This window comes from Bacillota bacterium, assembly GCA_030019365.1.
Lineage (GTDB): Bacteria > Bacillota > Sulfobacillia > JACIYH01 > JACIYH01 > JACIYH01.
Genome location: JASEFA010000013.1, coordinates 1 through 57,671 on the forward strand (window position 1 = coordinate 1; position 57,671 = coordinate 57,671).

The 57,671-nt window shown below is 67.5% G+C and carries 54 protein-coding genes (1 of these 54 running past the window's edge); 28 read left to right on the plus strand and 26 right to left on the minus strand.

The features are described from left to right. Positions 1-300 precede the first annotated feature (300 nt). A complete protein-coding gene (locus tag QME70_12955; GenBank protein MDI6895474.1) occupies positions 301-1,284 on the plus strand; it encodes a DUF1080 domain-containing protein in 984 nt (327 codons plus the stop codon). A gap of 181 nt (positions 1,285-1,465) precedes the next feature. Here QME70_12955 and QME70_12960 read toward each other — a convergent pair whose 3' ends face one another. From QME70_12960 to QME70_12975, 4 genes are all read right to left on the minus strand, one after another. Further along, complete coding sequence (locus QME70_12960; protein ID MDI6895475.1) at positions 1,466-1,954, minus strand: MerR family transcriptional regulator; 489 nt, start codon at positions 1,952-1,954, stop codon at positions 1,466-1,468. A gap of 99 nt (positions 1,955-2,053) precedes the next feature. Beyond that, entirely contained in the window at positions 2,054-3,469 is a 1,416-nt protein-coding gene (locus QME70_12965; protein ID MDI6895476.1) for an MFS transporter, read from the minus strand. After that, positions 3,466-3,807 carry a hypothetical protein gene (locus tag QME70_12970; protein MDI6895477.1) on the minus strand — a complete coding sequence of 114 codons (342 nt, stop codon included), beginning with the start codon at positions 3,805-3,807 and terminating at the stop codon, positions 3,466-3,468. Before QME70_12970 ends, QME70_12965 begins: the two co-directional genes overlap by 4 nt. Further along, entirely contained in the window at positions 3,797-4,858 is a 1,062-nt protein-coding gene (locus tag QME70_12975) for a TRC40/GET3/ArsA family transport-energizing ATPase (GenBank protein ID MDI6895478.1), read from the minus strand. Before QME70_12975 ends, QME70_12970 begins: the two co-directional genes overlap by 11 nt. 525 nt (positions 4,859-5,383) lie before the next feature. Between QME70_12975 and QME70_12980 the strand changes: the two genes are divergently transcribed. From QME70_12980 to QME70_13000, 5 genes are all read left to right on the plus strand, one after another. Then, a complete protein-coding gene (locus QME70_12980; GenBank protein MDI6895479.1) occupies positions 5,384-5,587 on the plus strand; it encodes a hypothetical protein in 204 nt (67 codons plus the stop codon). Between the two features lie 42 nt (positions 5,588-5,629). Further along, on the plus strand, positions 5,630-5,989 hold the full coding sequence (locus tag QME70_12985) for a metalloregulator ArsR/SmtB family transcription factor (GenBank protein MDI6895480.1): 360 nt from the start codon (positions 5,630-5,632) through the stop codon (positions 5,987-5,989). A gap of 65 nt (positions 5,990-6,054) precedes the next feature. After that, positions 6,055-6,987, plus strand: coding sequence for a permease (locus QME70_12990; GenBank protein MDI6895481.1), 933 nt, complete (start codon positions 6,055-6,057; stop codon positions 6,985-6,987). A 121-nt stretch (positions 6,988-7,108) separates the two neighbouring features. Beyond that, on the plus strand, positions 7,109-8,425 hold the full coding sequence (locus QME70_12995; GenBank protein MDI6895482.1) for an MFS transporter: 1,317 nt from the start codon (positions 7,109-7,111) through the stop codon (positions 8,423-8,425). Between the two features lie 574 nt (positions 8,426-8,999). Continuing rightward, the gene (locus QME70_13000; GenBank protein MDI6895483.1) at positions 9,000-10,187 is read left to right on the plus strand and encodes an MFS transporter; all 1,188 of its coding nucleotides are present in this window, start codon (positions 9,000-9,002) and stop codon (positions 10,185-10,187) included. Positions 10,188-10,600: 413 nt separating this feature from the next. On the opposite strand, the gene QME70_13005 is transcribed toward QME70_13000, so the two are convergent. Together QME70_13005 and QME70_13010 are read right to left on the minus strand one after the other, a co-directional pair. Then, on the minus strand, positions 10,601-11,476 hold the full coding sequence (locus QME70_13005; GenBank protein ID MDI6895484.1) for a 4Fe-4S double cluster binding domain-containing protein: 876 nt from the start codon (positions 11,474-11,476) through the stop codon (positions 10,601-10,603). After that, positions 11,476-12,057: a GNAT family N-acetyltransferase gene (locus tag QME70_13010; protein MDI6895485.1), complete on the minus strand. Its 582-nt coding sequence runs from the start codon at positions 12,055-12,057 to the stop codon at positions 11,476-11,478. Before QME70_13010 ends, QME70_13005 begins: the two co-directional genes overlap by 1 nt. A gap of 234 nt (positions 12,058-12,291) precedes the next feature. On the opposite strand from QME70_13010, the gene QME70_13015 reads away from it, so the two are divergent. Continuing rightward, positions 12,292-12,966: a DJ-1/PfpI family protein gene (locus QME70_13015; protein MDI6895486.1), complete on the plus strand. Its 675-nt coding sequence runs from the start codon at positions 12,292-12,294 to the stop codon at positions 12,964-12,966. A gap of 247 nt (positions 12,967-13,213) precedes the next feature. On the opposite strand, the gene coaBC is transcribed toward QME70_13015, so the two are convergent. Further along, positions 13,214-13,939 carry a bifunctional phosphopantothenoylcysteine decarboxylase/phosphopantothenate--cysteine ligase CoaBC gene (coaBC, locus tag QME70_13020; GenBank protein ID MDI6895487.1) on the minus strand — a complete coding sequence of 242 codons (726 nt, stop codon included), beginning with the start codon at positions 13,937-13,939 and terminating at the stop codon, positions 13,214-13,216. A gap of 692 nt (positions 13,940-14,631) precedes the next feature. On the opposite strand from coaBC, the gene QME70_13025 reads away from it, so the two are divergent. From QME70_13025 to QME70_13055, 7 genes are all read left to right on the plus strand, one after another. Beyond that, positions 14,632-15,081 carry a PhzF family phenazine biosynthesis isomerase gene (locus QME70_13025; GenBank protein ID MDI6895488.1) on the plus strand — a complete coding sequence of 150 codons (450 nt, stop codon included), beginning with the start codon at positions 14,632-14,634 and terminating at the stop codon, positions 15,079-15,081. Then, positions 15,033-15,935, plus strand: coding sequence for a TetR/AcrR family transcriptional regulator (locus QME70_13030; protein MDI6895489.1), 903 nt, complete (start codon positions 15,033-15,035; stop codon positions 15,933-15,935). The genes QME70_13025 and QME70_13030 overlap by 49 nt, the downstream gene beginning before the upstream one ends. Before the next feature lie 28 nt (positions 15,936-15,963). Further along, on the plus strand, positions 15,964-16,896 hold the full coding sequence (locus QME70_13035; protein ID MDI6895490.1) for an ATP-binding cassette domain-containing protein: 933 nt from the start codon (positions 15,964-15,966) through the stop codon (positions 16,894-16,896). 15 nt (positions 16,897-16,911) lie between these two features. Beyond that, complete coding sequence (locus QME70_13040; GenBank protein MDI6895491.1) at positions 16,912-18,057, plus strand: ABC transporter permease; 1,146 nt, start codon at positions 16,912-16,914, stop codon at positions 18,055-18,057. Positions 18,058-18,062: 5 nt separating this feature from the next. Next, positions 18,063-19,145, plus strand: coding sequence for an ABC transporter permease (locus tag QME70_13045; protein ID MDI6895492.1), 1,083 nt, complete (start codon positions 18,063-18,065; stop codon positions 19,143-19,145). A 225-nt stretch (positions 19,146-19,370) separates the two neighbouring features. After that, a complete protein-coding gene (locus tag QME70_13050) occupies positions 19,371-19,574 on the plus strand; it encodes a hypothetical protein (GenBank protein ID MDI6895493.1) in 204 nt (67 codons plus the stop codon). Next, a complete protein-coding gene (locus QME70_13055; protein MDI6895494.1) occupies positions 19,571-20,572 on the plus strand; it encodes a methyltransferase in 1,002 nt (333 codons plus the stop codon). The genes QME70_13050 and QME70_13055 overlap by 4 nt, the downstream gene beginning before the upstream one ends. Before the next feature lie 7 nt (positions 20,573-20,579). Here the strand turns inward: QME70_13055 and QME70_13060 are convergent, their stop codons facing one another. From QME70_13060 to QME70_13080, 5 genes are all read right to left on the minus strand, one after another. After that, positions 20,580-22,073: a PLP-dependent aminotransferase family protein gene (locus QME70_13060; protein MDI6895495.1), complete on the minus strand. Its 1,494-nt coding sequence runs from the start codon at positions 22,071-22,073 to the stop codon at positions 20,580-20,582. 18 nt (positions 22,074-22,091) lie between these two features. Further along, positions 22,092-22,676, minus strand: coding sequence for a flavin reductase family protein (locus QME70_13065; GenBank protein MDI6895496.1), 585 nt, complete (start codon positions 22,674-22,676; stop codon positions 22,092-22,094). A gap of 91 nt (positions 22,677-22,767) precedes the next feature. Next, on the minus strand, positions 22,768-23,610 hold the full coding sequence (locus QME70_13070; GenBank protein ID MDI6895497.1) for a class I SAM-dependent methyltransferase: 843 nt from the start codon (positions 23,608-23,610) through the stop codon (positions 22,768-22,770). A 24-nt stretch (positions 23,611-23,634) separates the two neighbouring features. After that, on the minus strand, positions 23,635-24,456 hold the full coding sequence (locus QME70_13075; GenBank protein ID MDI6895498.1) for an enoyl-CoA hydratase-related protein: 822 nt from the start codon (positions 24,454-24,456) through the stop codon (positions 23,635-23,637). A 229-nt stretch (positions 24,457-24,685) separates the two neighbouring features. Then, positions 24,686-25,762, minus strand: coding sequence for a 4Fe-4S binding protein (locus QME70_13080; protein ID MDI6895499.1), 1,077 nt, complete (start codon positions 25,760-25,762; stop codon positions 24,686-24,688). A 276-nt stretch (positions 25,763-26,038) separates the two neighbouring features. On the opposite strand from QME70_13080, the gene QME70_13085 reads away from it, so the two are divergent. The 3 genes from QME70_13085 to QME70_13095 are packed head-to-tail and all read left to right on the plus strand — an operon-like array spanning position 26,039 to position 28,242. Continuing rightward, positions 26,039-27,184, plus strand: coding sequence for a 4Fe-4S double cluster binding domain-containing protein (locus tag QME70_13085; GenBank protein MDI6895500.1), 1,146 nt, complete (start codon positions 26,039-26,041; stop codon positions 27,182-27,184). Positions 27,185-27,200: 16 nt separating this feature from the next. Next, a complete protein-coding gene (locus tag QME70_13090; protein MDI6895501.1) occupies positions 27,201-27,932 on the plus strand; it encodes an AzlC family ABC transporter permease in 732 nt (243 codons plus the stop codon). Further along, a complete protein-coding gene (locus QME70_13095) occupies positions 27,922-28,242 on the plus strand; it encodes an AzlD domain-containing protein (GenBank protein MDI6895502.1) in 321 nt (106 codons plus the stop codon). Before QME70_13090 ends, QME70_13095 begins: the two co-directional genes overlap by 11 nt. A 108-nt stretch (positions 28,243-28,350) precedes the next feature. On the opposite strand, the gene polX is transcribed toward QME70_13095, so the two are convergent. Both polX and QME70_13105 read right to left on the minus strand, forming a co-directional pair. Continuing rightward, positions 28,351-30,093 (minus strand): DNA polymerase/3'-5' exonuclease PolX, encoded by a 1,743-nt coding sequence (polX, locus tag QME70_13100; protein MDI6895503.1) that lies wholly within the window; start codon positions 30,091-30,093, stop codon positions 28,351-28,353. A 175-nt stretch (positions 30,094-30,268) separates the two neighbouring features. After that, on the minus strand, positions 30,269-31,378 hold the full coding sequence (locus tag QME70_13105) for a GNAT family N-acetyltransferase (protein ID MDI6895504.1): 1,110 nt from the start codon (positions 31,376-31,378) through the stop codon (positions 30,269-30,271). Between the two features lie 134 nt (positions 31,379-31,512). Between QME70_13105 and QME70_13110 the strand changes: the two genes are divergently transcribed. After that, on the plus strand, positions 31,513-31,935 hold the full coding sequence (locus QME70_13110; GenBank protein ID MDI6895505.1) for a hypothetical protein: 423 nt from the start codon (positions 31,513-31,515) through the stop codon (positions 31,933-31,935). Between the two features lie 27 nt (positions 31,936-31,962). Here the strand turns inward: QME70_13110 and QME70_13115 are convergent, their stop codons facing one another. The 7 genes from QME70_13115 to QME70_13145 form a co-directional block, all read right to left on the minus strand. After that, complete coding sequence (locus tag QME70_13115) at positions 31,963-34,482, minus strand: phenylalanine--tRNA ligase subunit beta (GenBank protein MDI6895506.1); 2,520 nt, start codon at positions 34,480-34,482, stop codon at positions 31,963-31,965. Between the two features lie 127 nt (positions 34,483-34,609). After that, positions 34,610-35,635 (minus strand): phenylalanine--tRNA ligase subunit alpha, encoded by a 1,026-nt coding sequence (pheS, locus tag QME70_13120; GenBank protein MDI6895507.1) that lies wholly within the window; start codon positions 35,633-35,635, stop codon positions 34,610-34,612. A 490-nt stretch (positions 35,636-36,125) separates the two neighbouring features. Next, positions 36,126-36,953 (minus strand): RNA methyltransferase, encoded by an 828-nt coding sequence (locus tag QME70_13125; GenBank protein ID MDI6895508.1) that lies wholly within the window; start codon positions 36,951-36,953, stop codon positions 36,126-36,128. A gap of 109 nt (positions 36,954-37,062) precedes the next feature. Then, positions 37,063-37,422 (minus strand): 50S ribosomal protein L20, encoded by a 360-nt coding sequence (gene rplT / locus QME70_13130; GenBank protein MDI6895509.1) that lies wholly within the window; start codon positions 37,420-37,422, stop codon positions 37,063-37,065. 56 nt (positions 37,423-37,478) lie between these two features. After that, positions 37,479-37,679 carry a 50S ribosomal protein L35 gene (rpmI, locus tag QME70_13135; protein ID MDI6895510.1) on the minus strand — a complete coding sequence of 67 codons (201 nt, stop codon included), beginning with the start codon at positions 37,677-37,679 and terminating at the stop codon, positions 37,479-37,481. Between the two features lie 81 nt (positions 37,680-37,760). Further along, positions 37,761-38,276, minus strand: coding sequence for a translation initiation factor IF-3 (gene infC, locus QME70_13140; protein MDI6895511.1), 516 nt, complete (start codon positions 38,274-38,276; stop codon positions 37,761-37,763). Between the two features lie 88 nt (positions 38,277-38,364). Next, positions 38,365-40,503 carry a diguanylate cyclase gene (locus tag QME70_13145; GenBank protein MDI6895512.1) on the minus strand — a complete coding sequence of 713 codons (2,139 nt, stop codon included), beginning with the start codon at positions 40,501-40,503 and terminating at the stop codon, positions 38,365-38,367. 280 nt (positions 40,504-40,783) lie between these two features. On the opposite strand from QME70_13145, the gene QME70_13150 reads away from it, so the two are divergent. Genes QME70_13150 through QME70_13165 form a run of 4 tightly spaced genes read left to right on the plus strand, consistent with a single transcriptional unit; the run spans position 40,784 to position 44,995 of the window. Beyond that, positions 40,784-41,941 (plus strand): cysteine desulfurase family protein, encoded by a 1,158-nt coding sequence (locus tag QME70_13150; protein ID MDI6895513.1) that lies wholly within the window; start codon positions 40,784-40,786, stop codon positions 41,939-41,941. 11 nt (positions 41,942-41,952) lie between these two features. Next, positions 41,953-43,137, plus strand: coding sequence for a tRNA uracil 4-sulfurtransferase ThiI (gene thiI / locus QME70_13155; GenBank protein MDI6895514.1), 1,185 nt, complete (start codon positions 41,953-41,955; stop codon positions 43,135-43,137). After that, entirely contained in the window at positions 43,128-44,345 is a 1,218-nt protein-coding gene (locus QME70_13160) for an MFS transporter (GenBank protein MDI6895515.1), read from the plus strand. The genes thiI and QME70_13160 overlap by 10 nt, the downstream gene beginning before the upstream one ends. 32 nt (positions 44,346-44,377) lie before the next feature. Beyond that, entirely contained in the window at positions 44,378-44,995 is a 618-nt protein-coding gene (locus QME70_13165) for a cell wall hydrolase (GenBank protein ID MDI6895516.1), read from the plus strand. 40 nt (positions 44,996-45,035) lie between these two features. On the opposite strand, the gene QME70_13170 is transcribed toward QME70_13165, so the two are convergent. From QME70_13170 to QME70_13190, 5 genes are all read right to left on the minus strand, one after another. After that, positions 45,036-45,356, minus strand: a complete 321-nt coding sequence (locus QME70_13170; protein MDI6895517.1) for a 4Fe-4S dicluster domain-containing protein — start codon at positions 45,354-45,356, stop codon at positions 45,036-45,038. After that, a complete protein-coding gene (locus QME70_13175) occupies positions 45,356-46,657 on the minus strand; it encodes an FAD-dependent oxidoreductase (protein MDI6895518.1) in 1,302 nt (433 codons plus the stop codon). The genes QME70_13170 and QME70_13175 overlap by 1 nt, the downstream gene beginning before the upstream one ends. Beyond that, a complete protein-coding gene (locus tag QME70_13180; GenBank protein MDI6895519.1) occupies positions 46,657-48,756 on the minus strand; it encodes an FAD-binding protein in 2,100 nt (699 codons plus the stop codon). Before QME70_13180 ends, QME70_13175 begins: the two co-directional genes overlap by 1 nt. 174 nt (positions 48,757-48,930) lie before the next feature. After that, a complete protein-coding gene (locus QME70_13185) occupies positions 48,931-49,434 on the minus strand; it encodes a rubrerythrin family protein (GenBank protein MDI6895520.1) in 504 nt (167 codons plus the stop codon). Between the two features lie 66 nt (positions 49,435-49,500). After that, the gene (locus QME70_13190; GenBank protein ID MDI6895521.1) at positions 49,501-49,785 is read right to left on the minus strand and encodes a hypothetical protein; all 285 of its coding nucleotides are present in this window, start codon (positions 49,783-49,785) and stop codon (positions 49,501-49,503) included. 123 nt (positions 49,786-49,908) lie between these two features. On the opposite strand from QME70_13190, the gene rlmD reads away from it, so the two are divergent. From rlmD to QME70_13220, 6 genes are all read left to right on the plus strand, one after another. Beyond that, entirely contained in the window at positions 49,909-51,327 is a 1,419-nt protein-coding gene (rlmD, locus tag QME70_13195; protein ID MDI6895522.1) for a 23S rRNA (uracil(1939)-C(5))-methyltransferase RlmD, read from the plus strand. 88 nt (positions 51,328-51,415) lie between these two features. Then, a complete protein-coding gene (locus QME70_13200) occupies positions 51,416-52,714 on the plus strand; it encodes a DUF362 domain-containing protein (GenBank protein ID MDI6895523.1) in 1,299 nt (432 codons plus the stop codon). 223 nt (positions 52,715-52,937) lie between these two features. Next, on the plus strand, positions 52,938-53,726 hold the full coding sequence (locus tag QME70_13205; protein MDI6895524.1) for an IclR family transcriptional regulator: 789 nt from the start codon (positions 52,938-52,940) through the stop codon (positions 53,724-53,726). Between the two features lie 50 nt (positions 53,727-53,776). Next, the gene (iorA, locus tag QME70_13210) at positions 53,777-55,681 is read left to right on the plus strand and encodes an indolepyruvate ferredoxin oxidoreductase subunit alpha (protein ID MDI6895525.1); all 1,905 of its coding nucleotides are present in this window, start codon (positions 53,777-53,779) and stop codon (positions 55,679-55,681) included. A gap of 4 nt (positions 55,682-55,685) precedes the next feature. Beyond that, positions 55,686-56,360, plus strand: a complete 675-nt coding sequence (locus QME70_13215) for an indolepyruvate oxidoreductase subunit beta (GenBank protein ID MDI6895526.1) — start codon at positions 55,686-55,688, stop codon at positions 56,358-56,360. Positions 56,361-56,379: 19 nt separating this feature from the next. Continuing rightward, positions 56,380-57,671, plus strand: partial view of an acetate--CoA ligase family protein gene (locus QME70_13220; GenBank protein ID MDI6895527.1) — the 5' portion only. The gene runs 889 nt beyond the window's last position; the window shows 1,292 of its 2,181 coding nt (coding positions 1-1,292); its start codon is at positions 56,380-56,382; its stop codon lies beyond the right edge, outside the window.

Here is a 57,671-nt window from a genome sequence, read left to right on the forward strand (position 1 = left end):
CTTGGAAACAGGGGTTAGAGGGGTCGTTTCAGGCATTTTTGGTGCGCACTCCTAGGCCGGTGTCGTGGGGGTGGACATGGAGACGGCGGCAATCCTGACCGTCGCCAGCCTGCGCGGCGTGCAGGCGGGAACGATTCCGGTGGCCAGCGACAACCCGTTCCTGAAGCGGTAGATGCATTCACCGAGACCGCCTTCTGTGGCAACCCGGCAGCGATTGTCCAGTAGCATGTGGTCGCCGAGACGAGCTTGGGGAGGCGCAAGCGACGCAGCGGCGCGCTCCCCGAGAAGGAGGGCACCTGCATGGAGATAGATCTGACGCACGCATTGGACCCGGGGGAAACGGTTGGGGGGCGTGTCACCAGCTATGGAGGACGCGAGGCCATGTGGCTCGAGGCCGGGCTGGCGCGAGTCCGTGACCGCACTTTCGGCGACATGGAAGTGTCTGTGGATCTCGCCTTTACCACCCGGACCAGTTTCGGGGGCCTGGCTTTCAGGGGATCCGATGCCGAAAACTTCGAATTGTGCTACGTGACGCCTCTTGGCAGCCAGGAGGCGGTGCAGTACGACCCTGTGTTCAACGGCTCCAACACCTGGCAGGTATACTGCGGAGCCGACCACCTGACGGCGGCACATGTCCCCCGGGACCGTTGGGTGACCCTGACCGTTCGCGCCGTCGGCAACAGCGCCACCGCGTTCGTCGACGGCGTCGAGGTAATGCGGGTCCACGAACTCAAACACCGGCGCGCAGAGGGTTTCATAGGCATCTGGTGTTACAGGCCATGCTACTTCAGCCTACTGACCGCCAGGCTCGTGAATTCCGGCCCATTCGGCACCGAGCCGATCCGCCATTGGGAGATTTCAGACAAGTTCTCTGACGATGAGGATATGTCCAGGGAGATTGAGCCCGGGTGCTGGCAACCGGTGGCCGCAGAGGAGGACGGGTCCGTCTGTCTGAACCGGTACCGCCGAAAGGAACCCGGATGTGAGTCCGTTTACGCTCGCGCGTTCGTTGAATCCCCAGACGAGCGCCGCACAGAACTCGTACTGGGGTTCAGCGACGCCTGCATAGTGAGGGTAAACGGCCGGGACGTCTTCAGGGGCAGCAACTTTTGGGGGGAGAACAACACCGGCAGGCTCAGCTGGAAACCTGCCCGGCTCACCGTGCCGCTGCGGCGCGGCCCCAATGAGGTTCTGGTCAAGGTCATGGAACGGGATTTCTTCGGGTGGGGGTTGCGGCTGTCGATACCCGACCCAGACCGTGCGCTAAGAGTGAGGCAACCGTGACTGCCGCGTCGTGACGTTGCACCGGATGATGCCGGAGGGCCTCGGAGATACTGCGCGAGGCCATCGCCAAACAGGCCCTGGCGACGTGACTCCTGACATCCAAATCGCGCTGAAGGCGGACATGGGACGACCCCAAATGGTGGCAGCGTGGTGGAACCCACCGGCCGGGAAGCGGTGGAGCTCACTCCGGAGTCGGGCCCCGGCCCCAGGTGCCCCCGGTTTCCGGACCACCGCCGAGCAGGCTACGGCACTCTTCGTTGACTCGGCTGACGTCTCCCGAGCGGTGCAGAGCCACGAGCCGGTCGCGGTGTCTGACCAGGTCGTCCCTCAGAAGCCTCAGCTCGCTGAGGTGCCGGTCCACCTCGCGGATACGGTCGTCGAGAGCCCGGGCGTAGTCGGTCAGCAGGAGCGCACCGCACCTGCCCTCCTGTGAGTACGCATGCTTCAACGCCGCAATCTCGTCCAGCCCCAGCCCGAGCATCCTGAGCCTCCGCAGGACCTTCAGAGCACCGAGCGCACGCTCATCGTAGAGACGATACCCCGCCTCTGTTCGACCCGCGGGTTCAAGCAGACCCCGCTCCTCGTAGTACCGTATGGTGCGGACGGAGACACCTGTCCGCTCGGACAGCTCACCGATGCGCAACAGGCGGTTCCCGCTGTCTTGCCTCACCCTGCCTACCCCCTGACCTGGATTGTTGGCCACATACCCCTCCCGACCCTCCCGGCCGGGCCGCGTCCCGCAGTCGACCGCGGCCCGGCCCAAGGACGATCACCGCCGGTCAGCACTGGCTCTGCGGCCCGGCGCTCCCCCGGCATCCAGTTCTCTTACGGGCATCTTAAGGCCGAAGGGAAGAGTAGCAAGCAGGAGGAGCCCGATGGCCACGAAGGCGAGGGGGTGCGCGCCTTCTCTGGCGACGAGCGGGAACGCCGCGCCGAGGGCCACCGGTCCCACCACTCCCCCCATGACGTTGCTGAGTTGCCGCAGCCCGCTGATGGCGCCAGCCTTGGAGACGTGGGCCTCCAGGCCCGCCGCCGCCAGCGGGACACTGGTCATCGTCGCCCCGACCCGGCTCACCAGCAACAAGAGCCCGAGCAGTGCCAGAGACGTGGGCCCCGCACCCAGTCCCAGGAGCGCGAGCGAGGTCAACGACATCCCCGCCACCACCATCACCCTGTACCCCACCTTCGGTAGCGTCCGGCCGACGAGGGGTGCGACAATGGCTTGGGCCAGCGCTGCCGGCGTAATCAGAGCCCCGGTCTGGGCAGGAGAGGCCTGAATGGCTGGGTGCGTTTGGACGTAGACCGAAAGGAAGAGAAGAGTGCTGTACATGGTGAGTCCCTGAAGGAAAGACAGGCTGAGCACGACGCCCATTCCCTGGGTTCTCAGAAGCCCCCATTCGAGAAAAGGAGTTGCGGACCTGTTCTCGATCATCGGCAGGGCCAGGCCCAGGGTGGCTCCCGCGACAAGGAGAGCGACGACCGGCGGGGAGGCGAATCCTGCCTGTCGGCTGAGAGTCAGCGCCACCATGACTGTGACCACGAGCCCGGAGAAGACAACGACCCCCGCCGCGTCCAGTATCGTCTTCGGCCCACCCCCGACCCGGGCCTGTCCCGGCTCGCGCCAGAAGCCGACGGTCAGGAAGAAGATGGCCAGCCCCAAAGCGGCGTTGAGGAGGAAAATGAGCTGCCAGGGGTAATACGACGCGAGGAGTCCCCCCAGGTTCGGGCCCGCCACGGCCGCGACGGGACTGACCATCCCGGCCATGCCAATGGTTTGTGTCCGCTGCCGGCCTTTCAACTGGGAGCTTATCAGTTTAAGGCCCACCGGCGCGAAGGTCCCCCCGCCGAAACCCTGGAGGGCCCGGAGCCCGAGGAGAAGACCCATCGACCTGGGAAGCACCCAGCCGACCAGACCCCCCAGCAAGGAGCCGACGGTGAAGACACCCATCCCGAGCAGGAAAGCCTTTCGAGGACCCCACTCATCGGCCATCTTGCCGCCGATGGGCATGGCCACAGCGGCGGCCAGGAGGGAGGCGGTCGTGAGCCAGGGCAGCCAGTCAACAGCCCACGGAAAGGTCCGGCCGATAGTGGGCAGGGCCGTGACCACCACCGTCATCTCCATAGTCCCAAACAGCGTGGCCAGGATCACCAGGACGACAGGTACAGTAGCAGTGCCTCGTCTCATTGGCCGTCCTCCTGTCGGTCGGGCCCGGCTGACGCCACGGCCGCGCTGAGTTCCTGCAGGGAGGGAACGTCGCTCACGAACGCGGCCCGCCCGTTCACGGCAATGACCGGGGGTATCATGAAAAACACAATGCTAATCTGCCTTAGCCGGGCCATAACCGCAGGCCCTGGGGCGAGTCCTGCCCGCAGGGCGTCGAGCTCGTGGCGCAACCTGGCCCACTCCTGCACGTTCCGCGCAAACGGCAGCTCGTATCCGGCCGCTTCCAGCGCCTCGGCCATGCCCACGTAGTAGGTGAGTCGCTCGGGTCGGGTAGCGGCGGGAACGACTTCAATCTTCACCTTGTCGCCCAGCCGCACCTTCGCCTCGCGGAGGAGCCGGGCCACGGCGACGTTCTTGCCCGTGAAGTCCGGAACGCAGCAGTCGAGGCGCGGGAAGACGGTAACCCTGACCGCATCGCTCACTGGGCTTCACCCCCGTAGAGGACCTCCGCCACTGCCGCAGCAGGGCAAGGCCCCTCACCTCACCGGGTAGCAGTGGAACTTCGGCGATGATCTTCCCGGCAAAGGTTTCCCGGACTCGTGCCAGGTGGCGTTGCTGCATCTCGTACCGCCGCCAGAAGTAAGGCGTATCAGCCCGGCGGACCTCCACCTCGGGTAGAACCTCGTTGACAATCAGGGCCGGGACGGCGATGTCGTGCTGGGCGAGTTCCGCGAGCGCCCGCTCCGTCTCGGCGATGGGGAGAGTTTCGGGCCAAAGCACGTAGAGAAAGGCCGTGCGCTCGGAGGATGTGATGAGTTTCATCGTCTCCCGAGTTCTCTGCTCCTCCCGGGCGATGAGGGCCAGGCGCGCCTCGCTGCCAGCTGGCGCGAATTCGGCGAATGGGTCACCTCCACCGTAACGTCTGGCCATGGTGAAGGGCAGGGTTATCTCCACCAGGGCCCGGCCACCGGGTGCGGTGTCGAAGACTATGGTGTCGTAGTCCCGTGCCCTCTCCGTGAAGAGTTCCATGAGCTTATAGAAACTCGCCATCTCCATGGCACATGGCGAGATCTCTTTGCTCATGAGCTCCATGAGCTCGGACGGTCCGAAGACGTCCTGAACCATCGCGGCCAGGTGGAGCCAGTTCTCCCTCACGAGCGCCCGCGGGTCAGTCTCTGTGACGGATAGCCCAGGCACTCCGGCAATCTGCCGGACCCGGTGGCCGATGTCGGTCGCGAAGATGTCGCTCAGACTCCGCTGCAGGTCTGTAGAAACGAGCAGGACACGACGGTCCGCATCTGCGAGACGGACCGCTGTCGCAGCGGAAATGGTGCTCTTGCCCACACCCCCCTTTCCCCCAACGAACAGGAACCTGGTCTCGGACTTGGGCTCAACTACCCTCCACAGCACGAGATAGACCTCCCCCCGTCAGCTGTCCACGGCGTTCAGTGTAGACCCTTCCGTTACGTGAGAGTCAAGCGCCGGCCGCTGCCAATCCTCTTCGGGCCGGACGCTGTCAGGGCGCATCAAACTCGGTGGGGCTGACCGCATCGAGCATCAACCAGACCAGGTCACCTGCACGGAGCCAGTCTCGTTGGCTAGACGGCACTATGTACGCCTGCTCATCTGCTGTGCGAGGAGGAGACACAGGGACCGAGGAAGGTTGTCCTGGACATCGCAATACTGGGCGGGGCCCCCCTGGGCGCAGCCCCTTGACACGCGACAAGGGGCGTGGTATGCTGACATCGTGTTAGTGCGATATCACGATTCCCACACGCCCGGAGCGCCGAAGGAATACCGCCCCAGCCACCGGCGGCTCCAGGGAGGCGATCTCCGAAAGTCTGTCCTACTGACTTCGCCCCGAGCGGATCACCTGGATGTCCTGGAAAGGGACCCATCGGAGGGCAGCAGTGTACGGGAAGGGGGGTGTTTTGGATGGTGACCAAGAGGAGGGGAATTGTCGGCCTGCTCAAGAGGTCGCTGGGCATCTCCACCCGCGATTGCTGCGGCGGCGATCCGAAGGCGCCGCGGGTTGGCGACCCCGACCACGGTACGGGTCCGTGCTGCGACGAGCCTGCCGACCCGAAGACGGTCAGGCCGGGCCGCGAAAAGGCGGACGACGGTTCGGACCGCTGCTGAGAGCTCTTACATAGAAGTGGCTCTACTCAGGGGGGACGCCTCTTGGCAGTTGACCGGCAGGACAGCGCAGGTCTGTGCAAGGTTTTCGCGGCGCTGGCCAATCCCCATCGCCTGCGGATCTACGAATCCTTGTTCTCGGGCTGCCTTTCGACTTGCTGCGACCGCATCGAGAGATGCGAGCCGGCGATGGCCCAAACCGACGTTGTGCGGCTGCTGGGCCTTGCGCAGTCAACTATCTCCCACTATCTGAAGGTGCTCGAGGACGCCGGGCTGGTCAGAACAGAAAGGCGAGGACCGTGGACCTGCTACTTCCCCAACTACAGCCAGGCAGCCAAGATCGGGGCGTTCTTCAGCGAGCTCGCCAGCCGTGAGGCGCAGCCGACCAGTCCCGAGACACCGTAGGAGTTCTTTTTTTGGCTATCCGTATCGGGGTATCGAAATATTGGAGTACGGGGAGGCTCCCGACCATGGGTAACTGGCTCGAACAGACGGGCCACGCGCTGGCCGTCACCTTCTTGCACAACTGGCCCATCTTGCTTGCGGGCACGGTCATCGCCGCAGCCACGCAGGTCTACATCAGCCAGGACAGGCTCACCGCCTTTCTCAAGAAGAACTCCCGCCGTTCCATTGTCCTGGCCGTTGGCGCGGCGGTCCTGACTCCGCTCTGCTCGTGTGGCACGATGGCCGTCATCTTAGCCATGCTGGCGTCGGTGGTTCCCTGGGGGCCGATTGTGGCCTTCATCGTGGCTTCCCCGCTGACGTCGCCGGCGGAGTTCTTCTATCTCGCCGGTTTTCTGGGTTGGAAGTTCGCCGGGTTCCACCTTCTTGCGTCCACAGCGGTCGGCCTGGCAGCCGGGGCGATCGCCGACCGCCTGGATCGCGCGGGTTGGTTGGCCGGGCAGGCCCGGTATCAGGCGGGACCTGAGAGCCACCCGGGCGGGGGTGAGGTGGCGGCGACCGGGGCCAGCACGCCTGCCGGCGGACTCCGGCCCGGGATCCTCTTGCGCGAGATTGTGTTGACGGCCTACCGGCTTGTCCCGCGCTGGGTGGCCTTCGCCGCCATCGGCTACGGCGTCCTCTACTTGATGCCGCCCGGTCTTACCGAGAACCTCATGGGGAACCGCCACGCCTGGTCGGTGCCGGCGGCCGCTCTCCTGGGCCTTCCTCTTTACATCAACACCGACACCGCAGTCCCACTGCTCAAGTCCCTCGTGGACGCCGGCATGAGCCAAGGAGCTGCCATGGCCTTCTTCATCACCGGCCCGGCCACGAGCGTAGGGGCACTGGCCGGGCTGATGACCGTTGCCCGCAGTCGCGTCATCATCCTGGTCCTGGTCATCATCCTCGCCGGCGCGATCCTCGCCGGCCTGTCGTTCGAAGCAGTTAGCGCCTTATTCTAGCAGGGCGAAGCGCATACCAGAACCAGTTGGCGCCAAGCAACGACCCGCCCTGGCTCTTGCCTTCCTGTCCAGACAGGCTATACTTGGTAGCGTGTGGCGACGGCGTATTGGAGCCAGCAGAATGGCGGTAATGGCCCGAACTACCGCGATCGTTCGCCCGGGGATTGGTCTCGATGGCTTCAGCCGCGGGCTCCTGTTGCTGGGGCTCGCCGTAGTTTCCTTTGGCCTGGCCGAGTTTGCCCTCTACGTGGCCCTGCCGGTCTGGATTCTGGAGCAGTCTGAATCAGCCGGGGCCGTAGGCATGTCCTTTATCCTCAGGATGCTCCCCGCTTTCGCCGGACCGGCCCTCGGTTCGGTCGTGGACCGCTTCCCGAAGCGCCGCCTGATGGCCCTCGCGGGGACGCTCAGCGCCCTCCTGGTCGTCCCCGTGATTGTCACCGTGAGCCGCGGGCAGACCCTGCCCATCTATATCGCCATCCTGGGTTGCTCCGCGTCCTTCCTCCTGTTCAACCTGAGCCGGCGCTCCGCCGTCCCGGAAATCGTGCGAGACCCCGGGCGGCTCACCCGGGCGAATTCCGTTCTTTCCGTCGCCGCCTCGCTGGCCCAGGTGGCGGGTGCCGGACTCGGGGCACTGGTGCTGCGGAGGCTGAACCCATCGGGGGTAGTGGCGGCTGCCGCCCTCCTCTACCTCGCCAGCGGGATCGTGGCGTCGCAGGTCCCAGCGTCCGCACGCGCGACCCGGGCCGGCCCGGCCGCGGACTCCCGGCCGGGCGTCCAGCCGGGACTGCCCGGAGACGCACCGCCCGGGAACGCGGAGTCCGCGGAAGAGGCGACCGAGCGGTCGGGGGTCAGGGACCCCGGTCGTCCGGTCGTGCTCGGTGTCGTTCTCCTCATGGGGCTCGAGATGCTGGCAGCCGGCCCCTTCATCGCCTACCAGATCATCTTCGTCCAGACGAACATGGGCTTGCCGCCGGAGTTCTTCGGATACCTTTTCTCGGCGCAGATGGCCGGGAACTTGCTGGCCGCCAGTTTTCTGGTGGGATGGGCCCGAAAGGTAGCGCCCGGCAAGCTGCTGCCGCTCAGCATGGGCGGCCTGGCCCTGAGTTCAGCGGTCTTCCTCACCGGGTCGCCGTTCTGGGTCGTGTCGTCCCGGCTGCTGACCGGCATCGCCGTGTCAGCCAAGGTCGTGGCCGACGATACCTTGATCCAGACCTACGCCCGCCAGCGCCACCTGGGAAGGACCTTCGCCCTCGGGAGCGTCTCCGGCGCGGTCGCGGAGACAACTTCCATCGCGCTGGCCGGCTGGCTCGTACCCCGAGTCCCTCTCCCGCAGGTATTCGCGGTTTCCGCCACCTTACAGGCCTGCGGTATCCTGGTCGGGTTGCGCATCCAGACCCTGGCCCGAAGAGCCTGCCCCGGCACCTGCCGCAGCCGGTAGACAGCCTGGCCGGAGGGTCGGCCGGGACACGGGCGCCATCAGCAACGTCCGTGGGCTCGGCCTTATGGTCGCCTTCTCCGTCGGCTCGGACGAGGCCGGTCGGGCGCTGGAGCGGTGGCTGGCCGCCGAGCGGATTGTGGTCGGCTACCAGCCGCCTTTCCGTACCTTTCAACTGATGCCCGCATACATCATCACAGACGCCGAGGTAGACAGGCTCTGCCACGCCCTGAGGCGGGCGTCGTGCACCTAATACCTAATCGCAAGTACCCGAGGACCCAGGTGAGCAAAGATGTGCCGCCTGACGTACTGCGCCAGCAGGCACCCGAAGGCGTGGCACATCACCCGGTCCCCCAGCCTGTGAAACACCGGCCGCAGTTCCAGCTCCGTCTTCGTGTCCCGGATGTCACGTCCTCCTGACTTCCCTGCCAGAAGGAGCCAGTAGAAGCCGGAGGCGGACGGGTCCTGGCCCTTGGAGGTTGGAGTCGGGTGTGCTGAAATGTAGCTCGGCTTGACCTCCTACCGCCCCGGGGCTGTTTGTCACGGGGACACTCTCGTCGACCAGGGAGGGCCGCAGGTGACGGGTACCTCACCGACCGCCCGCAACGTTCCCATCCTCGCCTTGACCACCGGCGTCAATGTCGTGGGCATGACTACCTGGATTCCGATTTTGCCCCTCATCCTTCGCGACCTCGGGGCCCCGGACTTCTGGATTGGTTCTTCGGTCGCCATTTGGACCGTGGTGGGTTCCCTGTTTCAATACCAGGGTGGCGTGTGGTGCGACCGCCTCGGGCGGCGCGCCCTCATGGTTTACCCGACTTACCTGGGAGGGTTGCTGTTAGGCCTGGCCAGTTTCATGCCGTCCTGGAAAAGCTTCGTCCCGGTGTACGTTCTCTGGTACGCGATGAACTCGCTCCAGGATCCGGCGTTCCCGGCCATCGTTGGCGAGTCGGTGCCCGCGCCCGCACGGGGCCATGCGTTTGGGCTGTTTAAGCTGTTCATAGCCGCTGCGGGGGCCGCCGGACCGTTGATAGGGGCGGTCTTGCTGCCTTCCGTGGGCTCACGCGGCCTGCTCCTGGCCACCAGCGGTGCCTTCCTCGCCACGGCGGCTGCCCGGCAATTCCTCCTCCGCGAGACCAGACCCGCGGCCGTGCAGCAGGGCGGTCTGGCTTGGGCGGAGTTGTTGCAGGGGCGGCTGGGGCTGGTGCTCCTTATCCTGGTATGCCAGACGGCTATCGTGGCCCTTGGTCTCTATGGCCCATTTCTCACCCTTCACGCGCGCGACGCTATGAGCCTGAGCAAGAGCGAGATAGATGTGCTCTATGCACTCGCCTACATCCTGGCAGCCTGCGCCAGCCCGTGGGCGGGGAAAGCGGTCGCCACGTGGGGTGCCGACCGGGTACTGGCATGGGCCGCCCTGACCCTGGGTGCCTCGTTGCTGTTCTGGACCGCCCAGACCCGCCCGGTCCTGATCGTGGCGTGGATGTTGGTCTCCGCGGGGTGTTTTCAGTTCCTGGTGGTGGCCGGCGACGCCTTTCGCGCGACCGCTCTGCCGGACTCGATCCGGGGGCGGGCTCTGGGCGCGATCGGCGCCATCAGCCGCGTCATCTCCGCGGCGGAGGTATTCCTGGCCGGACACTGGCGCCTGAGCGCCCCGGTGGCTCCCTTCCTGCTCCTGGCCGCCACCGCCCTGGTGGCCTTCGCGGGGGTCCAGGTCCTGGCGGCACGTGAGAGGCCGGCGGGCACCGTGACTCCCGGCACCTGAGATCAACGACATCGCTGGCGGGGCATTTGGACGGCGAGCCGGCCGCTGACCAGGAACGAGAGGCTCATCAAACGCCGACGGCAGCACCGACCGCCCTATCGTGCCGCCCCGGGAGTGCCAAGGCCCAACTGTGATGGCCAAGCGTGAGGGTCAGCGCTCACGATCGGCAGAAGCAGGGATCCCCTCTTTCCCGGTACGAAGCCAAAACGCGCATAGAAAGCGGGGTGCCCACACAGCATGGCCAACGCAAGACCCCGCTGGGGCCGCGTAGGCCAGAGAATCCTGGACGACACGCGATCCGTAACCCTGGCCCTAATGAGAGGGGTGGCAGGCCACCAGCGTCACGATGGCACCGGGCACCCAGCCCCGCCGCGTGCGTACCCGCCGGGCTGTCGCATGCCGTCCCTCCGAACCTAACGCCGCCGCCTTCCCCCGCTGGAGCCTTCTTGGGCCATCAGCGCTTTAAGGTTGCGGCCCATAACAGACTCAAGATACACCATGCCTGCCGCGTTCAGCTTGGTCTTGATCGCCCCCCAGGCGGAGCTGGAATGGTCGGCGTTGTCCGAGAGAATTGCTCTCGTTTCTTCCTCGGTGAACGACACCCCGGCGGGTTCAAGCCTGAGGAGCCCCTCGTTCTGGGGGCACACCTCCTGGCAGATCAGACAGCCCACAAGGCAGTTGTGGGCAGACTCCGGAATCCACCCGGGCCACGCCCGTGTCGACCCGTTGTGCAACGTCACACACTTCTCCGCTTCGAGCATAAGCCGATCTGCTCTGATGGCTCCGGTCGGGCAGGCGCTCCTGCAAGCCTGGCAGCACTCGCATTCGGATGAGATCTCCGCACAGCGCGCCGCGCAGGTCGGCCGCGGCTCGACAGTGGCGTCGGTCAGGAATCCCATTAGCTGGTGGTAGCTCCCCATCCCTGGCGCGTAGGTGAGGCTGTTGCGCCCGTATGTGACAAGCCCGAGGCGGGCTGCGATCGCCTTGAGCGGTGCCCTCAAAGTTGCAACGCGGTACTTGCCCTTGAGGACAATCGTCTCCAACTCATGCTTGACCTGCCTGCGGACCTTGCCGTGCCACGCGTAAGTAGGTGGCACGACCACCTCAAACACGCCCCTGCCCGTGTCGAAGGTCACTCGATGGGCCGGCCGAGGGACGGCAACAACGACAACTGCGTTCGCCTGCGGTAGCTTCTCATTCTTCAGGTAGCTGAACACGTCCAGGAGCTCCCGGACGTATTCACTCCCCGCCTCCCTTCGCCGGTCGACCTCCGACCGCACTTCATCCACTACTCCCGGGCAACCCCAGGCGATGCGGTAGCCGCGCCCGTTTGCCCATTCCTGCAAAGACCTGTGCATTCGCGGGAGACCTCCCTTGTGAGCCCGGGCTCACCTCTTCGCTGCACCGCATCAACAGCCATCCTCATCTCCGCGCGGGAATCTACGAACCCGAACTTCTGGTACACAGGCTTGCCGAGGCTCGACGCGTGAAGGCTGAGTCTGCCGGCTCCCATAGAACGCGCGAACCGAACGCATTCCCCAAGAAGCGCGGTGGCGACGCCCCTTTGCCGGTATTCTGGCAACGTGTACATATTCATGATATAGCCTTCTCTACCTGACATGTTGTCCGGTGTTGGTGGTTTGCAAAGAAAGATCAATCCGCTTGAGCCCACGATCTTACCGTCATCCGCGGCAAGCCATGCGAACAACCGCTTTGCAGGTATCATGGCACTGAAGTATTCCCGTGAGGCGGTTATCAGATCCGCCTCCGTTACACTCCCGGTCAGCCAGCCCATTTCGCGAAACATCTCTATCCTGAGCCTCACCAGGGTTTCGACGTCCTGGACTGTTGCCGCCCTGACCTCAATCACCGCACCCAGCCCCCCCAGCGACTCACCGCGGGGCGCCACCGCGTTCCTCGACGCCCGTGTGCGGTCCCCCCGCACAGCACGCATGTTAGCGGGCGCCGAATGCGGGGTCAAGGGCCACCGTCCTGGCAGTCAGTCCTCGCGCTGGCCCTCGACGATACCGTTCTCGGGTGGTAGCATGTGGGTGGCCGACAGGACAGGCAACGAAGGGGTCCACCAGGGTGGGAGCGGATGGCGATGACTGAGGTTGGAATCCTCGTCTTTCAGGACGTCGAGGTTCTGGACTTCGCGGGCCCGTTCGAGGTGCTGTCGGTGGCGGCGAGGCAGAGCGCGGGGCACCTGGCAGTTGAAACCGCCGGGCTCGCACGGGAAATCGTCTGCCGGGGCGGGCTGGTGGTCCGCCCGGCGCGGCTGGTGTCCGAGGACCCGTGTTACGACCTCCTGGTCATACCCGGCGGGCCCGGGGCGAGGAACATGGTGGCGGCCGTGCGCACCTTAGCACGGTCCGGAAACAAGGCTTCCGCGGACACCGTGAGGGCCAGTCCGGGTTCGGCCGCCGACGAAACCATTTTCCGGCTCGCGGAGCAGGGCCGCAGGCTCATCCGGTATGTCGCGGCCCACGCCGAACGCGGAGCTATCGTCGCCTCGGTGTGCACCGGGGCCTACTTCCTGGCCGAGGCGGGGCTCCTGGCCGGCCGCAAAGCCACAACACACCACGGGGCCTTCAAGCAGTTCGCTGAAACCTACCCGGACATAGAGCTGCTGCCTCACCGCTACGTCGACGAGGGCCGGGTCCTGACGTCGGGCGGGGTGAGCTGCGGAATCGACATGGCTCTTCACCTGGTTTGCCGCCTGGTTGGTCCGGAAGCCGCTCGCACCGTCGCAGACACCCTGGAGTGGCCCTCCTGCTAGCCGGCCTTCCGGTTGTGCGGGCTGACGCCCTGGGACAGGTGTTGCCAGAACCGCGGGCGCTCGTCTCCATCGGGGCTGCGTTCCCCCAAATCGGCGGCATCAGCACAGGCGCAGAAAAGTGTGGTCGGCACGGCATTAACACCCACGCGCACCAGATGGGCACCGGGCGGCACCAGATAGGTCCACACCACCGGCCCGGGGAGGCGCGCCGTCCAGGACCACCGACACATAATCCCGTTCGTCCAACTCACTCACCGCGGCGACATTCCAGGAGGGAAATGACGCGGTCGAGAATGCGATGAGCCAGTTCTTCCTTGCTCATGAGGGGGAGATCTTCCCGGCGCCCGTCGCGCCAGAACAGGGAGACCTCGTTGTCGTCGCTGGCGAATCCCGCACCGGGCCGGCTGACGTCGTTCACCACCAGCAAATCCAGGTTCTTGCGCCCCATTTCCTCCCGGGCGTCACGCTCGCAGACGCCGGTCTCGCCGGCGAAACCAACCACCACGGTGCTACCCTTCTGTCTGCCCACTTCCGCCAGGATGTCGGCGGTGGGCTCTAGCTCGAGGTGCCACGACGCCATGCCCTGTTTCTTGACCTTGCCCTCGAACACCTGGCGGGGTCGCCAGTCTCCCACCGCCGCCGCCTTGAGCACGAGGTCTACCCCCGGCAGCCGGTCTATTACCGCCCGGTACATCTCCTCGGCCGAGGTAACGTTAACCACCTCCACCCCCTCGGGGGGAGGGAGAGCCACCGGACCGGAGACCAGCACCACGCTGGCTCCCCGCATGCGGGCGGCGCGGGCCAGGGCGTAGCCCATCTTGCCCGAGGACGGGTTGGAGATGAACCGGACGGGATCGATCATCTCCCGGGTGGGGCCGGCCGTCACAAGGACCCGCCTGCCGGCCAGGTCGGCCGCAGCCGCACACGAACCGGCGCCTCCGCCACCTACCACCACCTCAAATCGATCGCTCATGCTTCGTATACCCCCGTTCACCAGCCCGGAGAGGCAACCCGGCTCCCGGTCGAGAAGAGAATTGACCACTCATGTCCGTACGACAGGCTCGGGCTCAGGCAAGAGAGCTTCCAGGCACCCTATTCTCAGGGCTAGCGCATTCCAGAGCTCGAGCGTGCGATGACCCTCCCTGCCAGATCGCTGCGCATCCCCGCCCGGCTGCGGCTCACATTATAGCACCGGACTGTGGGAGAGGGAGGTACCAGGAACGGGCCGTTGGCGTGCAGCTATGGTGCGCCCGGATCCGCCGATACGCGGGAGACTCCCCAAGAAGGATTCAGCACGCCAGCAGCCACGTGCGCCAGCGTCGCCGGAATGCCCCGCCACGATGATGTCCCCCGACGTCATGGGCAGGGTGGTGGCCATCATGCGGATGGTGGTGGTTTGCCCACGGGGTCGGGCCCGAGCAGGCCGAAGATCTCGCCCCTTTCGATGATGAAGCTCACCCCATCCACCGCCGTGATCCCATCGAAGACTCGCTGCCAGGGCCACGGGTGGGGAAATCGTGGTGGCTCTGGCCACCACCCCCCTGCCCCATCCTGGGGCTCGTCGCCGGGGCCTGCGGGGACCGCCGGGATCGGAAGACGACCACGTCAAGACCCAGCAGCATCATTCACTCGCCGATCATTGGCTCCTCCCCGGGGCAAATCCCCGTGGTAACCTGGGATGGGTCGAAACGCTTCGCCGGAAAGGAATGGTGGGAGATGAAGGCTTCCGTTGAGATCTGGGACGCTTTCACCGACGTTCCGTTCACGGGCAACGTGGCCGGGGTCGTCTTGGACGCCTCGGACCTCACGCCCGAAGACATGCAGCGAATCGCCGCGGAGTTGAACGCACCGACGACCGGTTTCGTGGTGGGACACGAACCTGGTCCGCCCCCTGTGTTCGAGGTACGGTACTTCACACCGCAACGGGAGATAGCACTGTGCGGGCACGTGACCGTGGCCCTGTTCACTGCGCTGGCAACCAGCGGACACTGCCGGCCGCTCCCGGAAGGCACGACAGCGTACCAGCGCACAGCAGTGGGCTTGCTCCCCGTCACCCTCTTTTCCTGTTGCCGACCGGGGGAGCCGGGGGAGGCTGGCGCGTTGACAACTTCTTAGCGGAACTTTATGATACAAGTGCTCTCACAACGTTCCCATTAGACGGGAGGGTCGAAGCGACGGCACCGAGGCGACGGCAGGACCGGAAAGAAGAGATCCTCGAGGCGGCGGCCGACCTTCTCGCGGCCGGCACCGAACCGCGGCGCCTGACCATGGACGGCGTCGCGGCACGCGCCGGCATCGGGAAGGCCACTCTGTACCACCACTTCCCCGACCGCCAGTCACTCTTGAGCGCCCTGGCCGCGCGGGGTCTCATCCACCCGGCCGAGGCGGCGCTCGACCGACGCGAGGCCATCCTGCAGGCCGCCCTCCGGACATACGCCACCCTGGGACTCCCGGCCGCCACGATGGAAGAGGTCGCGCGGGAAGCCGGGGTGAGCCTCGCTGCCCTCTACCGGCACTTCCCGACCAAAGACAACCTTGTCGAGGCCCTCCTCCGGCGGTTCTCGGTCCTTGACGACGTCACCCGCCTGGCGGCTCCGGACTTCACCGGCGACGACCGCGAGGCCCTCTACTCCCTCGCCCTGCGCCTGCTCCAGGTGGCCGTCGAGCGGGCTCCTTTGGTCCGCCTGGTGCTGAGCACGGCGCCGACCCACCCGGAGGCCGCCCGGGAGGCCTTTCGCCAGGGTCCCGGGCGGGTCATAGCCTTGCTCGCCGCGTACATCGACAGCCGGGTCAGGGCCGGCGTTTTCCGCCCCGGCGATGCCCTTGTGCGCGCCCACTGCTTCGTCTCGATGTGCGTCATGTTCGGCCTGGCTGCCTCTGTGCCCGGCTTGGCGCCGGCCCTCCCATTGTCCGCCGTGGCCCGAGAATACGCCGACCTGTTCTACGAAGGCCTGCGCCTCAGAGAGTGACGCAGCCTTGCTGGGAGGGTGATGCGACGTGCAACCGGCTATCCAGACTTTCGGTATAACCCGGCGCTTCGGCGACCTTGTCGCCGTGGACGGGCTCGATCTCACCGTGGAGCCCGGCGAGATTCTGGCTCTGCTCGGCCCTAACGGCTCCGGGAAGACAACGGTCATTAACATGCTCAGCGGTCTGCTCCGGCCCACGAAGGGCCGGTGCCTGGTAGCGGGGCTCGACCCTGTCACGGACCCGGTCGGCGTGCGACGCCGCCTGGGCGTGTGCCACCAAGAAACGCTCCTTTACGATGAACTTACCGGGCGCGAGAACCTGTGCTTCGCCGCCGATCTATACGGACTCCCCCCGGCCTTGGCCCGGCGTCGCGCGGGAGAACTCCTCGAGCTCATGGGCCTCTCCCACCGCCAGCACGACCGCGTGGGGACGTACAGCGGCGGGATGCAGCGCCGCCTGGCGCTGGCGCGCGCCCTGCTGGCCGACCCCCCGGTCACTGTTCTGGATGAACCAACTCTCGGCGTCGACGTCCAGGCCAGAGCTGCCATCTGGGACTACATCCGCCTCCTGGCCGGACAGGGCAAGGCGGTCATGCTCACGACCAACTACATGGAGGAGGCCGAAGCCCTGGCCCACCGCATCGCGGTGATCGACCGCGGAAGGCGGGTCGCCCTGGGTACGCCCGAGGAACTCAAGGACCTGGTGGGCGGCGACATTATCGAGACGGAGCTGGCCGGAGACGCCGCTGCCTTTGCGCCGGCGGTACGGCAGCTTCCAGGAGTCCGGGGCGTTTCGGCCCAGGCCAGCCGTCTAACGTTAACCGCCCAGGACGGGGCGACTCTCCTACCCAAGGTCCTCGCCCTCCTCAGCGACTCGACGACGGTTCGGGCCGCCTCGCTGCGGCGGCCCAGTCTCAACGACACGTTCCTGCAACTGACAGGCCGAGAACTGCGCGATTAGGACGGTGAGCCACCGATGAGGTTCTCGCATGGCTTCTGGCGGGCCCTTTCAGGTATGGCGGCCAAGGACCTCCGCCTCCTGGCCCGCGACCCGCGGGCGGTGATTGCCAACCTGGTGCCGCCCCTTTTGCTCTTGCTTATCCTGGGCGTCACGGGAGCGGCGGGGTCGCGCCTTCCCGTCGCCCTGGCACCTATGGGGGAAGGCGTCTACACTTCCCACCTTGTGGAGCTAGCCGGGAGCATCCGCACGCCGACCTCGCCGTATTTCGCCATCCGGACAACCAACCCCGACGAAGCGCTCAGGGGCTTCGCGGAGCGGCGCTACCTTGGCGTCATCGAAATCCCCGCTGACTTTGACACCCGTATCGCCTCCGGCAAGCCGGGCGAAATCATCCTGCATCTGCACAACTTCAACGCCGACCAGGCGAAAAACTTCAGAATGAGGGCCGAGGTCCTGGCCTGGACTTTCAACCACGAGGTGCTCCCAGCCGACCTCTACCCGGTGAAAACTCGCCTGGAGATGCATGAGGACCGGCCTGTGGAGGTTCCCTTCCATCACGCCCTGGTGGCGGGGGTCGCTGCCCTGGCCGTGCTCCTTGGCGGCACGGTGGGCGCTGGTCTTGGGCTGGCCCGGGAGTTCGAGCGCGGCACCTCCCGCCTGCTCCTTCTCTCGCCGGCTAACCCGTTGGCCCTGGCGCTGGGCAGGCTCGTGGTGGGGCTCGTCGAGGCGGTCCTGGCCGGAACCGTCGCTTACGGCGTCGGTCGTCTCCTCTTCGGCGTCCCCGTGGAGGGACGCCCGGCGGAGGTCGCCCTCGTGGCGGTGGCCCTCGGCCTCTATGGTGCCAGCGTGGGGACAGTTCTCGCGCTGGGTGCGCCACGCCTGCCCCCGGCCATGGTGGGCGCCATATTCTATTCCGTCCTGTCCTGGATTTTCGGGGGGGGCATGGCCGAGACAAGCCTTTTTACCCACGTCTTTCCCCGCCCGCTCCTCTGGCTCAGCCGACTTAACCCCGCGACCCGCGGAATTGACCCGATCGTCCGGCTGATAAACCTCGGGCATACGGCCACGCTGGAGCTGGACCTGGGCGTGCTCCTGGCCGCAACGGCGGCCCTCCTTCTCGTGGCCTGTCGCCGGTTCACCCGTCTGTCGGAAGGGAAGTAAGAATCATGCACGCCTTTCTCCGGTCAGCGGCAGGAACTCTCCGCAAGGACCTGACCATATGGCGTCGGGACCGGCCGGTGCTGGCGGTCGGCGTCATCGCGCCCCTGGGGCTCTTGCTCATAATGGCCCTCTTCTTCGGTGCCGGCGGCCGACCGGACGCCGCCCCAGTCGTACTGGTTTCGGAGGGTCAAGGGCCGGTCGCCGCGCGCCTGGCCGAAACGTTCCGCAGCATCCGGTCGCAGGTCAGCCCATGGTGGAAGCTGCTGCCGCCCAACCCCCGGCTGTTTGCCAGCGAAGAGGTCCCGGGCATGGCCGTCATCCCGGCCGACTTCGACCAGTCCCTCACTCTGAAGTTCTATCTGCATAACTGGAACAGCGACCTCGACCAGAACTACCGCTACCGCCTGGCCTACACGCTCGGAACGTTGGAGGCGGGCTTCCCTGAGAATAGGGGCATCCGGGTCGTCCGGCGGGAGACTCTGAGCCGCGACGTCACCTGGGCGGCCTACATGGCCGGGACGACCCTGGCCTACGCCGCCATGCTGGCCGCCATCCTCTTCGGCGGGGTAGCCGCCGCGAGGGAAACAGAACGGGGCACAGCACGCTTCGTTGGTTCGACTCCCGCCAGCCCCTGGGCCCTCGCTCTCGGCCGAACCCTGGCCGCCGCCGCCGGGGCGTCGATTTCGGCTTTGGTCGCCTGGGCTTTCGCTGCCCTCCTCTGGAAAGTGCGGGTCTCCGGTCCGGCGTCCTCGCTGGTTGCCGTTCTCTTCCTCGAGGCCCTGGCCTTCGCCGGGCTCGGCGTTTTCCTGGGTGGCCTCCTCCGGCGGCAGCACTTGCTCATGCTTCCCACGGGGCTGATCGCGCTGCCCCTGTGGTTCCTGAGCGGGGGCATCGGGCCGGTGGCCCTCTTCCCGCAAACCCTTCAGACGCTTGCGCGTTGGCTTCCGACGACCTACGCCTTCGGAACGGTGAGCCAACTGGTTCTCTTCGGAAGTGCGGGCGACTTCGGCCTGACCCTGGCGGTGTTGGCGGGTACAGCTATAGTAACCTTCGGCCTGGCTGGCGTGGTGACGGCCCGGCCAAGCTGACACCGTCACCCGCGGCTTCCCGCGGAGTTGAGCCCAACTCCCCGTGGGCTTCGTGAGGAACCACGACCGATGGTACCACGCGCACTGCGATTCTGCACGGTGATGGGTCCTGACGACCGCCTCAAACCTCGCTACGGTAGTAAGCACGCGACAACTTCTGCCCCCGCTCTTCACTCCACCGGGGGTCCTGCCCCGCGAATGCGAGGCTGCGAGGTAACCTCATCGATGGACTTCTACGTGAATCCGTATCTCTGGGAGCAGCAGATCCACCGCTGGCACGCAAACGGCGGGCTGGGATGCTGCCGGGACAAGGCCAGCGACCTGCCCCCCGAGTTTCACTTGCAGGTGGCGGCCGTGAGGAACCAGTGCCGCCCCCTGTCCATACGTTCTGGGCGAATCAGGCGGCAGGGAAAGGGGAATCTCAAATGAAGCTGACCACGACCGCCGATGTCCTCGATCTGCTGGGAACCTGCCTGGTCTCCGCAGCCGTCGCTGCAGCCCTGGAATCGCAACTATTTTGGCGCCTGGCGGAGCAGCCCCAGACCGTGGGCAGCGTGTCCGAGGCACTGGGCATTCCCTTAAAGCGCTGCCATCACTGGCTGGAGCTTCTCGCCGGCCTCGGTCTCCTGCAACGGCGCGACGAAGCCTACGTGCCTTCTCCTACGGCGCGTGCTGCGATCCTGGATGCGTACAGCCCGGAGACCTGGGCGCTTCTGGCAGAGGAATCGCGCGAGCGTTACCCGGCTGGCCAGGACCTGGCGCACCACATCGGTCGTCCCGGCTCAGTTTGGGAAGCTCAAGGCCGCAGGCCGCCCGACTACGTTGCCCAGATGGCGCAGAGCCCTGAGCGTGCCCGGCGTTTCACCCGCATGCTTTATGAGATCCATCGACCCCTGGCGGCAGAGCTGGCCGAGACTCTCGACATGACCGGGGTGCGGCGGCTCATGGACCTGGGTGGCGGCTCAGGCGTGGTGTCGCTGGCCCTGTTGAATCGTCACCCCGATCTGACCGCTGTCGTGGTGGACATCGCCAATGTCTGTGTGGCCGGCCGGGAGATTTGTGCAACCAGCCCGGCGGCCGAGCGCCTCGCCTACCACGCCGCCGACTTTCTCCAGGACGAGCTGCCCTCCGGATTCGACATGGTGCTGGAATGCGACGTTGGCATATACGGCGAAGCGCTGTTCCGCAAGCTGCGAACCGTCTTGAACCCGGGCGGGCGCCTGGTGATCGTAGACGAACTGGCACACCCGGCGCGCGTTCCCTCGCTCTCGCGCCTGATCCACGCTTTCCGGGCTTCTCTGGCCGACCCCGATTCTACGACCCCCACGGCAGCTGAGGTGCAGTCCCTCCTGACGCAGGCGGGATTTCGGCTCGTTCCGGAACAGATCTTGTCCCGGGGTGAAGTTGTCATCCAGGCCCACAACTGACCCGGACTTAAGCGCAACACTTCCCCTCCAGGTGAGAACGGAGCAGTTCCCCCAGGATCCTCACGCCGGCGTCGATCTCCCTCGGCGTGGCACTGCACCAGACCAGGCGCAGGTTGCGCTCGCCGCCCCCGTGCACGAAGTAATCGACGCCCGGACAAATCCATACTCCCGCCCGGGCAGCTTCCTCATACAGGTGCACAGAGTCCACTCCCGGCGGCAGGGTAACCCACGCCGCCAGTCCTCCCTCGCCGGCGTACCACTCCACTGAAGGCGGGAAATACTCTTCCAGTGCACTCACCATCGCTTTTCTCCGGGCCCGGTAGATCCTGCGCGCTCGAGCGAGGTGCAGGCGGCAGTAACCCAACCGGCAAAACTCGTGCAGGGCGGCCTGGAGAATGGGGCTGCAGTTCAGATCTGCCGTCCGCTTTGCAGCAGCGAGCGCGGCAACCGCATGTCGAGGGGCAACCACCCAGCCGATGCGCAGACCGGGAAAGAGGAGCTTGGACATGCTGTTCACGTGGAGCACCCTGCCCGACCTGTCGTGGGCCTTGAGGGGCGGGATGAAGCTGCCGGGGTGGCAAAGCTCATCCGAGAAACCGTCTTCAACCACCACGAAATCGAACCGGTCCGCATACTCAAGCAACTTCAGCCGCGTCGCCAGGTCCATGGTAACGCCGGTGGGGTTCTGGAAGGTGGGCATCACATATACCATCTTGGGTCTCTCCTGCTGTGCCAGGGCAGCCAGAGACTCGAGATCCAGACCGGCGGACGTCACAGGTATTCCCCGTATCCGTACTCCCGCGGCCCGCAGGCAGGCAACGGCGCCTACATAGGTGGGGTCCTGCGTGAAGACGACGTCCCCCGGATTGAGCAGCGTCCGGCATATCACGTCCATCCCCTGCTGGAAGCCGCTCACGATCAGTACTTCGCCTGGCTCGGAAGACACACCCTTCCTGCCCATGTAGGTGGCAACCCACTCACGGAGCGGCTGATATCCTTCCGTGGGACCGTAGTCGAGCAGGACGGTATGATCTCTCTGCAGGACGTAGTTGATGCACATGCGCATTCGTTCCGCTGACCTCTGATCCCACCAGGGCACCAGGCGCGACAGGATCACCCCCGGGGTACCCGCCTGCGGCGCGCGGCTGCGGGGAGGCAGGTCCGCAATCATTCGGGCTGAGTCCGACAGCATGTGCCCCCAATCAACCGTGCTGTCTGCCCCGTCCGCCTGCCCGGTCGACCTCACCCGGTAAGCTCTCCCTCCCTGCGCGCTCGCCACGAAGGTTCCCGTTCGCCCCCTGGCTTCCAGCACACCGTCGGCCACCAGAGATTCGTAAACAGTGAGCACGGTATTCCTGCTCACACCGAGCAGGCCGGCCAGGACACGCGAGGACGGCAACCTGCTTCCTGCCGGAAGGCTTCCCGCCGAGATCAGCCCCTGGATCTGCTGCCGCAACTGCATATGCATGGGGCCGTTATCGGGCTTGCTACTGATGAACATGGCTCTGGTGCCTCCGCATCACTTTCCACCCCCCACAGGAAAAACCTGCCTGGCGTCTCCTACCGTGGCGACCCGATGGCCTACCGCGTAGTAGTGCACGGGGGCGTAAACAACCGGATCAAGAAGGCCCATGTCCACCTTCCCGTACGTCGGGTCAGGCACGCGGTGGTCGATCAGGATGTTCTTCACCTCGCCGAAGAACACCCGGCTACCGCTCTGGTGCACAGTGTTCACCAGCGCACACTCGAAAACCCAGGGGGAATCGTCGAGCACCGGGACGTCGAGAACACTCCCCCGCGACCAGGCGACTCCGGTGTCCGCACACTTGCTGGTCTGGTATCCCGAGGTGTTGCCGAAGTAGTCAGCCACCTGGACCATGCCTGTTGTCACCAGGTTGGCAGAGAAGGCACGGGTCTTCACGACCAGGGTCGGGGTCATCTTTTCCCCGCGCGAGGCGAACATGACCGTCGGAGGGCTAACCGAACAGAAGGTTATCCAGGTGATCAGCGTGAAGTTCGGTTCTCCGTCATCCCTGAAGGCTCCGATGACATACGCGGGTTGGGGGAAGAATCCTCGTTGCGGCGCAATGGAACGCCTGGCCACCTACGTCACCTCTCCTCTGGGTACTGGCGGCCCGGCAACACAGTCGGTTAACCCCCCGGCGCGGGGCCCCATCAAGCAGCAGGGCCCTCTCTCAGGACTTCGCCGGTCTGGTTCTCTCTCCTGCGGGCCCATCAACCCAGCCAACCGCCGCGCAGTCCATCACAGCCCGGAATGCCCCCGGCTCCTCACTCCAGGCCCGCACTCCTGCAGCCATCGCATCCAGTGTCTCCCGATCAGCCCATCCTTCCCCGACGGCCACATCCACGGTGGCCGGCGAGCACAACACCTCCACCAGGATGTCCGCAAAGGCGCGCACGGCCCCTGTGTCTCCCTGGCACTCGGCGAAGGCAAACCCGATGCTGCGCCCGAATCCGGCCTCAAGCAGCAGGCGGCGCTGGTGCCGCGCGTAATACGGGCTGCCGCCGTTACGCTCCCGCACCCGCAAAACCAGGCTGCTTGCCTCTGCCAGCAGCGGCGTCGACGGGACGCACAGCACGGTGCCGTAATCAGGGTCACGAATCGCCACCACACCGCCCGGCCTGAGCACCCGGCGCATCTCTCTGAGGGCCCTCAGGGGATCGCTCAGATGCTCAAGCACGTTGTGGGCGAAGGCGGCGTCAAACGAGGCGTCCGGGAACGCGAGCTCGTATATGTCCCCCACCCGAAACTCCACATTTGCCGCTCCCCGCTGAGCCGCCAGCGCCCGTGCCCGCTCGATCTGACGGGGCTCCAGATCGACCCCCACGACCGACCCGGACGCCAGGACTTCGGCAAACCCGAGCGTGATGGAGCCCGGGCCGCAGCCGCAGTCCAGCAGACGCATGCCGGGGCGGAGGAAGGGGAGGAAGAAGCCCGCCCGGTCACGCGCGGTACGTTGCGAGTGCCAGCGGTGGGCGCCGGGGCCATAGCCGATGCTGTATACCTCTCGCTCCACAGGCAACTCGCTCCCCTGGCCAACTCAGGGTCGCATGCCGGTAGCCCGGTCCACTAGACGCCTCTCCATGAGCGCTCTCACTCGCTCCGCGAAATGCACCGACTCGGCGCACGCCATGAGGAACTGGCGCTCCCTCTCCAGTTGCGTTTCCAGGCCCGGCCACAGGGACTGGTTCAGCAGCTCCTTGGCCCTGGCATATGAGGTGGCGGGCCCCGACGCCAGGCGCCCGGCCACGTCCAGGGCTTCCCCGAGCAACCTTTCCCCGGGAACCACCCGGTTGACCAGGCCCCAGGCCAGCGCCTGTTGAGCACTCACCGGTTCATCCAGGAAAACCAGCTCTGCCGCCCTACCGCCTCCGGCCAGCCCGGGAACGAACGATGACCACCCGCCGTCGGGACAGAGGCCTATGCTCGTATAGGCCTGCTTCATGAATGCGCCTTCGCTGATGAGCCTGAGGTCGCAGGCCAGGGCCAGGCTCATCCCCGCCCCCACGGCAGGACCGTTGATGGCTGCCACCACGGGCTTTGGTATCAGGCGAAGATCGGCCACCAACCTGTGCAACAGCTTCGTCAGGTCCCGGAAGTACCGCGCCGGTTGCTTCCCCAGAAGCTCATACGCGGGTTTCATGTCACCCCCGGCACAGAAAGCCCTTCCGGCACCGGTGATCACTACACTCCGCACCTCGGGGTCCTCTGCGCACCTCTCCACCGCCCGCACCAGCGCACCGCTCAACGCCTGATCCAGAGCGTTGAGCACCTGGGGCCGGTTCAGCGTAATCAATGCGACGCCCGACTCAACGTCCAGGGTGAGGTTCTCCGACTGAAAGCCGGTCCTGCTGCCCTCCAATGCTCTCCCTCCCTAGTCGTGTCGTTCTCGAAAACGGCTTTTCGCGAGCGGTGGCGACGGTGAACCGTCGCGAGGGACTCCCCCCACAAACGCCCGTGGCCACTGGGTTTCAACCCGCCCAGCGCCAGCCAGACGGTCCCGGCCGGGACGGGGCACTGCGTACGGAGGAAACGAATCCCGGTCACCGAAACACGGTAACCTCTGTCGAGTGTTCATGGTGCGCTCCCCGCTAGGCGGGCGCCCTGGGAACCAGGGTGATGGCTCGTTGCGGGCAGGTGTTCACACAGAGGCCGCATCCGTAGCACCTGGCCTCGTCATACGCCAGCACCCCATTCCCCAGCACCCTGGCTCCAAACACGCACCGGAGGACGCAGGTACCGCAACCGGTGCACACATCCATGTCGGTCCGGGCGACCCACGGTGCCTTGCGCACCCACCGCGTCCGCCCGAACCTGAGCAGAGCCTGCAGGTCATGACAGCAACAAGGGCAGCACGAACAGAGGGCGTAGGGGCGATCTCCCGGCTCAAACACGGCCAGGTGAACCAGGCCCTCGCGATCCGCTATTCTCAGGATCTCTTCACCTTCGTCCACCGTGATCGGCCTGCCCACGCCGCGGGCACGGTATTCCTCGGCCCGGCTTCCCAGGATCAGGCAGGTCTCCAGCGGCTTGTCGCACCTCTGGAAGGTCAGGCGGCATGCACAGGGGAGTAGCTGCAGAGCGGAGGTCGCAGCCATCAGACGGTGGGCGTCCACTCCGGGCATCACGGTAGTCTCACCCGAGTGCGGATGGCGATGCCCGGTGAAGGCCTCTTCCACCGGCAATACTTCTGAGCTCGCCTTGAGGGCTCCCTCTTCGATGAGGTCGTCGTACATCTCGAGCCGCCTGGTCAGGTAGAACTCCCGCAGTCTGACCAGAGACGCCCGGTCAAGCCCGTCCACCCGCCCCTCACCCAGATGAATCAGGAGCAACGAGTAGAAGCTACGGGCATGATACCAAAACTCGTCCCGGTCGAGATCCGCTGGCCTCCTGCGCGCCAGTATTCCCCTCCGGAAAAGGTCTTCCAGGAGCTCAGCGGCAGTCTCCAGATCCGTCCCGAAGGCCCCGGCGAGCCGGGAGGGATTCACCCAATCGTCGCCCGCGCACCAGAGAACGTAAGGTGCATCTGGGGATGGAACGATACGGCTCAGCTCAGGCAGGAACTCATCGGGACAACCGGTCCTGCGGGCAAGGGCCTGGTAGATTTCCAGCATGCCACTCTTCCCCTCTCGCCGGCCCCGGGCACACGTCAGGGCCGGGTACCTCACCAGGTCAGATTCTCCAAGACCGCCATGTGCCCCTACGTCCGGGCCGCTGCCACTCAGATCATACCACCCCCGGGTGACGGAAGTGAGGTGCCAGCCACCGCCCCTTTCCGCGCCACGGTGGCCCCCCCCGGCGGAGCCCGCCATCGCCCGCAGGGGACCACCAGCGGCCTCCTGTGTACACGACCTGGCTCTTGACCCGCGTGGCCAGGAACGGGATACTTCTTGCATGGGCGATGCTGGCGGCCGGGACGGCGGACCGGGAGCCCGCCGGAGGTGGTGGACCTGGCACTGACGTTGGAAGCACTGCGTCCTGCTGCGCGGGAGGCAGGCTTCCTGGCGCTGGCGGCCATACCCTGCACGGAGTTTTCTTCGTGGGGCGCCTCGGTGCGAAGCAGGACCGGATACGGGGAGTTTCCCTCCCTGCCCTCTCTCACGGACCCCACCACATCGCTTCCGGGCGCCCGCACCATCGTGGTGGCCCTTTGGGATTACTCGCGGGCCGTGGTGCCCCCATCCGCGCGCAGCAGGGTGGCCCGGCTCTACCTCTCGGAGAGCGACCCACCCGACCAGGGGACACACGGCGGCGGGCGGTGCCTGGTGGAGGCATTCGCCCGGCTGGGGTGGCGATGGAGCGGGAAGGTTCCCCGCCGAGAGGCTGCTGTGGCGGCGGGGCTGGTGGTTCAGAGGCGAAACTGCCTGGGATACCTCCCGCACGGACACTCCTTCGTGTCCCTGTTCGCATGGGCGGTGGACGCCGAAATTCAACCGGGACGCCTGGTCAACCGTGATCGTGCCCCGGCCGGCCTCGGGGAGCCGCTGGTTGGGTTCTCATACCCGCCCGCGCGCGTGGATCCCTGCGGTCGCTGCCGGCTATGCATCGACGCCTGCCCCACGGGTGCGCTGGCCAGCCCTTTTGTGCTGGACCCACGCCGGTGCATCGACCGGAACACGTGGCGGGCGGGCGAGTGGTTACCGCGGGAGCTGCGCTCGAAGATGGGCACCTGGATCTATGGGTGCGACGTCTGCCAGGAAGTCTGCCCGCGCAACCGGGCCGTGGCGGAGCCGGCTCCCGCCCCCGGTGACCAGGCACTGCTCAACTTCGCACTGGAGCACCTGGCGATGGTGGCGGACCAGGAGTACCGCGCGGTGTGGCACAGGTACTTCGTATACAACCCCAGCAAGAACGACATCCGCCGGAACGCCATCGTGGCTCTGGGAAACCTGGGCGACCCCGCGGCGGAACCGATCCTGCGAGAGGCGCTCGGTGATGGGGACCCGATGGTACGGGGACATGCGGCCTGGGCCCTCGCGAGAATGGCAACCCGCACGGCCCGGCGTACTCTCCAGGCTGCCCTGGCCCGGGAGACCGATCCTGCCGTGCGGGACGAGATCGAGCTTTCGTGCCAGGAAGCAGCCGTCTGATAAGATAGGGAAGGCCATGGAGAACCACTACCAGAACCATCTTCACCGGTACGCTGAGCCGGCTGCTCCCGGGAGCCAGCGCCCATTTGTCCGGGCTCTGACGGACTCCATTCCCGTCGCGGCAGGTATAGGCACGTACGGCGCGGTATTCGGCTCGCTTGCCCACCAGGCGGGGCTCACCTTCTCCGCCACCCTAGCCATGTCCGCCCTGGTCTTCTCCGGGACAGCCCAGTTCGCAGCCCTGCCGCTCCTGCAGGCCGCCGTCCCGCCGGGCCAGCTTTTCGTGACCGCTTTCCTGCTTAGCCTGCGCCACCTGGTCATGGGCCTCTCCTTGGCACCCCAGCTGGGGAGGGTGAAGCCGGCGCACCGGCTGCTCCTCGCGTACGGCATGAACGACGAGAGCTACTCTCTCACCACCAGCGACGCCGCCCGGCACGGTTTCCATCCTGGCTACATGCTCGGGACCGGACTGGCCACCTTCATCGCCTGGACGGCCAGCAGCGCTGCAGGCGCCCTGCTGGGTGGGGTGGTTACGGACCCCGCCCGGTGGGGCCTGGACTTCGCCTTCCCCGCGGTGTTCATCGCCTTGCTCGTACCCCTGGCCCGCGGGCGGGCCGGCGTGGCTGCAGCCCTTGCCGGAGCGCTGGTGGCTGTTGCCGCGGGCCCGCTCCTGCGCGGAGGCGGACACATACTGGCAGGTGCACTGGCCGCGGCGGTCGTGGGAGGTATCGTGGACCGTGGACAGTAACCTCTGGGCGGCCATTCTCGCTATGGCCGCTGCCACCTACCTGACTCGCTGCCTCGCGCTGGTGTACCCGTCACTGCCCCTTCCCGGGGTTCTGCGGCGCGGCCTTCGATACATCCCTGCGGGTGTGCTGGGAGCACTGGTCGCCCCGGCACTCATCACTCCGCGGGGCCACCTCGTCCCGCCCTGGCAAAACCCCGAGCTGCTGGCCGGGCTAGCGGCAGGAGTGGTCGCTGTCCGCACCCGCAGCATCCTCCTGACCATGGCAGCGGGAGTCGTCGCCGCGCTGGGTTTCCGGCGCGTCATTCCCTAGCCCTCTTCCAAGGGGCGGGGGAACAGGTAGCAATACCGCCTCTCACCACCGCCGCGCGGGGCCATGCACGCTGCCCCTTCCTGCCTCCACGGCGGCTGGCAGCGGCGGCTAGCGGCGGCAGCGGAAAGAGAGCAGGCGATCGGGGCCGGCGCAGTTCACGACGTGCTCCTTGCCCAGCCAGGCGCGCCGGGCCACCTGCACGCCCAAGTGCATGTCGTCCAGGCCGCCGGCACTGTGGGCATCGGTGTTGATGACGAGCGGGATTCCCCACTCCAGCGCGGCCTCCCGGGCCAGCTCGTCGGAGAGGTCCAGGCGGTCGGGGGAGGCATTGATCTCCAAAGCCTTGCCCTCGGCCCGGGCCACCTCGAAGATCCGCCTCATGTCCACGGCGTATTCGGGACGCCGCCCGATCAGGCGCCCGGTGGGATGCCCCAGGGCATCCACGTGGGGATGGCGCAGGGCCCGCTCGATGCGGGCGGTCATGGTCTCACGGTCCTGCCGGAAGCCGCTGTGCACGGAGGCAATCACGACGTCCAGCCCGGCCAGCACCTCGTCATCCAGGTCCAGGTGACCGTCGGCCAGGATGTCCACCTCGATGCCCCTGAGCAGTCGGAAGTCCTTCCCCTCTTTCTCCCACTTGCGGTTGAGGGCCTCGATCTCGGCTCCCTGGCGGGCCAGGCGCTCCGCATCCAGCCCGTTGGCCACCGTCAGGCTACGGGAGTGGTCGCAGATGCCCAGGTAGCGGTACCCGCGGGCCATGGCGGCGCGGGCCATCTCCTCCAGGGAGTTGCCCCCATCGGACCAGTCGGTGTGACAGTGGAGGTCCCCCCCGAGGTCGCTCTCCTCCAGCAGGGCGGGAAGGCTGCCCGCTTCCGCCGCCTCGATCTCGCCCCTGTCCTCGCGCAGTTCGGGAGGGATGAATTCGAGACCCAGGTGGCGGTAGATGTCGCCTTCTTCTGCCACCGGCAGACGGCGTCCGTCATCGGCGAAGAGGCCGTATTCGTTGAGCTTCAGCCCCCGCTCGCGGGCCCGCCCCCGCAGGCGCACGTTGTGTCCGGCCGAGCCGGTGAGGTACTGCCAGGCGCAGGGGAACTCCTCCTGCGAGACCACCCGCAGGTCGACGGCCAGCCCCAAACGGGTCCGCACCTGCGACCTGGTCTCCCCCTGCAGGACGACCTCGTCCACCACCGGCATGTGCAGGAAGAAATCCATCACCCGGGCGGGCTCCGCCGAGGAGGCCACCAGGTCTACGTCCTTAACCAGCTCCCTGCCCCGCCTCACGCTCCCCGCTATCTCCACCCGTTCCACCATGGGCAGGGAGGCCAGGTACCCGGCCAGCTCCCGCGCCACCGGATAGGCTAGGCCCAGGGGGCTGCGCTCCAGGCGCACTCGCAGCAACTCAATCCCGTGCAGGATGGCCTCTTCCTTCTTCGCCCCCAGCCCCCGGATGGTGCGCAGCCGGTGATCCCGGGCGGCCGCCTCCAGTTCGGCCAGGGTGGTGATCCCCAGCGCTCGCCAGATGGTGCCCACCGTGCGCCCGCCCACGCCGGGGATGTCCAGCATCCGGCGCAGCCCCGCCGGGACCTCCTGGTGCAGCCGCTCCAGGGCCCGGCAGGTGCCGGTGGCCAGGATCTCCTCGATCTTGGTCGCCAGGGCCTTGCCCACTCCCGGGATCTCGGTGAGGCGTTCCTCCGCCGCCACCTGCGCTACCTCTTCAGCCCACCCCCGCAGGACCTGGGCGGCCCGCCGGTACGCCCTCACCTTGAAGGCATCCTCGCCCTTGATCTCCAGCAGGTCGCCGATCTCTTCCAGAAGCCACGCCACCTGGTAGTTGGAAGGTTGCGGTGTCACCCATTTGCCCTCCTTGCCCGGGGAGGAAACCGGCTCCTCCCGTGAAAAGAGTCCCCGAGGAGGCCCATGCCTCCCGGGAGGCAGCCAACATGGGCCAGCTCTGGGAACGCGCCCTCGCCTGAGCCCGCCGCCGCCTGGGCGTTTCCGCCCGACGGCGCCACCGGAGGCGTGGAGGCTAGGGCGAACCGGGCCGCGCCGCCCGGCGATCCCAGATCCGATAGTCGCAATGGGTGCCCCCCTCCATGAGGGTGCTGCGCAGAGAGCGCCCGAATGCCGGGTTAAATCCCCGGGCGGAGAACTCCCCCATCCGGCAGGATAGCACATATCCCAGATCGGCGGCATCGAGCTCCCGGAACTTCTCCGCCCAGAAGCAGCGGGAGACGCGCAGCACCGCAGTGGCTCCTTCGTACCGTACCCCGCAGGTGACGAGCGGGTTGCTCAGGAAGCGGAGCCGCAGGTAAGTGTCCAGGTCCTCCCGGCCCAGCTCCTGGGCCCGCTGCCGCCAGCGCCGGCGGTGCAGCTGGGCCAGACCCCGGGACGCCACCTCCACCACCTCGGGGCCGAAATGGCGCTGCAGCTCCCGCAGCATGGCCACCATCTCGGCGACACTGGCCCCCCGCACGCGGTGGTACAGCCGCTCTTCGACCGACATTTCCTCCAGCCGGGTGCCGGGCGGGTACAGCTGCTTGCGCAGGAGAGCCCGCGGCATTTCGGCCGGGGACCCGCCCCCCTCGGCAACGACCCCCACGGCGCTTGCCGGGGAACGCGCCCGCTCTCCCCAGTCCACCGCCGCTCCCCCGGGGATCACCTCAAACCCCAGGCTGCGGTGAAAGGCGAGCGACTCGGGGCGGAGGGGCCCGGTGATGGCCGAGACCGTGTGGCATCCCCGCTCCTCCACGGCGGCAAAGAAAGTCTCGTAGAGTCGGCGCCCCACCCCGGATCCCCGCCTGGTCGGGTGAACTCCCGCCAGGTGGATGTAAGCCTCCCCCGGGCGGGACTGGGAGACGAACCCCAGCAGGAACCCGATCAGCCTGCCATCCTCTTCGGCCACAAAACCCGTATCCGCGAAGTGCAGGAAATGCCCCGGAGCGACCTGACCCGCCCAGGAAACGTCAAGCCAGCCTGCAATCGCTTCGGAAACGGCTGCATAGTCCCCCGGCTCAAGCTGGCGGATCTCGTACACGCCGGCCACCCCCTCGCTTTCCGTGAGGGAGAGTTCGCCACCTCCCCCGCCCCCACCTACCGCACACCCATCTTCCCCCGGCCCATCCCCGTCTGCCGGCAATGCGCCCGCACCCGGATGCCCCGGCCAATGCCCCCCATAGGAATGCCCCGGCCGATCAGCGGTACGGCAGGAACTGGCATCGGCGCGGGGAATAGCATGGACGAGGTAGCCACACAGAGGGGGGAGGCGAGGCATTGGACAAAGAGCTCCGCGAATACCTGGACGAGCGATTTTCCAGGGTCGACCGGAGGCTCGGGGACCTGGAGGAACAGGTGACCGGAGTCGATCAACGGCTCTGCCACCTGGAGGAACAGGTGACCGGAGTCGATCAACGACTAAACCAGGTTGAAGAGGGACTTGCAGCCGTAAGTGCACGGCTTGAACGCATGGACGAGCGCATGGCCGGTCTCGAGGTGATGGGCGAGACGGTCCAGGATCAGGTCCGCCTGGTGGCAGAAGGTCACTCCACCCTCTACGAGGCCATCGGTCGCCATTACGAGGAAGTGCGGAGCGAGCTCAGGTTCATGGGCGGGATGCTGAAGAACTGGAACGACCTGGTGAGCCGCCGGTTGACGGAACTGGAACGACGGGTGAGGGAGCTGGCAACATCGCGTTAGCTTTGCGTCAGGCCGTCAGACCCGTCCTCACCGCAGGGTGGCGCCCAGGTCCACCTCCAGGGCGTGCCTGACCTCGGCGTGGATTTCATCCACCTCGCGGTCGGTCAGGGTTTGCTCCGGCGAGCGGTACGTCAGCGAGTAGCCCAGGCTGCGGTGACCAGGCAGGATTCCTTCTCCCCGGTACACGTCGAAGAGCCGCACGCTCTCCAGCAAAGGTCCGCCCGCAAGCCTGATCACCTCTTCGGCCCGGGCGGCCGGGATGTGGTCCGCCAGCATGAACGCCACGTCGCGGGTAACGGCTGGGAAGCGAGGAAGGGGCCGGTAGAGGCGTTCCTCGCCGGCCAGGGCGAGGAGAGTGGTGAAATCCAGCTCGAACAGCGCCACCCGCCCCTCCAACTGGTGGACACGCGCCGCCCGCGGGTGGAGTTCCCCCACCACACCCAGGAGATGCCCTCCCGCCGTGAGCCGGGCCTGGCGACCGGGGTGCAGGTACGGCTCCCCCGTCGGCGTGTACTCGACCGGCCTGACCCCCAGAACATCCAGCAGGTACTCCACCACGCCCTTCATGTGGAAATAGTCCGTTTCCGGAGCCCCACCGCTCCAGTGGCTCTCCCACCAGGGCCCGTACGTGGCTCCGGCTACATACAGCCGTTCAGCCGGCAACTCCCTGGGGGGCAGCTCCCCCGGCAGGTATACGGCCGCGATTTCGAAGAGTCCGGCCCGCGTAACCCGGTGGGCCTGGTTGTGCGCAAGGCACCCGAGCAGTCCGGGCACCAGGCTGGTGCGCAGGACACTCCACTCCACGCTGAGGGGATTGCGCGTGGTGAGGGCCCGCCGACGGGGGTCATCCCCCTCCAGCCCCAGGCGGTCGAATGCATCCGGCGAAATCAGGGAGAAGGTGAGCGCCTCCGACAGCCCGGCCGCGGCAAGCACCTGGCGGGCGCGGCCAATGAGCCGCTGCTCCCGGGTGAGGTAGCCGGCGGAGGGCGATCCCGTGGGCAGGGTTGACGGAATGCGCTCGTAGCCGTGAATGCGCGCCACTTCCTCGATGAGGTCGATCTCGCCCACCACGTCGCCCCGCCAGGTGGGCACCGCCACCTCCCACCGCTCGTCCGCCCGCCCCGTCAAACCGCGATCCGGCGCGGGCGAGGCGGCGGTCGCGGGCGCGGTGGAGGCAGCGGGCGACGCCGCGGTGACGGAGAAACCCAGGCGGACCAAGGCTTCCCGGGTGGCGGCACGGGGGATGTCCAGGCCCAGGACGGCACCCACCCGGGCCGGCCGGAACTCTACCGGCCGCGGGCCGTATTCCCGGGCGCGCACGTCCACCGCCCCGGGTACTACCCGCGCCACCCCCAGCTCTTCCAGCAGATGGCACGCCCTCCGGGAAGCGGCCAGGACGCCGGCCGGATCGATCCCTTTCTCGAAGCGGGCGGCAGCGGCCGTCCGCAGGCCCAGCCTCCGGGACGTACGCCTGATGCTGATGGGATCGAACCAGGCTGCCTCCATGAGCACTTCTCGGGTGGAGCCCGTGACCTCGGTATCCTCTCCGCCCATGACTCCCGCCAGCCCCACCGGCCTGCCGGCATCGGCGATCACCAGCATCTCTTCGTCCAGCTCGCGCTCCTGCCCGTCCAGGGTGCGCATCCGCTCGCCGGCCCGGGCCCGTCTCACCACGATGCGGCCTTCCTCGAGGCGACGCAGGTCGAAGGCGTGCAGAGGTTGACCGAGCTCCAGCATGACGTAGTTGGTGACGTCCACCACCGCACCCAGGGGCCGCATCCCGGCGGCATGGAGCCGGAACTGCACGGGGACGGGAGAGAACTGTGGCAGGACATCGTGGAGCAGGATGGCCGTGTAACGGGGGCAGAGGCCGGGGTCTTCCACCCGCACGGAGGTAAGGCGGGCCGCCTCGCCCCCGGCGTCCGTACCCGCAGGGAGGGCCACCTGGTAATGGCGGGCAAACACAGGGGGCAACTGCACCTCTCCCCCGGTCAGGGCGGCCACCTCGCGCGCCACCCCCAGGATGCTCTGACAGTGGACGGCATAGTTCACCGTCAGCTCCAGGTCGAGCACCACATCGCGCAGCCCGAAGTAACCCACCAGGTCGGTGCCGGGAGCCACCTCGAGAGGAAGTATGACTATCCCCTCCCCTTCCCGGTGCTCCTCCCCCAGCACCAACTCGGTGGCGGAAAGGAGCATGCCCTCGGACAGCTGGCCCGCGAAGTGCTGGCTGCCTATCTGGCGGCCTCCCGGCAGCACAGCCCCCGGCCGGGCGTAGGCCACCACCTGTGCCGCCGCCAGTCCCGGGGCCCCGGTCACCACCTGGCGGATGGCCCGTCCGTCATCCACGCGGCACACCCACAGGCTGCGCGACGCCGGATGAGGCAGGATCTCCATGATCCGGGCCGCCACCAGGTCCGCCAGATCCTCGCCCAGCCGGTCCACGCCCTCCACCTTGAGCCCGCTCCAGGTGAGCCGCTCCGCCAGCTCCTCCGCGTCCCAGGCTACACTTACATAGTCGCGCAACCATCCCAGGGGTACCCTCACAGCCTTCACCTCTCATTCCAGCTCTGCAGGCCGCCGCACTGCCCCTGGACCTGCCATGCCGTCCGTGCAGGCGACGGGCCTGCCGCGTGCCCTCGCTTCGATCTCTCGGCACGCCCAGAGGCGACATTCATGCGAACTGCTCCAGGAAGCGCATGTTGTTCTGAAACAGCAACCGCATGTCGGTGATGCGGTACTTGAGCATGGTCAACCGGTCCAGACCCATGCCAAAGGCGAACCCGGTCACTTCCTCCGGGTCGTATCCGCCCACCTCCAGCACCCGGGGGTGCACCATCCCGCATCCTGCCATCTCCAGCCAGCCGCTACCGCAGGTGGAGCACCCCCGCCCCCCGCACAGAAAGCAGGTGGCGTCCAGCTCGGCGCTGGGCTCGGTGAACGGGAAGTAGCTGGGCCGCAGGCGCACCCGGGTCTGGGGACCGTACAGCTGACGGGCGAACTCCTCCAGCACGCCCCTGAGATCCGCCATGGTCACACCCCGGTCGACGAGCAGACCTTCCACCTGGTGGAACATGAAGGAGTGGGTGGGATCCACGGTGTCGCGCCGGTACACCTTGCCAGGCGCGATCACCTTCACCGGCAGCCGGGGAGCCATGGTCTGCATGACCCGGATCTGGACGGGGGAAGTCTGGGTGCGCAGGAGGATGTCATCGGTGATGTACAGGGACTCCTGGGCATCGCGGGAAGGGTGGTCGCGGGGGATGTTCAGGGCCTCGAAGTTGTACCAGTCGTACTCCACCTCGGGACCCTCCGCCACCGCGAAGCCCAGCCCCAGGAAGATGCGTTTGACCTCGTCCGCCACCTGGTACAGGGGGTGGAAATAGCCCCGCCGCACCGGCACCCCGGGGAGGGTGACGTCCACCTTCTCTTCCCCCAGGCGGCGGCTCTCCTCTTCCTGCTCGATCTCCTCCCGGCGGCGGGAAAGGGCTTCCTCCAGGGCCTGCCGCAGCATGTTGGCCTGGCGACCGAACTCGGGCCTCTCTTCCGGCGGCAGCCGGCCCAGTTCGGCCAGCGCCCTGGTGACCACTCCCTTCTTACCCAGGTAGCGGATGCGGATCTCCTCCAGATCGGCCGGGCTGCGCGCCCGGGCGAGGTCCTCTTCGGCCTCTCTTCTCAGCGTGACCCAATCTCGCTCCATGCTCTCGCGCACCTCCCGCCCGGTCAGCCCTCCGGCCGCCCGCCCCGGATTCCGCCGGTGCGGCGGCGCAGCGTCATGCCCGGTGCCACACTCCCGCTGATACGAAAAAACCCCGTCCTCTCAAGGACGGGATTCCCCGCGGTACCACCTGGATTGAACCGGCCCGACCGGGCCGACCCCCCTCTTTCCCCCTATCGCAGGGTCGCGGCCGCTCCTACTTGCCCCAGGGGGTTTCAGGCGGCGGCTCGGGAGGGAACTTCCTCCGGTCACGCCCGGGCGGGCTCTCAGTCCGCGGCCCACCCTCCCTGCAGGGCAGTATCCGGAGTACTTTCCTCCGTCAAGGCCTGGCAGGATTCGGTTGCAGAATTCTGAAGCGGCGGTACATGAGGTAGGCGGTGACGGAACCGGTCAGCTCGAAGATCCTCCACCAGAGGTCGGCAGCTGACATACCCTCGCACGCCCCTTCCCGTCGCTGTCGCACCGCATTATATCACAGCCCAGCGAGCCGTACAACGGCCCGCTGGCGCACACTTTCGTATAGAAGGATTGTTCCGGCCATGGCCACGTTCAGCGATTCCGCCCCGCCGGGCATGGGAATTGAAACCGCCACGTCGGCGAGGGTCTCCAGCGCCGGGGCCAGCCCGCGGGCCTCGTTCCCCAGCAGGATCACGGTCCGCCCGGTGAGGTCCGTGGCAAAGGGGGGGGCTCCGCCGCGGGCCCGGGTGGCCACCACCCTCCATCCCTGCTCCCGGAGGCGGCTGAGCACCTCCCATGACGATACCCGCCACGCCCTCACCCGGAAGGCCGCGCCCGCGCTGGCCCGCAGCGTCTTGGGAGATGAAAGCTCCGCCGTCCCGGGACCGAGCAGCAGGGCCCAGACCCCCGCTGCCAGGCCGGCGCGTACGATGGTCCCCACGTTGCCCGGATCCTGCAACCCGTCCAGGGCCACCACCAGAGCCGGCTCGCCGGGGGGAGAGACCGGTTGCCCGGACGGAGGCCCATGCGCGCCCGGCAGCGAAGCAAGCTCCCCCGCAGGCAGCACCCTCTCACCGAACTCCACCACCGCCACCACGCCCTGGGGGGTAACAGTCTGGGCGCATGCCTCCAGAGCCTCCGGTGCGACGCACGTCAGGCGGCCCCCCGCCCCGGCCGCCCGTTCCAGCAGGGCGGTCCCCCCGGGATGGGCAGTCAGCTCCGGCGTATACAACACGAGAGGCAGAGCCACCCGGGCTTCCAGGGCCTCGGCCACCAGCCGCCGGCCCTCGATCACCGTGAGACCCTGCCGCTGTCGCTCCTGCCTGTCACCCAGGCTCCGCACCCACCGGATCAGCCGGTTCTGGCGGCTGCGGATTTGGGGCTCCTGGTCATGCATCTCGGGTTCGCGCGCTCAACACGCCCTCCGGTACGGCGGGGCGCCTTTGCGCCCGCTAGGCCGACAGGGCCTGCCGGGCCTTTTCCACCAGATTCGTGAAGGCGGCCGCGTCGCGGACGGCCAGGTCGGCCAGCATCTTGCGATTGATGGCGATGCCGGCCCGCCGCAACCCGCCCATGAGGCGGCTGTACGACATGCCGTTCTGCCGCGCCGCCGCGTTGATGCGGGCGATCCACAGGCGGCGGAAATCCCGCTTCTTTTCCCTGCGGTGACGCCGGGCGTAAGCAAGAGCCTTCATCACCGCCTCGTTGGCCGCCCTAAAAATCCTGGACCGCCGCCCCCAGTACCCTTTGGCCAGCTTCAGCACCTTGCGGTGACGCTTTCTCTTCGGTACTCCGGTCTTGACCCTGGGCATTCCCGACTCCTCCGTGACTCTACCGGGTTGACATCCGGGCGCTCCCCTGCCCGCCCTCAAAAGGCGTAAGGCATCAGGCGGCGCACGCGACGCGACTCAGCCTTCTCCAGGATGGTCCCCTGGTTGAGACGGCGCTTACGTTTGGCGCTCTTCTTCTCGAACTTATGGCTGGTGAAGGCATGCTGCGCGCGCACCTTACCCCGGCCCGTCACCCGGAAACGCTTCTTGGCACCGCTGTGGGTCTTCATCTTCGGCATACGCAGGCCTCCATCACTAGACTGACCCATACTCCTGCGCCCTGGCCCGTACTCCTGGGGCCTGACCCGTGCTCTGGGGGCTTAGCCCGTACTCTTGGGGCTTAAGATCATCACCATGTTGCGTCCTTCCAGGCGGGGCGGCCTCTCCACCACCGCCAGGTCGGAAACCTCCTGCACCAGGCGCTCCAGAACCTCCCTGCCCAAATCCACGTAGGCGAGTTCCCGGCCCCGGAACATGAGGGTAACCTTCACCTTGTCGCCGTCTTCCAGGAAACGCCTGGTGTTACGTGCCTTCACTGCGAAATCGTGCTGCTCGATGCGCGGCCGCAGCTTGGTTTCCTTCATGTCCCCCGCCCGCTGCTTCTTGCGAGCTTCCCGATCCCGCTTCGCCATCTCGTACTTGTGCCGCCCGTAGTCCATGATGCGGCACACAACAGGCCGGGCCTGGGGAGCCACCTCTACCAGGTCCAGACTCTGATCGTACGCCATTTCCAGGGCTTCACGCAAGGAAAAGATGCCAAGCTGCTGGCCGTCCACCCCGATCAGGCGCACCTCGCGCGCCCTGATCTCTTCGTTGACCCGCAGGTCCTTGTCTATACGCTTTCCCCTCCCTCCCGCGGCCTTAGCCAGTATAACACAGGCTGGCGCAGGCAGGCAATCAGCCCTGAAATACGGTCCGCTGGCATCAGTCCTGAATGTCGATGCCCTTCTCCCGGTACATACGCGTGTCCGCCACTCCCAGCAGGTCCTCGGGGGTCTCGCCGTCCTCCGGGTACGCCGCCACCCCCCAGCTTATGCCGGGCACGGGCACCTCCTTTTCCCTTACGTACACCTGCGCGGGGATCCCTTCCAGGACCCGCCGCAGGGCCTGCCCGGCCTCGTTCAGCCCGGTGTCAGGCATGATGATGACGAACTCGTCACCTCCGTAGCGGGCCACCACGTCGGCCGCCCGCACCCTGGCCTTGAGAGACTCGGCCACCGCGCGCACCACCGCATTCCCGGCCAGATGGCCGTAGCGATCATTCACCCGCTTCAACTGGTCGAAGTCCAGAAAGGCCACGCTCAGCCGGGTACCCAGCCGGCGACAGCGCGCGATCTCATCCTGCAGGCGGGCATAGAAGTAGGCATAGTTGTAAACGGCGGTGAGACCGTCGGTGATAGCGGCCCGCGTGGCGTAACGGTGCTGCAGGGCCACGAAGATGTAGTCGGCCACGTGGCCGGCGACCGCCACCAGCAGCTGCAGGTCGTCCTCGCCGAAGGCGGCCACCGTGTCACTGCCCACGTCCAGCACGCCTATCACCTGCTCCTGAGCCACCAGGGGGATGGCCACTTCAGAGGCGTTGGCTCCGGTGGGGACGCTGATGTACCGCGGATCCTGGCTGCAGTCGTCCACCACCTGCATCTGCCCGGTGCGAAAAGCCCAACCGGTGACTCCCCTTCCCCGCGGCACCCGGAACCCCACCACCTCCTCGGGATACCCCGCCACCGCCCGAACCACCAGGTCCCCCGTGGCCTCGTCGGGCAGGAGCACGATATACTGGTGGCCAGGGCCCAGGGACTCATGCAGGATGTCCAGGATGCGCTGCAGGAGGACGTCCAGGTCGAGCAATGCCCGGGTCTCCTGAGCCACCCGGTACACCACGGCCAGCTCCCGCCCGTGCACGGGCAGGATGCGGCCGGGGGCGAGCTGCCCCGGTCGCCTCCCCCTGGCAGAGCGGGACTGCCGGGTCTGGATCTCCTGCCAGAGGGGCAGGTTCTCCCTCTCGATTCGCTCCACGACGGCCATCCAGGCATCCACCACCTGCGGACAGAACTGGATGCCCCGGGCGGCCACCAACCTCTCCCTGACCTCGTCGAGATGGTACGACCCCCGGTAGGGACGGGCTGAGGTCATGGCATCGAAGGCATCCGCCACCGCCAGGATGCGTGCCAGCAGGGGGATTTCCTCGCCGCTCAGGGAATCCGGATACCCTCCCCCCGCGTACCACTCGTGGTGGTGGCGGACGGCGGGAGCCAGGTGGCGGAAGATGGGAATCCCCTCGAGCAGTTGGGCTCCATAGGCGGCATGGGCCATCATCGCTCCCCTCTCGCCCGAGTCCAGGGGCCCCCGCTTGCGCAGGATGCGCACGTCCACCTCCGTACGCCCGATGTCGTGGAGGAGGGCGGCGTAGCGAAGATCCTCCAGCTCCTGGGGACTCAGGCGCATCTCCTCACCGATGGCCAGGGCATATTCGGCTACCCGGGTGGAGTGGCCCCGGAACTGGGGAGCGCGGGAATCGGCCGCCGCCACCAGGGCTCGCACCGCCCCCACGGTAATCTCCTTGAGCTGCTTCCTCTGGTCGCCCAGCCGCCGGGCGGTCTGCCGCAACCGGGAGATGAGCCGTACATTGTCCAGGGCCAGCCCCGCCTGCTCGGCCAGGAGGAGGCAGATCTCCAGCTCGGCCAGCGAGAAAGTGGACCCGGCTCCCCGACCCAGGATGGCGGCGGCGCGCGTGCCCGTCCGCCCCCTGACCGGCAGGGCCAGCACCTGCCCCACCCCTTCCGGAAGGGGCCAGCAATCCAGCCCCTGGGCCGGGCCCATATACGGGCGCTTGCTCCTTAACACCTGCCTGACCAGGCTGCCGGGACGCGCGGAGGACCGATCGGCAGTCCCCTCACCGCTGTCGAGAAGGGCAGCCGGCCACATCTCCCCGTCCGCCTCCACCAGGCAAACGGCCAGGCCCCGGTCACAGGCAGCGGCCTGGGCCAGGCCAGCAGCCAGGATCCGGCATACCGCCTCCTCATCCCGGGCGGTAGCCAGAGCCGCCAGTACCCTGAAGAGCAACTTATTCCCCGGCCCGGCCGAGTTAAGACCCTCCCCCGAATTGCCAGGAGTTTTGCTACGGCCCTGTCTTGCTGGCAGATACATTCTACCTGCGCACCCGTTTTTCCTATCCGCCACCCCCTGGCGGACCTCGGCCAAGTTGCGCGGTCTCCGGGTCGCGGATATGATTTCAGGGGGCCTCCGCGTCGCCAGCCGAACCCGGCGCATGGGAAGCGACCGCCCGACTTGGGCGCATGGGCAGCGCCACCCGAACCGGGCGCGTGGGCAGGGGGGATGGTACATGCAGGCATACCTGGATAACGCCGCCACCACCCGGGTGCTCCCGGAAGTGGCGGAGATGATGCGGGAGATCATGGTGGATCACTACGGCAACCCGTCGTCTTTGCACCGCCTCGGCCTCGAAGCCGAAAAGCTCGTGAATCAAGCCCGGGAGCGGCTGGCGGCGGTGCTCGGGTGCACACCCGCGGAGGTGATCTTCACCGCCGGGGGAACAGAGGCCAATGCTCTCGCCATCAGGGGCACCGCCTGGATGCGCCACGCTGAGGGGCGTCACCTCGTCACCACCAGGATCGAGCACCCCTCCGTCCTGCAGACCTGCCGCATGCTGGAGCAGGAGGGATGGGAGGCCACTTACCTGGACGTGGACGCCAGCGGGACCGTGGACCTCGCCCAACTGGAACGGGCCCTGCGGCCCACCACCGTCCTGGTCACCGTGCATTACGTCAATAATGAAGTGGGAACGGTGCAGCCCATCTCCGCCATCGCGGGCATCCTGGGCACGGGGAAGCGCCGCCCCTGGTTGCACGTGGACGCCGTCCAGGCCCTGGGCAAGCTGCCCGTTGCCGTCCCCGACCTGGGTGCCGACCTCATGTCCCTGAGCGCGCACAAGGTCCACGGCCCCAAGGGAACAGGGGCTCTGTACGCGCGCCGGGGAATCAGGCTGCGTCCTCTCCTGGCGGGGGGAGAACAGGAGTTCGGGTTGCGGGCGGGTACCGAGAACGTGGCCGGCATCGCGGGATTCGGCCTGGCCGCACAGCTGGCGGAACAAAGCCGGCCCGCCGCCGCCGCGCACATGCGCTGCCTCAAGGCGGAGATGGGCACCCGCCTCACCAGCGAAGTGGCCGGGTGCCGTGTGAACGGTCCCCCGCCCGAGCAGGGAGCCCCCCACATACTGAACCTGAGGTTGCCCGGCATGCGGGGGGAAACCATGGTACACTACCTGGAGGAGCGAGGTGTCTACGTTTCCACCACCTCGGCCTGCGCCTCCCGGCGTCACCCCGTGAGCCACGTCCTGGTGGCCCTCGGGCTCTCCGAAGAGGAGGCAGCGTGCTCCCTCCGCATCAGTCTGTCCCGGCTGAACAGCCTGGAGGAGGTTACCTATGCCATCGGGCTGATCCGGCAGGGCGTGTCGGAGCTCGGTCGTTTCAGAGGGAGGTGAGTGCCCGTCCCGTGGACAGGCTCTTGTTGATACACTACGGGGAAATAGGTCTCAAGGGAGAGAACCGCGAGTTCTTCGAACGCAAGCTGCAGGCCGGCCTGCAGCGGGCCCTGGCCCCCTGGCCCGGGGTCTCCGTGGAAAGGCGCCACGGTCGTCTCTACATACTCAATCCCCCCGATCCCGGAGCAGCCCTGAAGCGCCTGGAGCGGGTATTCGGCGTCGTGGCCATCAGCCCGGCCGTGCGCGTCCCCCTTGACCTGGAGGCGATCGCAGAAGCGGCCCGCCACCTCATGCAAGATGCCGCGGCCAGCGCCTCCGCCCTCCCTCTCACGTTCAAGGTGAAGGCGCGCCGCGCCAACAAGGGGTTCCGTCCGGACTCCATGGAACTCCAGCGTCTCCTGGGCGCAGACCTGCTGCGCACCGTCCCCGGCCTGAAGGTGGACGTGCACGAACCCGAAGTCATACTCGAGGTCGAGATCAGGGAGAACGCCTATCTGTACGGGCGGTCGATCGCGGGACCTGGGGGCCTCCCCCTGGGCGCGAGCGGAAAGGCCCTGCTCCTCCTGTCGGGGGGCATCGACAGCCCGGTGGCAGGGTGGATGGGCATGCGCCGGGGCCTGGAGATGGAGTGCGTGCACTTCTACACCCCACCCTTCACCGGTCCCCGCTCCGTGGAAAAGGTGGAGGACCTGTGCCGCCAGTTGGCCACCTGGTGCGGACGCATCCGGCTGCACATGGCGAAGCTCACCGACGTGCAGAAGGCCATCTGGGAAGGGGCCCCCGAGGACCTGCGGGTCCTCTTGATGCGCCGCTTCATGATGAGAGTGGCGTCGGAAGTGGCCCGGCAGCAGGGCGCGAGCGCCCTGGTCACCGGTGAGAACCTGGGGCAGGTTGCCAGCCAGACCGTGGAGAGCCTCACCGTGATCGAGGCTGCGGCCTCGCTGATCGTGTTGCGCCCCCTGCTGGCGTGGGACAAGACCGAGATCATCCGCCGGGCCCAGGAAATCGAGACTTACGAGATATCCATCCGGCCCTACGAGGACTGCTGCACCCTGTTCGTGCCCCGTCACCCCCGCACCCGGCCCGGTCTCGCGGAAGTGGAGGAAGCGGAGGCGAAGCTGCCCGTGGAGACTCTGGTGCGGGGTTGCCTGGAACAGACCGAGAGCACCATACTCAAGGCTCCGGAATGGATATGACATCTCTCGCCGTCCCCCCGCGTCCGGCCAGGGAAGATCCCGGCTACCTGGCGCTGGGCCGGGACCTGTGGCTCCTGTTCCTGTCCACGCTGCTGTGGAGCGTGGGAGCCGGCCTGTACATGTACACCTGGCCGGCATATGTGCGGGAGCTTGGGGCAGACGCCCCGGAGCTGGGGCTCCTCTACGCCATCTCCTTCGGGGCCATGGCGCTCTCCTACCTCCCGGGGGGTTACCTGGCGGACAGGTTCGACCGCAAGTGGGTGATAGTGGCGGGTTGGGCGGTGGCCACCCCGGGTCCCTTCCTGTATATCCTGGCGCAACACTGGACACACCTGATACCCGCGGTGATACTGTACAACATCTCCATGTTCTCCGGTCCCGCCCTGCGGGCCTACATGGCCCACCTCAGCCCGGCCCACCGCATGTCCACCGTGTTCGCCGTCGTGGACGCCGCCTGGCCCCTGGGCATGGTCATCTCCCCCGTCATGGGCGGCATCTGGGCCGACCGGGCCGGCATGCGCCCCGTGTTCCGGACTGCCTTTGCCCTGTGCGCGCTCTCCACCGCCGTCCTCCTTCCCATGCGGTCGCAGAAGCCCCGCCCCCAGGGCGGGGAGACCGCCGCGGGCCTCGGCGAGGTCGTCTCCCTCCCCGGGGTGCCGCGATTGCTGGCGCTGTCGGCAGGGGTGTACCTCTTGCAGCACATTTTCCTCCCCTTTGTCACCCCCTTCCTGCAGGACGTAGCCGGCCTGGACCTGGCCGGGGTGGGATTGGTGGGGTCGGCGGTGGCCCTGGGCGGCTCTCTCCTCAGCCCCCCGCTGGGATGGCTTGCCGACCGCCTGGGCAGGGCCCGTGGCGTCGCCATATCGCTCTTTCTGATGGTGCTTTCCCTGGCCGTCCTCATGGCATCCGGCAACATGTGGTGGCTCGCGCTGTTCGGGTTCCTGCGCGGGGCGGGCACCATCTCCTGGAGCCTGCTGGCGGCCATGATTGCGACTCTGCTGCCACCGCGTGCTCGCGGCCGCGGCTTCGCGCTCTTCAGCCTGGCGAACGGGCTGGGCATGGCAGCCGGTCCCTATCCCGGCGGCTGGATGTACCGCGCCAGTCCCTACCTGCCCTTCGCCGTTTCGGCAGGCCTCCTGCTTACAACCGCAGCGGTTTTGACGGTCACCCAGAAATTTCACATGACAAAAAGCGCCTCTCTCCGTTAGAATGGACGGGCAGGAAGGAGGCGGGAACCGAGATGAAGCGTCATCGCACGCACGTAACCCTGGGCCTGGCGGTGCTGCTGGTGCTGGTAATGCCGGCCCAGGCTCTCGCGGCGTACTACACCGTGCAACCGGGCGATACCCTGTGGGAGATCGCCCGGTGGTTCGGCACCGACGTGTACACGCTGGAGTCGTGGAACCCGGGGGCCGGATGGTGGATATACCCGGGACAGACCCTGGCGGTACCCGACCGCCCCCAGGCATCCCGCGGGGTGTTCTGGGGCGCCGTCCCCTATTCCCGCGACGACCTCCTTCTCCTGGCCCGCCTGATCGAAGCGGAAGCGGGAGGCGAACCCTACCTCGGGAAAGTGGCCGTGGGGGCGGTGGTGGTGAATCGTGCCCGTAGCGGCTTTTTCCCGTCCAGCATCCGGGGGGTCATCTTCGACCCCGGCCAGTTCGAACCCGTACTGAACGGCTACATCTGGGATGTGTACCCGAGCGAGGAAAGCCTGCGGGCGGCGCAGGAGGCCCTGGCGGGGTACGATCCCACCGGTGGCGCTGTTTACTTTTACGCGTACAACAAGGTCTGGGATCCCTACATGTCTTCCCGGCCCTGGGCCGCCACCATCGGCGGTCACCGCTTCACCTACTGACATCCCGGCACCGGGCCGCCCGGGCTCGTGCCGGCGCGGGCTAGCCGAAGCGGTAGACGATGCCGAAGCCGCCGCGCGGATAGTGCCAGTCGATGTTCCCGTGCGGGCAGACGATGCGGCACGCCCCGCACTCCACGCAGCGCTCGTACTCCACCACGATGCGCTTCTCCCCCTGCTCTTCTTCCCACCGATAGACGTGGGCCGGGCACACCACCGTGCAGGGGCGACCCTTGCTGCCGCATTTCTCCAGGCAGGGCTGCCGGTCGCTGACGAACAGGTGGGGGCGGTCGTCCACCCGGTACCTGATGAGATAGAGCTTGTCGTCGACACTGCTCGCCATCGCGGTCACCGTCTCCGCCATCACCACACCGCCCTCCCGCCCCGGTACAGGTCGAAGAGAATCTGGCCCGCAGACCGCCGGGAAAGCACGGCCCGGAGGGCTCTGTGCAGCTTGGCGGCCTTGGGAACGCCGTCCACGGTCATGATCTCGCCCAGGGCCTCGGCGATGGCCTGCGGGTAGGTGGTGAACAGGGCTGGAGTCCGCTCCAGGAAGCGCGGTATGCGTCGGTAGTGTTTGAGGTCCCGCAGCACGAAACTCTCTTCCAGCTTCCGCCGGTACAGGCTCAGGCTCTCCCGGGAGTAATCCTTTTTCTCCCGGACCGCCAGCACCGCCTCGGCCGCCAGCCGGCCCGAGGTCATGGCCAGGTTCGACCCTTCCCGGTGCAGCGAGTTCACCAGCATGGCGGCGTCCCCGCACACCAGCAACCCGTGATCGTAGACCCGCGGCACAGCGTTGTATCCCCCCTCCGGAATGAGGTGGGCCAGGTACTCCTTCGTCTCTCCTCCCTCGATCAGGGGACGAACCATGGGGTGGCTCTTCAGGTGCTCCAGCAGGTCGTAGGGACGGACGCCGGCTTTGGCCATGTCCGAAAGCATGGCCCCCACCCCGATGGACACCGAATCCCTGTTGGTGTAGATGAAGGCCGTTCCGGTGAGGCCCTTGCAGGCGTCTCCGATCAGCTCGATGGCCACCCCCTGCCCGCGGGGCAAGCCGAAGCGGTCTTCGATCTTCTCGGCCGGAAGGGCGATCACCTCCTTGGCCGCCAGGGCGACCTGGTCAGTCTCGATACCCTCGCGCCCCGCTGCCGCGCCCGAGTACAGAGAGTTCAGGGTGTTGACGCCGGCGGCCACGATCACCACGTCGGCGTAGACCTCGCCATCCCCGCGCCCGGTCCTTACCCCCGCCACCCTGCCATCCTGCCAGATCAGGTCTTCCACCAGGGTCTCGTTGACCAGCAGCGCCCCCGCCTCAACGGCCTTACCCGCGAACCAGGGATCGAATTTCGCTCGCAGCACGCTGAAGGCGCTGGGGGACTCCCGGAACCTCTCGCTCCGGTAGCCGACCTTGAAGGCGGCGGTCTCGGTGAGCATCCAGAACTGCTGCTCCACGATGGGGCGCTCGAGGGGAGCTTCGCGGGTGGCGCCCGGGACGATTTCCTCCAGCATGCGCGGGTAAAGGATGCCTCCCATGACGTTCTTGGCCCCCGGGGACTCCCCCCGCTCCAGGACGAGGACCTTCACGCCCGCTCTGGCCAGAACATACGCCGCCGCGCTGCCCGCCGGTCCCGCCCCCACCACGATCACTTCAAACTGCTCGTCCATCAGCGCATCGCCCCCCGGCCGGACTCTCCGTCGCCTTCCGCCCGCGCCGCCGAACGGACGACACGGGCGAGGGCCGGCACCACTTCGAACAGGTCGCCCACGATACCGTAGTCCGCGATCTGAAAGATGGGGGCGTGGGGATCCTTGTTGATGGCCACCACCACCTCCGAGCCCTGCATCCCGGCCAGGTGCTGGATGGCCCCGGAGATTCCGCAGGCGATGTACAGCCGGGGACGCACGGTCTGGCCGGTCTGGCCCACCTGGTGTTCCTGGGAAATCCAGCCGGCCGCCACCGCCCCCCGGGAGGCACCCACCGCACCCCCCAGGGCGTCCGCCAGCTCCTTGAGCACGGTGAAGCCCTGCGGGCCCCCCACCCCGCGGCCGCCGGATACGATGACTTCCGCTTCCGCCAGGGAGCGCGTGTCGCCCGCCCGGGGCACGAACTGCATAACCCTGGCGGCGATGCTCTCCTCGTCCAGGTCGATCCGCTCCTCCACCAGGCGGCCGCGCCGGGACGCATCCCGGGGAGGCATGGGCATGACGCGGGGGCGCACCGTGGCCATCTGGGGACGGCGGGTCCGGCACAGGATGGTGGCCATGACGTTGCCCCCGAAGGCCGGGCGGGTTTGCCGCAGGAGTTTGGTGTCGGGATCGATCTCCAGGCCCGTGCAGTCAGCAGTGAGTCCCGTCTCCAGGCTGGTGGCCACGGTCGACGCCAGGTCTCTCCCCTGGGCGGTCGCCCCCAGGAGGAAGATCTGGGGCCGGTGCTTCCTCACCAGTTCCACGGCGGCGCGGGCGTAAGGGGCAGTCCGGTACTCCTTCAGGACGGGATGGTCCACCAGGTATGTCACGTCGGCCCCGTAGGTGAAGCTCTCCTCCGCCAGGGCCCTGACGCCCTGGCCCAGAACGACGGCCCCCACCTCAGCGCCCAGCTCGCGGGCCAGCCGCACGGCCTCCCCCACCAGTTCCCAGGAGACGGGGGCAGCTCGTCCTTCCCGCTGCTCGACGAAGACGAAAATGCCGCCGCCCACTGCCACCTCATCCCCGGCCGCCCGCTCACCCTCACCCGGCGCCGGAGCGCCCGTCTCCGGGGGCGATTCACCTTCTGCCGCCGCCCGCCCGGGCTGAGCCGACACCTCTTCCGGCCGGGAGCCCCCCGTCGGGCCGGAATGATTCCGGCCGGCCAGCAGGCCCCGGCCTGCCAGCCGGGCCACCAGGGCCTCAGCCTGCGCCTCTGCCCCACCATCGGAGGAGATATACTCGGTGTTGCGCTTCAGCCGCACCTCCGGGGTAAAGGTCCTTACCACGCTGGTGGGGGAACCCTTGAGGCCGCAACGGCCGTCTTCCACGTCCAGGTCCGCCCTGGTCCAGATCACCGGCCCATGGCGCACAGCCCTGGTCATGTCGGGCAGGGTGGCATAGCGGACGTCGTTGATCTCGTCGGAGACGGTGAGCAGGGCCGGCAGCCTCGTCCGCACCAGCTCCCGACCCCCTTCCACGGCCCGCCACACCCCTACGGTCCCTTCCTGGAAATCGATGGAGTCGATCCTGATCACATATGTCAACTGCTTGAAACCCAGCCGGGTGGCGACGCCCGGCCCCACCTGTCCGGTGTCCCCGTCGATGGCCATCTTGCCGCACAGGACGATGTCCACGGGCTCGCCGGTGGCCACCTTGCGGATGGCCGCCGCCAGCACGTAACTGGTGGCCAGGGTATCCGACCCGGCAAAGGCCCGGTCCGTGAGGAGGATGGCTTCATCCGCCCCGTAGGAGATGGCCTTCTTCAGGGCCGCCGCCGCCTGGGGAGGACCCATGCTGATGACAGTCACCCTGCCTCCGAAGCGCTCCTTCAGGCGTAGGGCCTCCTCCAGGGCGTGCACGTCATAGGGATTGGCAATAGAGGGCACACCCGCCCGCACCAGCGTGCCGGTGGCGGGGTCGATCTTCACTTCCGTCGTGTCCGGAACCTGCTTCAGGCAGACTACCGCGTGCAACGCCACCACCTCGCCGAACCGGGTGTGGCCCGGGGGACCGGTCCCCGGGCCACGCGCCTGCATGCAGGCAGTGAATGGTGAGCAGGAGCGGTCGATGAGCTTCACCGGCTCCTCCTCCGCCTTCTCGTACCTCTACGCCGGCGCCCCGCACTTGGGGCAGGTGGCCAGTGCCTCCGCGCCCCACCGCCGGCGGCTCTCCCCGCCGGCCCCGGCGCTGCGGTGCCGGTGAGCAGCCGCCACGGCGGCGGTACGGCCCCGGCGCCGGTGAGGCGGCCGGCGCTAGAACCGGACGTACCGGTTGCCCTGGGTGCCGCAGATGGGGCAGCGGTCGGGCGGCTCCCCCATCACGGTGTGACCGCATACCGGGCACACCACCACGGGGGCGGTACCGATGCACTGTCCCGCCTGCACCTTCTCGCGGGCCTCTGCGTACAGGGCGGCGTGGATCTTCTCCGCCGCCACCGCCCAGTTCATGCTGCGCTCGGCCTCCCTCACACCCTGCAGCTGGGCCACCGCCAGGAACGCCGGGTACATCTCCTCCACCTCATAGGTCTCCCCGCCGATGGCCTTGCCCAGGTTCTCGCTCGTGGACCCCAGCTCGGCCAGGGCCTTGAAGTGGTTGGTGGCATGTACCTGCTCCGCGTAAGCGATGGCGCGGAACAGACGGGCCACGTTGGGGTGCCCTTCCTTCTCCGCCTTCTCGGCGAAGATAAGGTAGCGCATGTGGGCCTGACTTTCCCCCGCAAATGCCGCCCTGAGGTTATCCTCAGTCATTCTCCCCACCGTCTATCCCCCCTGTGCGATTTGCCTCTCCAGGTCACGGAACCCGGAGATTCGCTGGGTCCCATCTTAGCAGGAATCGTTACTTCTTGCAAGCAGGCAAGCCCTGCCACTCCGCCGTACCCGCCCGGCACCGCCTGTGATCTGAACGGTCCTGAACATGTCGCTCGGGATCTCGAGTTCGGTGGTACCTTCATCCACATCGAGGGACCCGGTGAGCGACCTTTCCGCCTTCACGGTCGGGAACCACCCCGTGTCCCACACCCAGGAGAACCCCACCTGGTCCAGCGCCACCGCCACCGCATGTCCGCCGGCCAGGGCCAGGCAGAGCAGGATCACCAGCACCACCGACACCCGATCCTACACCACGGCGGCGGGGCCGCCCCGGGCCCGCGCCCACGAATGCCTCACCAGCTATTGTTGAGTCTCGAGGAACGGCAACCTTGCCACGTGATATAATCCCTCGAGGAGACGAGGATGAGCGCGAAAGCTGAAGCCAAACCCCCGGTCGTACCGGGCGAAAGGATCAACGTCCTCCCCGAGGGCATGGGCGAGCACGGGGAGGGTGTAGCCCGCTACCGGGGGTTCAGTGTATTTGTGGAGGGAGCAATCCCGGGGGATGAGGTCCGGGCGGAGATCGTCCAGGTCAAGCAGAACTACGCCCGTGCCCGGACGCTCGAGATCATCCGACCGGCACCCCACCGGGTCCCACCGCCGTGCTCCGTGTTCGGACGCTGCGGCGGCTGCCGGCTTCAGCACATGGAGTACGCCGAGCAACTGCGCCGGAAAACCTGGCTGGTGGGTGATGCCCTGGCCAGGATAGGGCGGCTGAACGACGTGCTCGTCCACGATACGCTGGGGGCCGCTCAGCCCTGGCGCTACCGCACCAAGGCTCTCTTCCCGGTCGGCCGTGCGCCCCGGGGGGAGGGCGTGGTCGTGGGGCTGTACGCGCGGGGCACCCACCGCATCGTCGAGGTCTCGAACTGCCCCGTGCAGCACCCGGTGAACAACGAGATCCTGGTCGCCGCCAGGGAACTGATCGTGCGATACCGGTATGCCCCCTACGACGAGACCACGGGAACCGGCCTCGTGCGTCACCTGCTGGCCCGCACGGGGGCGGCCACCGGGCAGGCGGTGGCGGGAGTCGTGATCAACGGCCGCACCCTGCCGCGGGGCAGGGAGTTCGCCCGCGACCTCATGCGGCGCGTTCCCGCCCTCAGGAGCGTGGTGCTCAACATCAATACCCGGCGGAGTAACGTGATCCTGGGCGAGGAGACCAGGGTGCTGGGCGGGCAGGCGGCCATCGAGGACCGCCTGGGCGACTTCGTCTTCCGGGTCTCGGCCCGCTCCTTCTTCCAGGTCAACCCGGCCCAGGCCCTTGTCCTCTACCGGCAGGCCGTGGCCTACGCCGCCCTCACGGGAGAAGAAACCGTGCTGGACGCCTACAGCGGCACGGGTACGATCGCCCTCTTCCTGGCGCGCGGGGCGGCAAAGGTGACGGGCATGGAGGAAGTCCCCGAGGCGGTCGCCGACGCCCGCCAAAACGCCGCCCGCAATGGCATTGCCAACGTGGAGCTCCTGCCCGGCCGGGTCGAGGAACTGCTCGAAGGTCCCGGCGCCCGGTCCCTCCGCCCGGACGTGGTGGTCCTCGACCCGCCGCGGGCAGGGGTTCCTGCGGCCACCCTGGAGGCGATCGCCCGTCTGGGCCCCCGGCGGCTGGTTTACGTGAGCTGCAACCCGGCCACCCTGGCGCGGGACCTCGCCATCCTCCACGGCCACGGGTACCGCACTCTCGAGGTGCAGCCTGTGGACATGTTCCCCCAGACCGCCCACGTGGAGGCGGTGGCCCGGGTGGTGCGGGCGGCTGGTGATAGCTCACGGCAATTATGCCAGTAACCACCTGCGGGGTACAGGCCCGGGCCGCCATCTCACATGCGCAGGGGAGTCCGCCACCATCGCGAAGTAGCCTGTGAGGGGGGACTCCGTGAGCAGGCCCGTGGTGGCGCTGACCGGGTGGGATGACGCCGGTGACGCCCTGAGGAAAGCGATCGCACTGTGCGACGGGCTGGCCGGCTTCCGCACTACCGATCGCATCCTCATCAAGCCCAACCTGGTGTTCTGGGACTTCGACCTGCCCTTTCCCCCCTACGGGGTGGTGACCACCACGGCCGTCGTCTCCGCCCTGGTCCGCCTACTGCACGAAGAAGGCTTCCACCACATCACCATTGGCGAAGCCCCCCTGCCCGTCCCTGCCAGCCGGGGCAGGGAGATCTTCAGGGCGCTGGGCTACGAGCGCCTGCGCGAACGGTACGGGGTGGAGTTGGTCGACTTCAACGAGGAACCCTTCGTGCCCGTCCCTTTGGGCGAGTTCAGCCTCCGCCTGGCCCGCCGGGCCCTGGAGGCCGACCGCATCATCAACGTGCCCGTGCTCAAGACCCACAACCAGTCCGTGGTCTCGCTGGGACTCAAGAACCTCAAGGGTTGCCTCAGCAAGGGCTCCAAGATGTTCTGCCACCATCCCCGCCTGCCCCTCGACCATCTGTTTCCGCGCATCGTGGAACATCTGCCGGTGGCACTGACCATCATCGACGGTGTATTCGCCCTGGAGAGGGGACCCGGCCCCACGGGCAGGGCCTACCGCAAGGACCTTCTGGTCGCCTCCCGGGACGCCTTCGCCTGCGACGTGGTGGGGGCGGCCCTCATGGGGTACAGCACCGAGGACGTGCCGCACCTGCACTTCTTCGCCCGCCGCAACGGCCGCAGCCCCCATCTGGACGCAATCGAGATGAGGGGGGACGACCTCGCCACCCATCGCTTCCGCGTTGAGTACGACTGGGAGTGGACCGAGGACGGCACCGGGCCGGCAGGCTTCCGCGAGCGCGGCATCACCGGGATCGCCGTGCGCAAGTACGACGACACCCTGTGTACCGGGTGCTCGACCCTGTTCAACCCCATGCTCATCATGCTCATGGCCGCATACCGGGGCCACCCCTTTCCCAACGTGGAGGTGGTGAGCGGAAAGCGCCAGCTCGCTCAGCCCGGGTTCGACCGCACCGTACTATTCGGCCGGTGTTCGTGCCGCCTCAACCACGGTAATCCCCACATCCGGAAGGCCATCCCCTTTCCCGGCTGTCCTCCCGACCTCAGCCAGTTCGTGGCCCTCATGGGGGACGAAGGCATCGCCTGCGACCCCCGGGACTACGCCCGGTACCGCCACTATCTCTTCTGCCGTTACCAGGCCCAGGACGGCTTCAACCTCCGCCTGTATGACTTCCCCAGCTGACGCCCGCGTACGACACCTATCCCGACGCCTGGTCAGCCGACCCGGGGAGGCAAACATCTGGCTTTATGGCCTTGGCCGGCAGGAAATCAGGTCCGGGCTGTCGAAAGCAACCAGCAGAACGGTGTTCCCCGTACTAGAACAGCACGCTCGCACAGTGCTCATCATGGAACGGCGTCTGGGAGGGCGTGCCAGGACCTGACACGCCTGAACGGAGGAGGCGAAGGTGCCGGTGGGCAGACCCGGGCGATCGCAGCCAGAAGTCACTCGCGCGGTGGACAGGGCGCTGCAGATCCTGCTTCTCCTCGGCGCACAGGGAGAGATGGGGGTGACCGAGATCGCCTCCCAGCTGGGCACCTGGAAGTCAACGGTTCACCGCACCCTGGCCACCCTGGCCGCCCGCGGTTTTGTGGTGAAGCAACCGGGCACCGACCGCTACTTCCTGGGCGTCAAGCTGTTCTCCCTGGGGATGCGCTGGCGCGAGAAGGTGGGACTGGTGCCCATCGTGCGCCCGGTGATGGAGCAGCTGGCTGCATCCGCGGGCGAAACCGTGCATCTGGTAGTACTGGATGCCGACCCCGCCGCACCCCACACGGTGGTGGTGGTCGACCGTGTGGAATCAGACCACGTCCTGGGCATAACCCCCCGCGTGGGCTTCGGTTCGGCGGCCCACTGCTCCGCCGTGGGCAAGGTGCTGCTCGCCCATTCCCCCGCCGAAGTGGTGAAACAGATCATCCGCACCCGGGGCCTCCCCCGCCTCACCCCCTATACCATCACCACGGAGGAGGCCTTGCGCGCGGAACTGGCCGCGGTCAGGGACCGGGGGTACGCCGTGGACAACGAGGAGATGGAGATAGGACTGTATTGCGTGGCCGCCCCCATCCGCGATGTCTCGGGCAGCGTGGTGGCGGCCATGAGCGTATCGGGTCCGGTGGGCCGCCTCGCCCCCCGCCAGGAAGAGTCGGCCCGGGCGGTGGTGGCGGCCGCCCGGGCGGCATCCGCCCGCCTCGGCTAGCGCGAGGTAACGGGGGGCAACGCGGGATGGGAGCAGAGGGAGGTGATCCTGTGGTCCAGGTGACCGAACAGCCCCCGGGTGCGGGCACCAGGGTACTCCTGTCGGGGAATGAGGCCATAGCCCGGGGGGCTTACGAAGCTGGGGTCAGGGTGGCGGCCGGTTACCCCGGCACCCCCGCCACGGAGGTAATTGAGGCACTGGCGCGATACCCGGAGGTCTGGGTGCAGTGGTCTACCAACGAGAAAGTGGCCGTGGAGGTGGTGATCGGCGCCTCCTTTGCAGGCGCCCGCGCCCTGGCAGCCATGAAGCACGTGGGGCTGAACGTGGCCGCCGACCCTCTCCTGACTTTCTGCTACATGCCCACCAACGGTGGCACCGTCATCGTGTCGGCCGACGACCCCGGTATGCACTCTTCCCAGAACGAACAGGACAACCGCCAGTACGGCCGCATGGCCCGTACCCCGGTACTCATGCCCTCCGACTCGGCCGAGGCCAGGGACTTCACCCGGGCCGCCTTCGACCTCTCCGAGAGGTTCGCCACCCCGGTGATCCTGCGCAGCACCACCCGCCTCTCCCACGGGCGCAGCCCGGTGACCCTCGGCCCCCGCCAGGAGGGGCCAAAACCCCTCCGCTTCGAACGCAGGCCCCCGGACTTCGTAATGTTACCCGCCCATGCCCGCCGCCGCCACCCCGTGGTGGAGGAGCGGCTCGACGCCCTGCGCGCGTACGCGGAGGATTGCCCCCTCAACCGGGTGGAATGGCGCAGCACCGACCTGGGCTTCATCACGGGCGGGGTGGCATACCAGTACGTGAAAGAGGCGTTCCCCGATGCCTCCGTGCTCAAGCTGGGCCTGGCTTACCCCATCCCGCGCGAACTCATCCGCCGCTTCGCCGCCGGGGTGCGCCAGCTCTTCGTAGTGGAAGAGGGAGATCCCTTCTGGGAGGAACTGATCCTGGCGCAGGGCACGGGTGTCCTCGGCCAGGGGGTGGCCGGCCCGCAGGTGTTCCCCCGGATAGGCGAGTTGTCCGTAGGAACGGTGCGCCACGCCGCAGCCCACTTCCTCCACCGCACCGTCACTACTTCCACCGTGGCCGCCATCCCGGCGGGGTCGCCGCCGCCGCCGCCCACCACACCGGAGCCCACGTCGGGCGCGGCGCCATCGCCGGCACCGGAGCCCGTGGGGAGCGCGGCGGAATTGCCGGGTCGGCCGCCCGTGCTGTGCGCCGGCTGCCCCCACCGCGGCGTCTTCTACGTGCTGGCCAAGTACCACCTCATCACCACCGGCGACATCGGCTGCTACACCCTGGGGGCAGCACCGCCCTTCCACAGCATCGACACCTGCACCTGCATGGGGTCATCCATCGGGCACGCCCTGGGCCTGGAGAAAGCGCTGGGACCCGACTTCTCCCGCCGGGCGGTGGCGGTCATAGGAGACTCCACCTTCGTCCACTCGGGCATCACCCCCCTCATCGACATGGTTTACAACCGGGGCACGGGCACGGTGATCATCCTGGACAACGGCACCACCGCCATGACCGGGCACCAGGGCCACCCGGCCTCCGGCTGGGACGCCCGGCACCAGCCCGCTCCCCGCCTCGACCTGGAGGCCCTGTGCCGGGCCTGCGGGGTGAATGACGTCGGGGTAGTGGACGCGTACGATCTCAAGGCGGTGGAGAAGGCGGTAAAGGCTGCGCTGGCGCGCCCGGAGCCCTCGGTGATCATCGCCCGGCGGGCGTGCGTGCTGCTCCCGGGCGCCGCGGCACCCCCCATCCGCTTCCTTCCCGAGAAGTGCATCGACTGCACCGCCTGCTTCCGCATTGGATGTCCCGCCCTGGAGAAGGACACCGGGCGGGGGGGCAAGCGCCCGCGCCTGAACGAAGGGCTGTGCACGGGCTGCCTCATGTGCGTGCAACTGTGCAAGCCGGGAGCCCTGGTACCTCCCGAGGAGGCCTAGTCCGATGATCGAAGTTATCATCCGCCCGGGGGCGGAGCGCACCGAGTCCCCGGCAACCGCAACGGGTACGGGGCAGATCGAGGACATCGTGATCGCCAGTGTGGGGGGACAGGGCGCTATCCTGGCCACCCGTATCCTGGCGTCCCTCTTTCTCGGCCAGGGGTGGGAGGTTAAGACCTCCGAAGTGCATGGCATGGCCCAGCGGGGCGGGAGCGTGGAGAGCCACGTGCGCCGGGGTCGGACCGTTCACTCACCGCTGGTACCGCGCGGGGAGGCCAACCTCTTGCTCGCCCTGGAGCAACTGGAGGCGTTGCGGTTCCTGCCCTGGTTGCGGTCGGGGGGTACCTGCGTGTGCAGCACGGAACGCATCGCCCCCGTCACCGTCACCCAGGGGAACCAGGCCTACCCGGAAGGGGTGCGGGAGATCCTGGCGGAGAAGGCGGGTACCCTGTTGTGGGTAGACGCCCCCGCCCTGGCCCGCGGGGCGGGCAACCTGCGGGCAGCCAACGTGGCCCTGCTGGGTGCCCTCTCCCCCCTCCTGGAGGCAACCGAGCAGGAGTGGCAGCAGGCCATCACCGCACACCTGCCCGAGCGGGTGCGGGCGGTGAACCTGGCCGCCTTCCGCCTGGCCCGCGAACTCAGCCTGGCCCGCCTCCACGCCGGAACTCGCCCCGCATAGTCACGAGGAGGTACACCTCATGAGCGACGCCGACACCCGAGGAAACCTGGATGCCTTCTTCGCGCCCCGCACGGTGGCGGTGGTGGGGGCCTCACGCGACCCCGCCAAAATCGGGCATCTGGTGCTGAAGTACCTCCTGGAGAGCGACGCCCGCGTCTACCCGGTCAACCCGTCCGCCGGGGAGATCCTGGGCCGGCCCTGTTACCCGGACCTGGCCTCCATCCCGGAGGACGTCGACCTGGCGGTGCTGGCCGTACCCGCACCGGCCACCGTGGAGATGGTCCGGCAGTGCGTGGAGAAGGGCGTGCGCGCCATCATCGGCCAGGCCTCCGGCTTCGGAGAAACCGGGGAAGAGGGCAGACGCCTCGAAGAACAGATCAAGGGGATTCTAAGCGCCGTGCCCGCGGAGAGGCGGCCCCGCTTCCTGGGACCGAACACCCTGGGGGTATATGTGCCCAGGCGACGCCTTGACACCACCTTTACCCTGCGGGAGCGCAGCCCCCGGCCCGGACCGGGCGACATCGCCTTCATCTCCCAGAGCGGCGCCACCGCCGTATGCATCATGGAGGCGGCCGCTTCCCTGGGGGTAGGGCTCTCCGCGTTCGCCGGCATCGGCAACAAGCTGGATGTGGACGAAAACGAGTTGCTCGACTACTTCGCCGAAGACCCTCATACCCGCGCCATCGCCTTCTACCTGGAGAGCTTCCGGGACGGGCGCGGCTTCCTGGAGAGGTGCCGCCGCATCACCCCCCACACGCCGGTGGTGGTGCTCAAGACGGGCCGCTCGGCGGCGGGGGCGCGGGCCGCCGCCCTGCACACGGGATCCCTAGTGGGCTCCGACCGGGTGGTGGAGGGGGCGCTGCGCCAGGTGGGTGCCTTCCGGGCGTACGACGAGGAGGAACTCGTGGACATGGCCCGGGCCCTGGGCCACGGCCGTCCCCTCCCCGGCAAGAGGGTGGCGGTGCTCACCACCGCCGGCGGCCTGGGCGTGATCGCCACCGACCTCTTGGAATCCCGCGAGCGGGGGGCAGGCCTGGAACTGGCCACCCTGTCCGAGCAGGGCCGGGGACGCCTGCGCTCGGCGCTGGTCCCGTTCGCTGCCGTGGAGAACCCCGTCGACCTCACCGCAAACAGCAGCAACGAGCATTACGCCGCCAGCCTGGAGGTCCTCGAAGCGGAAGCCGGCGTAGACGCCGTCCTGTGCGTGATGCAGTTCCAGAGTCCCTTTGTCGACGACCGCCTGGCAGGGCTCATCATGGACCGCTTCCACCACGGACCCAAACCCATGGTGGTGGTGACCATCGGGGGCGA

Excerpts from the sequence above, each read along its gene's own strand:
- QME70_12955 (MDI6895474.1), top strand. The coding sequence starts at position 301 with ATGGAGATAGATCTGACGCACGCATTGGACCCGGGGGAAACGGTTGGG.
- QME70_12965 (MDI6895476.1), bottom strand. The coding sequence starts at position 3,469 with ATGAGACGAGGCACTGCTACTGTACCTGTCGTCCTGGTGATCCTGGCC.
- QME70_12980 (MDI6895479.1), top strand. The coding sequence starts at position 5,384 with ATGGTGACCAAGAGGAGGGGAATTGTCGGCCTGCTCAAGAGGTCGCTG.
- QME70_12990 (MDI6895481.1), top strand. The coding sequence starts at position 6,055 with ATGGGTAACTGGCTCGAACAGACGGGCCACGCGCTGGCCGTCACCTTC.
- QME70_12995 (MDI6895482.1), top strand. The coding sequence starts at position 7,109 with ATGGCGGTAATGGCCCGAACTACCGCGATCGTTCGCCCGGGGATTGGT.
- QME70_13015 (MDI6895486.1), top strand. The coding sequence starts at position 12,292 with ATGACTGAGGTTGGAATCCTCGTCTTTCAGGACGTCGAGGTTCTGGAC.
- coaBC (MDI6895487.1), bottom strand. The coding sequence starts at position 13,939 with ATGAGCGATCGATTTGAGGTGGTGGTAGGTGGCGGAGGCGCCGGTTCG.
- QME70_13040 (MDI6895491.1), top strand. The coding sequence starts at position 16,912 with ATGAGGTTCTCGCATGGCTTCTGGCGGGCCCTTTCAGGTATGGCGGCC.
- QME70_13045 (MDI6895492.1), top strand. The coding sequence starts at position 18,063 with ATGCACGCCTTTCTCCGGTCAGCGGCAGGAACTCTCCGCAAGGACCTG.
- QME70_13050 (MDI6895493.1), top strand. The coding sequence starts at position 19,371 with ATGGACTTCTACGTGAATCCGTATCTCTGGGAGCAGCAGATCCACCGC.
- QME70_13055 (MDI6895494.1), top strand. The coding sequence starts at position 19,571 with ATGAAGCTGACCACGACCGCCGATGTCCTCGATCTGCTGGGAACCTGC.
- QME70_13060 (MDI6895495.1), bottom strand. The coding sequence starts at position 22,073 with ATGTTCATCAGTAGCAAGCCCGATAACGGCCCCATGCATATGCAGTTG.
- QME70_13090 (MDI6895501.1), top strand. The coding sequence starts at position 27,201 with ATGGAGAACCACTACCAGAACCATCTTCACCGGTACGCTGAGCCGGCT.
- pheS (MDI6895507.1), bottom strand. The coding sequence starts at position 35,635 with ATGGAGCGAGATTGGGTCACGCTGAGAAGAGAGGCCGAAGAGGACCTC.
- rplT (MDI6895509.1), bottom strand. The coding sequence starts at position 37,422 with ATGCCCAGGGTCAAGACCGGAGTACCGAAGAGAAAGCGTCACCGCAAG.
- rpmI (MDI6895510.1), bottom strand. The coding sequence starts at position 37,679 with ATGCCGAAGATGAAGACCCACAGCGGTGCCAAGAAGCGTTTCCGGGTG.
- QME70_13150 (MDI6895513.1), top strand. The coding sequence starts at position 40,784 with ATGCAGGCATACCTGGATAACGCCGCCACCACCCGGGTGCTCCCGGAA.
- QME70_13160 (MDI6895515.1), top strand. The coding sequence starts at position 43,128 with ATGGATATGACATCTCTCGCCGTCCCCCCGCGTCCGGCCAGGGAAGAT.
- QME70_13165 (MDI6895516.1), top strand. The coding sequence starts at position 44,378 with ATGAAGCGTCATCGCACGCACGTAACCCTGGGCCTGGCGGTGCTGCTG.
- QME70_13170 (MDI6895517.1), bottom strand. The coding sequence starts at position 45,356 with ATGGCGGAGACGGTGACCGCGATGGCGAGCAGTGTCGACGACAAGCTC.
- QME70_13175 (MDI6895518.1), bottom strand. The coding sequence starts at position 46,657 with ATGGACGAGCAGTTTGAAGTGATCGTGGTGGGGGCGGGACCGGCGGGC.
- rlmD (MDI6895522.1), top strand. The coding sequence starts at position 49,909 with ATGAGCGCGAAAGCTGAAGCCAAACCCCCGGTCGTACCGGGCGAAAGG.
- QME70_13215 (MDI6895526.1), top strand. The coding sequence starts at position 55,686 with ATGATCGAAGTTATCATCCGCCCGGGGGCGGAGCGCACCGAGTCCCCG.